The sequence below is a fragment of the Polaromonas sp. genome, assembly GCF_029945685.1.
GTDB lineage: Bacteria > Pseudomonadota > Gammaproteobacteria > Burkholderiales > Burkholderiaceae_C > Polaromonas.
On sequence record NZ_JAQSDA010000003.1, the window covers coordinates 226,117 to 282,803 of the forward strand.

Genomic DNA, 56,687 nt, shown 5'->3' on the forward strand with positions numbered 1-56,687 from the left:
GGGCTGGCCTCTGCCCCTGGGCGCGGTGCAAAACCTCCGCAGCTTCGTGGCAATTGACAACCTGGTGGATTTTATTTTTACCTGTGCGGACCATCCGCTGGCCGCCAACGAGACCTTTTTAGTCAGCGACGGGCACGATCTTTCCACCCCCGGGCTGGTCCATGGTCTGGCCAGGGCGGCCGGCATGTCTGCGCGGATGCCGCGGGTTCCGCTGTGGGCGCTGCAGGCGGGCGCCGCGCTGCTTGGAAAAGGCGACGCCCTCGGCCGCCTCTGCGGAAATCTGCAGCTTGATATTTCCAGGGCGCGTGATGTTCTGGATTGGGAGCCTCCGGTAGCGGTGGCGTACGCACTTCAACAAACGGTTGCGGGGAGGCGGGATCGTGAAACGTCTGTTTGACCTTGTGCTGGGGCTGGCGGCGGGCTTGTGCCTGCTGTTGCCCCTGCTGCTGGTGGCCTTGCTGGTCCGGGCCACGTCCGGCGGGCCGGTGCTTTATTGGTCTGACCGTTTGGGGCGCCGCAATGTCATTTTCAGGATGCCCAAGTTCCGCACCATGAAACTCGATACACCGGCGGTGGCCACCCATTTGCTGGATAACCCGGACAGATTCCTGACCCCGGTGGGCAGCCTGTTGCGCAAAACCAGCCTGGATGAACTGCCGCAACTGTGGAGCATTATCAAGGGCGACATGAGTTTTGTCGGCCCGCGCCCCGCGCTTTTCAGTCAACATGACCTGATCGCTCTGCGGACCCAGCATGGTGTGCATGAACTTCTGCCCGGCCTGACGGGCTGGGCACAGGTCAATGGCCGTGACGAATTGCCCATCCCCCAGAAAGTCCAGCTGGATGCGGAATATGTTCGACGGCAATCATTCTGGTTTGACTTGCATATTTTGTGGATCACTTTTGTGAAAGTGCTGCGTCGTGACGGCGTTTCCCATTGAAAGCAACACGTTGATGCTGAAAAATGCCGGAATTCGCGTGACGCTGGTGTGTCTCGTTGCCGCATCGGTGGGACTGTCTGTTGCCATCATCAGCATCAGCAAAGTCTTGCTTGTAATCACCTTGTCGCTCGTGTTGTTACGGGGCAATCGGGCTGTCCCCAGTCGTGCAGCCTTGCAAGAGACCCTGACTCCGCTGCTGGCGACGATCATTGCGTTGGTTTTTATAGTTAGTCTTCTTTGGACTTCTGCGCCCTTGAACAGCGCGCTCGGTGCCGTGGGAAAATACGGCAAATTTCTGCTTATCCCTGCGCTTTTGGTGTTAGTTCAGTCCCGCCGCGAGGCTGCATATGCATTGGCCTTCTTTTTGGGAGCGCAATTTTCTTTGTTGCTTGGTTCCTGGGGGTTATATTTCCATGTGCCAGTTCCATGGGCCACTTCAAACATGGCTACAACTGCCTATGCTGTTTTTTCCAGCTATCTAGACCAAGGCATCATGAGTGCGGTGGCGGCAGCCGTTTTTTGGCACCTGAGATCGCTTGCGTCGAATCGTTTTGTTCGTTGGGTAGCCATCTTGGTATCGGTAGTTGCATTGGGATGTGTGTTTGTTGTTTTCACTGGGCGCACCGGACATCTTGTGGGGATAGCGGTGTTGTCTCTAGCGTTTTTTTTTGCGCTACCCAGAAAGTATCGACTAGCTTCCTTGTTGGTGCCGCCGCTGATGCTGGTGGTGGTTTTTTTCAGCTTTGAAAAGGTGGCTCAAGGGTTTTTCGCCGTCAAGGCAGAGATATCTTCGCACTCTGCCAAGTTCGATCCACAGAGCTCATCCGGGGTGCGGTTAAATTTTTGGAAAACTTCTGTCGAAGCGATTGTCGAGCGCCCCCTGATGGGTTCCGGTGCCGGGAGTTGGGTCACGGAGTACAACAGAATCGAGCAACAAAAAAATCCCCTTCATCAGAGCCTGGGGCCACAATCACACGGCAACCCTCACCAGGAGTTTCTGTTGTGGGGTGTGCAGCTGGGTGTAGGCGGGATCTTGCTCTTGTTCGCATTCGGGGGGGCGGTATTGCTTGACTTGCGCAAGATGGAACCACCTATTGCCCGTGCAGGTCAGTCGGTATTGCTGGCTCTCGCCGTGTCTTGCTTGTTTAATTCATCTCTTTACGATGCATACATTGGTGATTTTTTCTGTGTATCGCTGGGTGTTCTGCTGGCTTATGGCTTTCATAGTCGTGAGGCATCAGGGGGTAGCGTAGTGGAGGGGGTTGTGCAGCACCTTAAAAATGAAGATCCGTTGATAAAAATATGAAGTCAGGGAAACGAACTTTGGGATGGGCCCGTGTGGCGGCGGGGAAAAAGCGCTTCTTTCTCCGACCTTTGTTGGCCAATGTTCATGCGTAGGCAGGTTCTCAGTTGGTCGCGCGTGACCAAATGGTTACTGGTGATGTTGCTGGACGTGGTCATGGCCGTGGCGGCGATGTGGATGGCATTTTCGCTGCGGCTGGACACGCTGCACTGGCCCTCCGACATGCAGTGGGCGGCTTATGGATTGGCGCCCATGTTGGCCATTCCAGTTTTTATCAAATTTGGGCTTTACCGCGCCATTTTCCGGTACACCGGTCTCGCTGCTCTGGTAGCGACTGCGCAGGCGATCGCGGTTTATGGTGTCTTGCTCTTTGCCTTGTTGCTGTGGCAACAGTGGCCAGGCATACCGCGCACCATTGGCTTGTTGCAGCCTGTGATCTTTCTGGTTCTGGTGGGCACCAGCCGCGCGCTGGCTCGGTTCTGGTTGTCGGATCCCGGCCGCATGGCCCGCCAGGTGGAAGGGCGCCTTCTGATTTATGGGGCAGGCAATGCCGGCGTGCAGACGGCCACCGCCATTGGCATAACAGGCCAATACAAGCTGGTCGGTTTTATTGACGATGATGCCTCGAAGATGAGGCGCAGCATCAATGGCGTACCGGTATTCGGTCTTATCGATGTGCCGGAGGTTGTGGCCCGGCACCAGGTCACTGACATCTTGCTGGCATTGCCCCGTGCATCGAGGGAGCGCCGAAATAGCATTATCGAAAGCTTGCGTGGGTTGCCTGTTCATATCCGTACATTGCCAGCCTGGGCCGACCTGGCAAGCGGACGGGTGACGGTAAGGGATTTTCGTGAGCTGGATGTGGAAGATCTGTTGGGGCGCACCCCCATTCCGCCTGACAGGCAACTACTCGCGCGGGATATCACTGGCAAGGTCGTGTTAGTAACGGGCGCGGGCGGCAGCATAGGTAGCGAGTTGTGTCGCCAGATTCTTCTGCAGGGACCACGCCAATTGCTGCTGGTGGACCACAGCGAGTACGGACTCTACGCGATTCACCAGGAGCTTCAGGTACTTTGCTCCGTCAGAGAGTCCGCGGCTGAACTGCCGGTTGAGCTGGTGCCTTTGCTCGGAAGCGTGGGCAGCTATGACCGGATGTCGGCCTTGTGCAAGCTTTACCAACCAGCCATTGTTTACCATGCAGCCGCTTACAAGCATGTGCCCATGGTGGAGGGCAATGCCGGTGAAGGCATTGCAAACAACGTGTTCGGTACGCTCAACATGGCTCGTGCTGCACTGGAGAATTCGGTAGCGCGTTTTGTGCTGATCTCCACCGATAAAGCCGTGCGGCCCACGAATGTAATGGGTGCCAGCAAACGCATGGGCGAGTTGGTACTGCAGGCGCTGGCGGCTGAAAGAACGCCGGTCTTTCTCGACTCCGGCCCCGGGTCTGGCAGCGCTCATGCCAACAATACCTGTTTCACCATGGTTCGATTCGGCAATGTGCTTGGCTCAAGCGGCAGCGTTGTCCCGCTTTTTCGCCGGCAACTTGCCGATGGCGGTCCGCTGACGGTCACTCATGCCGAGGTCACCCGGTATTTCATGACCATTCCCGAAGCGGCGCAGTTGGTCCTGCAAGCTGGTGCCATGGCTGTGGGGGGTGATGTCTTTGTGCTTGACATGGGCGAACCCGTAAAAATAATGGATCTGGCGCGTCGCATGGTTGAATTGTCAGGTTTAACTGTGCGGGAAGAAGGTGCGGATACCGGTGATATTGAGATCAAGGTCACAGGTTTGCGCCCCGGAGAAAAACTCTACGAGGAGCTGCTGATCGGCGACAACCCTGAATCCACGGCGCATCCCCGCATCATGAAGGCCCATGAGCCTTTCCTGTCATGGTCGGAATTGGCTCCAGAATTGCGCGCGTTCCGGCTCGTTGCGCAAGCTGACGACGTCGAAGCCATCAAGGCCACGCTCAAGTGCCACGTGCAGGGATACCAGCCGAGTTAGTGAGGTGGGGGTGTTCCGGCAAGCATGCGGCACAATTCACCATTATTTCCCTATCCAAGGCCAGCCGCAATGACGACCACCTCCCACCCCGACCCCGACCTCTCCCACGTAGGCCCGCGCGACAAGGCCGAAATTCTGGCGCAGGCACTGCCTTACATTCGCAAGTTCCACGGCAAGACGCTGGTCATCAAGTACGGCGGCAATGCCATGACCGACCCGGCGCTGCAGGCGGACTTTGCCGAGGATGTGGTGCTGCTCAAGCTGGTCGGCATGAATCCGGTGGTGGTGCATGGCGGCGGGCCGCAGATCGAGACCGCGCTCAATCGCCTGGGCAAGAAGGGCGAATTTGTGCAAGGCATGCGCGTGACCGACGAGGAAACCATGGAAGTGGTGGAGTGGGTGCTGGCGGGCCAGGTGCAGCAGGACATCGTGGGCCTGATCAACCAGGCCGGCGGCAAGGCGGTGGGCCTGACGGGGCGCGACGGCGGCCTGATCCGGGCGCAGAAACTCAAGATGGTCGACAAGGACGACCCGGCCAAAGAGCACGACATCGGCTTTGTCGGTGACATCCTCAGCATCGACCCCAGCGTCGTCAAGGCGCTGCAGGACGACGCCTTCATTCCCGTGATCAGCCCGATCGGCTTTGGCGAGCACAACGAGAGCTACAACATCAATGCCGACGTGGTGGCAGGCAAGCTGGCCATTGTGCTGAAGGCCGAAAAGCTGGTGCTGCTGACGAACACGCCCGGCGTGCTGAACAAGGCCGGCGAACTGCTGACCGACCTCAGTGCCCGCGAAATCGACGACCTGTTTGCCGACGGCACCATCTCCGGCGGCATGCTGCCCAAGATCGAGGGCGCGCTGGATGCGGCCAAAAGCGGGGTGAACTCGGTGCACATCATCGACGGCCGCGTGCCGCATGCCATGCTGCTGGAGATCCTGACCGACCAGGCGTACGGCACGATGATCCGCTCGCATTGACGGCCCCCCGGGGCCTGCCCTTGCTGACGCCGGGCTGTCGGATGTGCCGCTGCTGGTGTAATCCCCCATGAATGTGGTCTGCTGCGGCCCCTATGCTCCTGATCTATGAGACTTCTCCTGGTTGAAGACGACGTCATGCTGGCCAGCGGCATCAAGCTGGGGCTTTCGGACGCCGGTTATGCGGTGGACTGGGTCGGCAGTGCCGAGCGTGCCGAGGAGGTGCTGCAGGGCGAGAGTTTTGACGCCGCCATCATCGACATCGGCCTGCCCAAAATCGACGGCCTGGAGCTCACGCGTCGGCTGCGCAGCAGGGGGCTGGCCATGCCGGTGCTGATCCTCACGGCGCGCGACGCCCTGGAGGACCGGGTGCAGGGCCTGGACCTGGGCGCGGATGACTACATGGTCAAACCTTTTGAACTGCCCGAGCTGCTGGCGCGCCTGCGTGCGCTGCTGCGCCGCTCGCAGGCGGCCACCAGTGCCATCTTGAGTTTCGGTGCGCTGGAGCTCGACTCGGCGAACCGCCAGGCGCGCGCCAACGGGCAGCTGATTGATCTGGGGCCGCGGGAATGGACGGTGATGGAGTATTTGCTGATCCACGCACCCAAACCTGCCAGCAAGGACAAACTGCTGGCCGCGCTGACCGGTTGGGACAAGGAAATCACCCCCAATGCGATCGAGGTCTACGTCTCGCGCCTGCGGGGCAAGCTGGAGCCGCACGGCATCGCACTGCGTTCCATTCGTGGCTTTGGTTACCGGCTGGAGCTGGTGGGCGGCGAGTCGCTGGACGCGCCGGCCTAGGCTGCCTCGATGCGAGAGAACACCGGCGCTGATCCGGCCACGGCGGCTGTCGCGGAAAAAGCCGTTGCCTTGAGCGTGCCGGCGGCCATGAAATCAGGGCTTCAGCGCCGCCTGCTGCTGCTGCTGCTGGCGCCCCTGGCCCTGTTTGCCCTGATCAGCATCTACTTCGACTACGAAGCGGCGGGCAATGCCGCCCTGCAGCAAGACCAGCAGCTGCGGCGCCTGGCGCCCCTGCTGGCCGACTCGGTACTCGCGCCCGGCCGCACGGCCGACGACATTCCCGTGATGCTGCTGGCGCCACCGGTCGAGGAGTTCCTCAAGGCGCGTGCCGGCTTTGCCGGTTACCGGGTGTCGGATGCGGATGGCCGTTTCCTGGGGGGTGACGCCTGGATCAGCATGGTGGTGCCCACCACCCGCGAGCCCGAGTTTCACAGCATGGAGGAAAACGGCGTCACCTACCGGGTGGTGGTGCAACGCGTCAAAACCGCGGCGGGCGAGCTGATCCTGCAGCTGGCCGATGGCTCGGATGCGCGCCAGCAGTGGGTGCGCTCGGTCGTTGTCAAGGTGCTGTTGCCCAACCTGATTCTGGTGCTGGCCGCTGCCCTGGCCGTCAACTGGGCCGTCACCCGGGCCCTGCGGCCGCTGCTGGCGCTCAAGGAAGCGGTCGAGCGCCGGTCCCCGCGCGACCTCAGCGCGATTGACCCGCAGAGCACGCCAAGCGAAGTGCGGCCGCTGGTCGCCTCACTGAACCGCCTGTTTGCGCTGGTCAACGACCAGGCCGAGGGCCAGCGCCGCTTTGTGGCCGATGCCGCGCATCAGCTGCGCACCCCGCTGGCGGGGCTGCAAGCCCAGGTGGAAGCCTGGGCGCAGGCGGCCATGGCGCCCGCGGCAGGCAGGCAACTGACCCTGTCGGCCGACAGGATCATGGCACTGCGCAGCGCCACCCGGCGCACCTCGCAGCTGGCCAACCAGTTGCTGGCCCTGTCGCGGGCAGATGCCTCCCAGATGGCGGGCCAGCCGGTGCATCGGGTGGACCTCAAGGACCTGTGCGAGTCGGTGCTGGCCCTTCACCTGGATGCAGCCTCGGCCAAAGGCATTGACCTGGGGCTGGAGGTGCGTTTTGCCCAGGTCTCCGGCCACGAATGGCTGCTGCGCGAGCTGCTCGGCAACCTGGTGGACAACGCTGTGAAATACACGGCGCCCGGCGGCACGGTCACGATACGCTGCGGCCCGCTGGAGTCCCATGCACAGGTTTTTCTCGAGGTGGAAGACGATGGGCCGGGCATTCCTGCTGCCGAGTGCGCCCGGGTGCTGGAGCGGTTTTACCGGGTGCCCGGCACCGGCGGGGAGGGCAACGGCCTGGGCTTGGCCATTGCCGACGAGATTGCGCGGGCGCACGGGGCGCAGCTGACGCTGGAGGCCGCCGGCAGCCGGAACGACGCCGCCGGCGGCCTGCGGGTGCGGCTGGTGATGCGTTCGCCGGTCTGACCCCCAAAACCATGCTGCTGCAGGGCCGCGTACGCGGGTTTGCCCCTGACTGGCCTCGTTCGAAAGCCCCCTCGGCCTGTGCGAGAATCCAAAGCGCCGGCCGATTTTTTGAAACATCTCTTACAACAACGCACTGCATGCCCTATGTCCGAGTTTGAGTCCGATGTGAGTCCCGCGCTCTCCACGCCGGCTGCGCCGCGCAAGCGCCCCAAGCCGGGCGAGCGCCGCGTGCAGATCCTGCAGGCGCTGGCGACCATGCTGGAGCAGCCCGGCGCGGAGCGCATCACCACCTCGGCCCTGGCGGCCCGGCTTGAAGTCAGCGAGGCGGCGCTGTACCGCCACTTTGCCAGCAAGGCACAGATGTTTGAGGGGCTGATCGAGTTCATCGAGCAGACCGTGTTCACCCTGGTCAACCAGATCGCCGAACGCGAGACCGACCCGGCGCAGCGCACCCGCCGGCTGGTCGTCATGCTGCTGCAGTTTGCCGAGAAAAACCCGGGCATGACCCGCGTCATGGCCGGCGACGCCCTGGTGTTCGAAAACGAGCGCCTGCAGGAGCGCATGAACCAGTTTTTCGACAAGCTCGAGTCCAGCCTCAAGCAAAACCTGCGCGATGCCGCCGGGGCCGACGGCGCCGCCACACCGACCGTGCAGGCGCAGGTGCAGGCGTCGGTCATCGTGGCCTTCATGATGGGCCGCCTGCAGCGCTTCTCGCGCTCCGGCTTCAAGCGCCTGCCGACCGAACACCTTGACGCCAGCCTGGCCGTGGTGCTGGGTTAACAGGCTCTGGCCTCACTCTCAAAAAGATAGCTGCTCGCGCCCGAGGCATAAGGGCTGGCGGCACATTTTGTTCAGAAGATCGGGGTCCGGCCAGCGGTTCAGTCGTCGTTCCCGTCTGCCTGCAGCTGCGCCAGCGCCGCCAGAACTCCGAGCCGCTCGATGCGGTCCAGTTGCCGGCCCACCAGCGCCAGCCAGTGCGTGTTGTCCGGCAGGGCCTCGCCCCAGATCACCCGCCATGTGCCCAGCGCCTGCACGCTGGCCTCGGCGTCGCCGGCATGCATCTGGGCCAGCGCCTGCAGTTCCCCGGCCATCGGATCGTTCATCGCATAGGCGTTTCCCTGCTCGTCGCAGCCGCGCACATAACGCATCCAGGCTGCGGCGGCAAACGCCAGGCCGTCCACCGGCAGGCCGGCGCGCAGCGCGCCCAGCACTGACGGCGGCCAGCGCTGGGGAATTTTCTGCGAGGAATCGGTGGCGATCTGGTGCACGCTGTGTTGCAGCGCGGGGTTGGCAAACCGCGCCAGCAGGGCATCCCGGTAGCCGGCCCAGTCGGGGCGGCTGAGCTGGGGCCCCACCTCGCGGGTCATCAGGCCGTGGATGAAGCTGAGCACGGCCGGCTGCGTGATGCATTCGCCGATCACCGGCCAGCCGGCCACCGCACCCAGACAGGCCATGGCCGTGTGGCTGCCGTTGAGCAGGCGCAGCTTGGCGTCCTCGAACGGCGCCACGTCGTCCACCACCGTCACGCCGGCGCCGGCCAGCAGATCGGCGTCGCCCGGGTCGGCAAAACGTCGCTCGATCACCCATTCCCAGAAAGCTTCGGTGCCCAGCGCGGCTTGGTCGGCCACGCCGAGCGCCTGCGCGGCGGCAGCCAGGCGTTGCGGCGTGGCCGCGGGGACGATGCGGTCCACCATGCTGTTGGGGAAGGCGCAGGCGCGCTCAATCCAGTCCGCCAGCGCGGGGCTCAGTGGCCGCGCGGCGTTCACACACAGGGCCTGCAACTGGCGTCCGTTGTGCGCCAGGTTGTCGCAGGACGCCATGGTCAGGCCCGGCAGGCCGGCGGCATGGCGCGCGGCCAGGCCCTGCGCGATCAGCCGGCCCAGCTCGGGACCGTAGCCCTTCTCGGTGACCGTCAGCGTCAGCCAGCGGGTGGACGGCGCGGCGATGGCCTGGACCACCTGCGCCGGCTCACGCGCGGCGACGGCGGTCTGCCAGATCGCGCCGCCGACCTGCCACTGGCTGCCGGCGCGGCTTGCCACCTGCACCGCGTACAGGCCGTCCTGCACGGTCAAGGCATCGGCCAGCTGCGTGCTGCGCATGGCCACGCCGAACACGCCCCAGCGCGTGTCGCCGCTCTGCAGCAGCGTGTCAAACACCAGCGCCTGGTGGGCGCGGTGGAAGGCGCCCAGCCCGAGGTGCACGACGCCCGGCGCGCCCTGGCGCGGGTAGGCCGGCACCGCGATGCCGCGCGCGGCGAGGGCGGGCAGGCAGGCGCTGCCCAGCCGGGTCGCCGCTTCAGCGGGTTTTATAGTCATTTTGGCCTTCAGCCCACACCGGACAAGCGCAGGCAGCTATCAATTTAATAGTGTCATGAGGCGCGGGGACGGGAAACGTCAGTCGGGCAGCGACACCCCGACCTTGCGCCCTGCGGCCACAATTTCCTGCCAGGTCTGGGCATCCACCGCGATGCCCTGGTCCTGCCGCTGCGCGCGGTAAGCCCGCTCCGGGTCGCCGGCGATCTGCACCGCGTCAAACCCCGGCGCCACCGGCCCGGCCTGCAGCCAGTCAACAAACGCCAGCGCTTCCTGCTCAAACGTGGCCTGGGTGCCGAGTCTGGCCGGGTCGATCAGGATGGTCAGCATGCCGTTGATCACCGCGCGCACCGCCGGGTCGGTCGGTTTGTGCCAGGTGCCGCTGCCGGTCAGCGCGCCGCCCAGCAGTTCGCAGGCCACAGCCATGCCGTAACCCTTGTGTTCGCCAAAGGCCAGCAGCGCGCCGAACAGGCCATTGCTCTGCGGCACCACGACCACGCCGGGGTCGGTGGTGGGCCGGCCGTGTTCGTCGATCAACGTGCCCGGTTCCACGCGCCGGCCTTCGTTGTGGGCGACGCGCATCTTGCCCTGCGCGACGCGGCTGGTGGCGAAGTCCAACACAAACGGGTCGCGCCCCTGCAGCGGAATGCCGATGCAGCAGGGGTTGGTGCCGTAACGCCCATCAGCGCCGCCAAACGGGGCGACCACCGGCCGCGACAACACATTGACGAAGTGCAGCGACACCAGCCCCTGGGCCACCGCCATTTCGGCGAAGTGTCCGATGCGCCCCAGGTGGTGCGCGTTGGCCAGCGTCATGATGCAGCTGCCATGGGTTTTGGCGCGTTCCATGCCGAGCGCCATGGCCTGCTGGCCGACGACCTGGCCGTAGCCGCGCTGGCCGTCCAGCGTGAGCAGGGAGCCGGTGTCGAGTACCACCTTCACGCCGGTGTTGGGATGCAGCCCGCCCTCGAGCACCGCGTCCACGTAACGCGGCAGCATGCCGATGCCATGCGAGTCGTGGCCACTCAGGTTGGCCAGCACCAGGTTGGCCGCGACAGTGGCGGCTTCTTCGGCAGTGCTGCCAGTTGCTATTAAAACAGTAGCTACCTGCGCTTGCAGGGCCTGGGCCGGGAGTGTTTTTTGCATGTTGTTGCAGCTCTGTGGATGTTGTTCCCTCTCCCGCTGGGAGAGGGTTAGGGTGAGGGCATCTCGGCGCACAGAGCCCTCACCCCCGCCCTCTCCCAAGGGGAGAGGGAGTGAAAAAAGGGGTTACATGACCGCGCCGACTTGCCAGGGCACGAACTCGTTTTGCCCATAGCCGTGTTGCTCGCTTTTGCTTTGTTCGCCCGAGGCGGTGGCCAGCACCATCTCGAAAATCCGCTGGCCCATCTCCTGGACCGACACACCACCGTCGATGATCTCGCCGCAGTTGATGTCCATGTCCTCTTCCTGGCGTTGCCACAGGGCCGAGTTGGTGGCGAGCTTGAGCGAAGGCGAGGGCGCGCAACCGTAGGCCGAGCCGCGCCCGGTGGTGAAGCAGATGATGTTGGCGCCGCCGGCCACCTGGCCGGTGGCGCTGACCGGGTCGTAGCCCGGCGTGTCCATGTAGACAAAGCCGTGTGCGCCCACGGGTTCGGCGTATTCGTACACCGCCTCGAGGTTGCTGGTGCCGCCCTTGGCCACCGCGCCCAGCGATTTTTCAAGAATTGTGGTCAGGCCGCCGGCCTTGTTGCCGGGCGAGGGGTTGTTGTTCATCTCGCCTTCGTTGATGGCGGTGTAGTGCTCCCACCACTTGATGCGAGCGATCAGTTTTTCGGCAATCTCGGGGCGCACGGCGCGGCGTGTCAGCAGGTGCTCGGCACCGTAGATTTCGGGGGTTTCGCTGAGGATGGCGGTGCCACCATGCGCCACCAGCAGGTCCACCGCCGCGCCCAGCGCAGGGTTGGCGCTGATGCCCGAATAACCGTCGGAGCCGCCGCACTGCAGGCCGATGGTGATATGGGCTGCGCTGCAGGGTTCGCGTTTCACGGCATTGGCGCGCGGCAGCATCTCCTTGATCAGCGCGATGCCCTTGTCCACCGTCTTGCGCGTGCCGCCGGTGTCCTGGATGTTGAAGACGCGGAAGTTGTCGCCCTCGCGCAGCGCGCTGTGCGCCAGCCACGCGTTGATCTGGTTGGCCTCGCAGCCCAGGCCCACAACCAGCACGCCGGCAAAGTTGGCGTGGGTCGCGTACCCGGCCAGCGTGCGCTCCAGGATCTGCATGCCCATGCCCTCGGTGGCCATGCCGCAGCCGGTGCCGTGTGTCAGCGCCACCACACCGTCCACATTGGGAAAGTCCTTCAGCGCGGCCGGGTGGGTTTGGCGCGAAAAATGATCGGCAATGGCGCGCGCGGCGGTGGCCGAGCAGTTGACGCTCGACAGGATGCCGATGTAGTTGCGCGTCGCCACACGGCCGTCGGCCCGCTTGATGCCCATGAAGGTGGCCTCGCGCCGCGGGGCGGCGGGTTTCACGTCGGCGCCAAAGGCATAGTCGCGCGCAAAGTCGCCCTTGTCGGGGCCCATGTCGAGGTTGTGCGTGTGCACATGCTCACCGGGTGCAATCGCCTTGCTGGCAAAACCGATGATCTGGTTATAGCGCCGCACCGCCTCGCCGGCCGCCAGTGCGCGTGTGGCGACCTTGTGGCCGGGCGGGATCAGACCCTTGACGGTGATGTTTTCGACCTGGGTGCCGCCCACCAGCTGGGCGCGGGCAATCAGGACGTCGTCGGCGGGGTGTAAGCGAATAAACGGTGTCATCGTGGGTCCTGTATTTTCGAGGGCCATCGCGGAACCGGCTTTGCCGGGCCGCTGGTGGCCCCCCCTTGAGGGGGAGGCGCCGAAGGCGCTTCGGGGGGAAAGTTCGTCCTTCAGTAAACCATTTTTGGCAGCCAGAGCACCAGTTTCGGAAAATAGGTGATGACGATCAGCGAGCCGAGCAGGGGCACCAGCCAGGGCAGGATGGCGATGGTGGTGCGCTCGACCGAGAGTTTGGCCACCCGTGCCAGCACAAACAGCACCATGCCCATGGGTGGATGCAGCAAACCTATCATCAGGTTGAGAACCATCACCAGGCCGAAGTGGACCAGGTCAATGCCCAGCTGTTGGCAGATAGGCACAAGAATCGGTACCAGGATGGTGATGGCGGCGGTGGGCTCGAGAAAGCAGCCGACAAACAGCATCAGCAGGTTGGCCAGCAGCAGGAACACCCAGGGCTCCTTGGTGAATCCGAGCACCCATTCGGAGATCGCCGCGGTGACACCGGTGGCGGTGAGCATCCAGCCGAAGATGCTGGCCGCCGCCACGATGAACAGCACGGTGGCGGTGGTCTCCACCGTGTCCAGGCAGACCTTGACGAACATTTTCCAGTTCAGCGTGCGGTACCAGGCCAGACCCAGCACCATGGCCCAGAGGCAGGCGGCAATGGCGCCTTCGGTGGGCGTGAAGATGCCGGTCGTCATGCCGCCTATCAGCAGCACCGGTGTCATGATGGGCAGCACCGCCTGGAAGTTGAAAAATTTGTCGGCGGCAAACAGCACGACCAGACCTGCAAACACGGTGATCTGTGGCGGAAAGCCCGCCTGGGTGATCAGCAGCCAGAGCGCCAGCGGCCAGCCAATCACCACCACGGTCTCCGTCAGTGCCTTGATCACGCGGGGCCACTCGAACTTGATGTCGGCGCCCCAGCCGTTCCTGTGGGCAAAGTAAGCCACCGTCAGCATCATCAGCACGGCCATCAGGATGCCCGGCAGGATGCCGGCCAGAAACAGCGCGCCGACACTGACGTTGGCCATCATCCCGTAAATCACGAACGGCAGGCTGGGCGGGATGATGGGCCCGAGCGTGGCCGAGGCTGCTGTGACGCCGACGGCGAACTCCTTGCTGTAGCCGTGGTCGGTCATGGCCTTGATCTCGATGGTGCCCAGGCCGGCGGCATCGGCAATCGCGGTGCCGCTCATGCCGGCGAAGACCACCGAACCCACCACATTCACATGGCCCAGGCCGCCCTTGAGCCAGCCGACCAGCGCCAGCGCATAGTTGTAGATGCGGTTGGTGATGCCGGCGTTGTTCATCAAATTGCCGGCCAGAATGAAAAACGGAACGGCCAGCAACGGAAAGCTGTCGATGCCGCTGACCATGCGGTGAATCACCACGAAGGCCGGCAGTGTACCTGTCCACCAGATATACAGCAGGGCGGAACCCGCCATCGCCATGGCCACTGGAATGCCGCCACTCATGAGCAGCAGGAAAATGATTTTGAGCATGGTGTGTGGGTGTTATTTGTCGTCCATCGAGGACTCGGGGCGTTCGAGGACGGAGTAGCCGCGCCGGTGGTGGAACAGCGCAATCTGGACGGACCGGAAAGCCATGGCGATGAAACCCAGCAGGCAGATGCCGTAAACCCAGTTCATGGGCAGGTCGACCATGGTCATGCGCGAATTGCTGCCCAGCTTGAGCATCATCATCACGGTCAACACGGCCGCCGCGGCAAAGAATCCCACGCGCAGCACGTCCACGACAGTGGCCATCGCACGTGCCATGGGCGTGGGCATGAACTTGTAGAAAAAGTCCACCTGGATGTGGTTGTTCTTGACCACACCAATGGTGGCCCCGGTGAAGACCACGGCAATCAGCAGGTAACGCGCGATCTCCTCGGTCCAGGCCGCCGAGTCGTTCATCACATAGCGGGTAAAAAACTGGTAGAACACCGTGGCGCCCAGGATCCAGAAGAAGCCCAGTGCGACCCAGGCCTCCAGTTTGGTGTCGGACAGGTCCACCGCTTCGTCCTGCGCGTGGAACTGTCCGTCATCGCCCATTACTGCGGGCATGTCGTCAATTGATGGGGTCATTGGATGTCCTGCGAGTTGAAATCAAGGGACACCGCGGAACCGGCTCTGCCGGGCCGCTGGTGTCGCCCCCTGAGGGGAGGCGGCGCACGCCAGTGAGCCGCTTCGGGGGGTTACTTGATGGCGATGATGCGGTCCCAGTCCTTCTTGTCGAGCTTCATGGACTCGAAAGTGATGGCTTTGAGCACGCGTTGCTGGAAGTCGGCGCGGTCAACCGTCACCACGTTGTTGCCCTTTTTCTTGAACTCTTCCACCAGTTCGCCTTCACGCTTGCGAATGTCGTTGGTGGCGTTGACGGCGGCTTCCTGCGTCACGTCGGAGAGGATTTTCTGCTCGGCCGGGGACAGCTTGCCCCACAGGCTGGGCGCAATCACCGTGAGCAGCGCGTCGGAAATGTGGCCGGTCAGGATGATGTTCTTCTGCACCTCGAAGAATTTTTTCGCCTCGATGGTGGGCAGCGGATTCTCCTGCGCATCCACGGTGCCGTTCTGCAGGGCCAGGTAGACCTCGGCAAAGGCGATCGGCGTCGGGTTGGCGCCGCAGGCGCGCGGCAGCGCGGTATAGGCCGGGGAGTCCGGCACACGCATTTTCAGGCCCTTCATCTGGTCGCAGTTGGTGAACAGCTTGTTGCTGGTGGCATGGCGCGCGCCATAGTAGGTCAGGGCCGTCACCGTGTTGCCGGTGGCCTTTTTGTAGCCTTCGGTCAGCTCCTTGAAGACATCACTCTTGCCGTACTTGACCACATGGTCTGCGTCGCGGAAGGTGAAGGGGTAGTAACTCACGGCCAGCCGCGGATACGAATTGGACGCAAAGGAGGCGCCGGTCAGGATGATGTCCACCGTGCCGAGTTGCAGGCCCTGGTTGATGTCGCTTTCCTTGCCCAGGCTGGAAGCCGGGAAGACCTGGATCTCGTACTTGCCGTTGGTGCGTTTCTTGAACTCGTCGGCCGCCCAGACCGACCACTTGTGGTAGGGCTCGGACGTTTCATAGACGTGCGCCCACTTCAGCTTGGTCTGCGCATGGGCCATGCCAAATGTGCCCAAAGTGCCCGCCATGATTGCGCAGCATGCTATTGTTTTCAGAGTGAATCGTTTTGTCATGTTGTCTCCTCGGTGAAAGGTTGAAAGAAAAGGTGAGTTGCCGGGCGCTTTCTTCAGCTGGTCTTCGCGCGGCGCCAGCTCGCGCTGAATCGGGCATGGGACTTGTCCATGTGGGCATGCATCGCCGTGCGGGCGGCGGGGCCGTCGTGTGCGCAGATGGCGGCAAAAATCGCTTCATGTTCTGCAATCGCCGATTGCCATGACTTCATCGTCTCGAAATAGCCGGTCAGGCGCGTGAACAGCGGCCCGCGGCGGGAGTCCCAGAAACTCTGCACGGTTTCGATCAGCACCACGTTGCCGCAAGCTTCGACAATCGCGCTGTGGAAGGCCCGGTCGCCGTCCAGCGGCAACACGCCGCGGTGGGCGTCGGTGACCATCATGTCAATGGCGGCGCGCATGGCGTCGATGTCCTTGCGCCTGGCCTGGAGAGCGGCCATCGAGGCGATCTCGCCCTCCACCACGCGGCGCGCGCGTATCAGTTCCAGCGGTCCCCATTCGGTCAGCGCGACCTGCGGCCCCGCGGACCGGCTGGCACGCAGGGACCGGTCCAGCACATACACGCCGGAGCCGGTGCGCACCTCGACCCAGCCCTCGACTTCCATGGCAATCAGTGCTTCCCGCACCGACGGCCGGCTCACGCCGAGCTGTTTGGCCAGGTCGCGCTCTGCCGGCAGGCGCGTGCCGGCCGCAAATTCCCCCTTGCTGATCAGCGAGCGCAGCTGCTCGGCAATCTGGCGGTAAAGTCGTTGCGGTTCGACGGCTTGCAGCGGCATTTTTTCAACAAGGAGAGGTATTAAGGGTTAGCCAGAAGTGGACAAGTGGTAAGGCCAATTGATAATCCCATGATTCCAGCCTTTGCTGCCATCCGGCTAAACCCTGTAATGTTCTTTCCCTGCGTCCGCCCATGACAGCGCCTGTCACGATTGAGTCCATCCGCCTGCGGCAGGTCAACCTGCCGCCCAAGGTCGTGCGCACCGATGCCATCCAGTCTTTTGTGACGCAGGAGACGCTGCTACTGACCCTGCGCTGCAGCGACGGCGTGGAGGGCACCGGTTATGCCTACACCATAGGCACCGGTGGTTCGTCGGTCATGGCCTTGCTCCACGACCACCTCGCGCCGCGCCTGCTGGGCCGCAACCCGCTGCATGTCGAGGCGATCTGGAAAGACCTGTTTTTCCACACCCACGCCACCGCCGTGGGGGCCATCACCAGCCTGGCGCTGGCCTGTGTGGACACCGCCTTGTGGGACTGGCGCGCCCGCTGCCAGGGCTTGCCGCTGTGGCAGTTGCTCGGTGGCGCGCAAACGCGCGTGCCGGTGTACACCACCGAGGGCGGCTGGCTGCATCTGGACGCCGACGAGCTGGTGGCGCAGACGCTGGCGGCCCAGGCCCAGGGTTTTCGGGGTGCAAAGATCAAGGTCGGCAGGCCGCATGTCAGCGAGGACGTGGCGCGGCTGTCCGCCGTGCGGGACGCAGTCGGCCCGGGTTTTGACATCATGGTCGACGCGAACCAGGGCTTCAACCGCCCGGAAGCCCTGCGCCGGGCGGCAGCCTTTGCGGGGCTGGACCTGGCCTGGCTGGAGGAGCCGATGGCGGCCGAAGACGTGTCGGGGCACACGCAACTGCGCACCCAGACGGCCATCCCGGTGGCCGTGGGTGAGTCGATGTACCACCTGAGCCAGTTCCGCGAATACCTGGAGCAGGGCGCCTGCAGCATTGTCCAGCCCGATGTGGCGCGCATAGGCGGCATCACGCCATGGATCAAGGTGGCCCATCTGGCCGAAGGTTTCGGCGTGCCTGTGTGTCCGCATTTCCTGATGGAACTGCATGTGAGCCTGTGCGCAGCCGTTCCCAATGCGGCGTGGGTTGAATACATCCCGCAACTGGACGACATCACGACCAGCCGGATCCGGGTCGAGGGCGGTTATGCCTGGCCACCCGACACGCCGGGCCTGGGCATCGCGTGGGACTGGCCGGTCATTGCCAAACGGCAGCTTGCCGACACCACGCTGAATCAATAAACCAACCAAGGAAACCACATGAGACTTCAAGGGAAAACCGCACTGATCACGGCCGCCGGCCAGGGCATCGGCAAGGCCAGTGCGCTGGCCATGGCGGCAGAAGGCGCGCAGGTCTGGGCGACCGACGTCAATGCGAAGCTGCTCGACGGTTACGCGGGCATGCCCAACATCCGTGCCTTGACGCTGGACGTGCTCGACAAGGCGGCGATTCGCCAGGTCATCGCTGACATGCCCGCGCTCGACGTGTTGTTCAACTGTGCGGGTTTTGTGCACGCCGGCACCGCCCTGCAGGCCACCGACGAGGAGTGGGAGTTTGCTTTCAATCTCAATGTCCGTTCGCAGTTCTGGACCATCCAGGCGGCACTGCCGCGCATGCTTGCCAACAACGGCGGCAAGGGCAGCGGCAGCATCATCAACATGGCCAGTGTGGTCAGCATCAAGGGGCTGCCGAACCGCTTTGTCTATGGTGCGTCCAAGGCGGCGGTGATCGGCCTGACCAAAAGTGTGGCGGCCGACTATGTGATGCAGGGCGTGCGCTGCAACTGCATCTGTCCCGGCACCGTCGATACGCCCTCGCTGCAGGACCGCATCAATGTCTACGAAGATCCGGCGGAGGCCCGCAGGAATTTCATCGCCCGCCAGCCCATGGGCCGGCTCGCGCAGGCCCACGAGATTGCACCCGTCGTGACCTTTCTGGCCAGCGACGAGGCGGCCTTTGTCACCGGCCAGCACTACAACATCGATGGCGGCATGACCATATGAACCAGCTCGACTTCCAGGGCCGGCACGCGGTGGTCACCGGTGGCGCCACCGGCCTGGGTTACGCCATTGCGCAGCGGCTGATCCAGTCCGGCGGCAGTGTCACGTTGTGGGACCGCGACGAAGCGGCGGCAAAGCAGGCGGCGGTCGCGCTGGGTCCGCGGGCCTCGGCGGTGGCGGTGGACGTGTCGCAGCATGTATCGGTGCAGGCGGCGGTCCAGGCGACATTGCTGATCGCACCACGGGTCGATGCGCTGGTCAACAGCGCCGGCGTGACCGGCCCCAACGTCAAGCTCTGGGACTACCCTGTGGACGCCTGGGAGCAGGTGATGGCCGTCAACCTCAACGGCCTGTTCCTGTGCTGCCGCGAGTGGGCGCCGCACCTGCGCGCCAACAACTATGGCCGCATCGTCAACATCGCCTCGGTGGCGGGCAAGGACGGCAACCCGAATGCCAGCGCCTACAGTGCGAGCAAGGCGGCGGTGATTGCGCTGACCAAGTCGCTGGGCAAGGAACTCGCCGACACGGGCGTGCGCGTCAACTGCGTTACGCCGGCCGCCGTGAAGACCGCCATTTTTGACCAGATGTCGCCGGAGCATATCGCCTTCATGCTGTCGAAAATACCGATGGGCCGCTTCGGCACACCCGAGGAGGTGGCCGCCATGGTGGGCTGGCTGTGCACCGAAGAGTGTTCTTTCTCGACCGGCGCCGTGTTCGATCTCTCGGGCGGCCGATCAACTTATTGATTTGTTCAACTAAAAGGAAAACCATGAAACTCGTTCGTTACGGCCAACTCGGCAAGGAAAAACCAGGTCTCATCGATGCCGAGGGCAAGCTGCGCGACCTGAGCGGCGTGGTCAAGGACATCGGCCCCGAGCAGCTCGGTGATGCCGCACTGGCCAAGCTGCGCAAGCTCAAGACGGCAAACCTGCCGCTCGTCAAGGGCACGCCGCGTCTGGGCAGCCCGGTGGCCGGTGTCGGCAAGTTCATCGCCATCGGCCTGAACTATGCCGACCACGCGGCCGAATCGGGCCTGCCAATTCCGAAAGAGCCCATCGTGTTCATGAAGGCCACCACCTGCATCCAGGGGGCCAACGACCCGGTCATGCTGCCCAAGGGGTCGGTCAAGTCCGACTGGGAGGTCGAACTTGGCGTGGTGATAGGCACCCGCGCGCGGTATGTCTCGCAGAAGGATGCGCTCAATTTTGTGGCCGGCTACTGCACCATCAACGACGTCAGCGAGCGCGAGTACCAGATCGAGCGCGGCGGCACCTGGGACAAGGGCAAGGGCTGCGACACCTTCGGTCCGATCGGCCCCTGGCTGGTCACGCGCGATGATGTGCCGAACCCGCAGAAGCTGGCGATGTGGCTGGACCTCAACGGACAGCGTGCGCAGACCGGCAGCACGAAGACCATGATTTTCGGGGTGGCCAAAATCATCAGTTATGTCAGCCAGTTCATGACCTTGATGCCCGGCGACGTGATCACCACCGGCACACCGCCCGGCGTGGGCATGGGCATGAAGCCGCCCTTGTATCTGAAAAAGGGTGACGTCATGACCCTGGGCATTGAAGGCCTGGGTGAACAGCGCCAGGTGGTGGTGCCGTTCAAGCTGTGACCCTGGTTCAGGCGCAGGCCAAGCGCGGCGCCTGAGCGCTGTCCGCGCTCCTTGACCCGGGGGCTACACTCGATCCATGAGTTCCCACCCCCCGCTTGCCTTTCTGGCCGGAGATACTGGTGTTGCCCGGCTGATGCGCGAGCGGGACTGGTCGGGCTCGCCCCTGGGCGCGTCGGTGCTGTGGCCGCAGTCCTTGCGCTCCGTGGTCAACCTGATGCTGGGCTCGGCCTTTCCGATGTTTGTGGCCTGGGGGCCGAGCCTGTCCCTGCTCTACAACGATGCCTATGCCGAGGTTCTGGGCGCCAAACATCCGCAGGCGCTGGGCCATCCTTTTTACGAGGTCTGGCATGAACTTCAGGCCGATCTTGTGCCACTGGTGGAGCGTGCGTTGGGTGGGGAAGCCTTTTTTGAAGAAAGCCTGCCGCTTCGCGTGCATCGCCATGGCTACGACGAAGACACCTGGTTCACCTTTTCCTATTCGCCTGTACTGGACGAGAGCGGCGCCATTGCCGGCCTGTATTGCGCCTGTACCGAAACCACGGCCATGGTGCTGGCTGAACGGCATCAGCGCAGCGAGCAGGAGCGCCTGCAGACGCTGTTCAGCCAGGCGCCCGGCTTTGTCGCGGTGATGCGCGGGCCGGACCATGTCTTCGAGATTGCCAACCACGCTTACCTGCAACTGACCGGTTTTCGCGATGTTATCGGCAAACCGGTGGGCGAAGCGCTGCCCGAAGTGGTGGAGCAGGGCTTCGTGGCCTTGCTCGACAAGGTGTTTGCCACCGGCGAGCCCTATGCCGGCCGCTCGGTACGAGTGATGCTCAACAGCGAACCCGGCGCGCCCCTGACGGAGGCTTACCTTGATTTTGTCTATCAGCCGCTGCGGGGGCTGACCGGGCAGGTCGAAGGCGTTTTTGTACATGGCCATGAAGTGACCGCGCTGCAGCGCGCGCAGGAGGCCCTGCTGGTTTTTTCCAACAGCATTCCCGCGATGGCCTGGGTGGCCAGGGTCGACGGCGGCCTGGAACGTTTCAATTCCCAGTGGTCGGTCTATACCGGTCAGAGCACCGAGGCCGCGCTCGAGCATGGCTGGACGGGCGCGCTTCACCCCGAAGATCGCGCCGCGCCGCGGCGGGCTTTTGCGGCCGCGCGTGAACAGGGCACCGAATGGCAGGTCGAGTACCGGCTGCGCCGCCATGACGGGGTCTATCGCTGGTTTCTGACCCGGGCGGTACCGCAGCTCGATGCCTCTGGCCGCGTGTTGCGCTGGTTCGGTACCACCACCGACATCGAGGACGCAAAAAAGAACCACCAGGCGCTGTGCGATGCGGACCGGCAGAAAGACGAGTTCCTGGCGACGCTGGCGCACGAACTGCGCAACCCGCTGGCGCCGATTCGTGCCGCCGTGCAGCTGCTGGGCTCTCCGGCTTCCCGGCCGGCGGCGCGCGAACATGCCGTGGAGGTGATCGGGCGCCAGGTGGGGCACATGGCCCGCCTGCTGGACGACCTGATTGACGTCGCCCGCATCACCCAGCGCAGGGTGATCCTGAAAAAAGTGCCCCTGGCAGTCGACGATCTGGTGGAGTCCGTCCTGGAAACCGTGCGTCCCCTGGCGCAGGCCAAGCGGCACGTGCTCGTGGCGACGGTCGGCGGCGTCGGCCTGCAGCTGGTGGCAGATCCGCTCAGGCTGGCGCAGGTGCTGTCCAACCTGCTGAACAACGCCGTGAAATACACCGACGAGGGCGGGCGGATCGGGCTCGACGTGCAGGTGGAGGGGAACTGGCTGAGCTTCACCGTGTCGGACAGCGGGATTGGCCTGAGTCCGGCGGCCATCGATAACATCTTCACCATGTTCGCCCAGGAACAATCGGCGCTGGACCGCTCGGAAGGCGGACTGGGCATCGGGCTGGCGCTGGCCAAAGGGCTGGTGGAACTGCACGGCGGCAAGGTCTCGGCCTTCAGCGACGGCCCTGGCTGCGGCAGTCGCTTTGTCGTGAAGCTCCCTTACCGCACCGACCGGCAGGCGTTCAGCGCCAGCCCTGTTGCGGCCTTGCCGGCCCTGCGTCAGCCCGAGGCCCGGACCGTGCTGCTCGCCGACGATAACCGCGACGCGGTGCAGGTGCTGGCCGAACTGCTGCGCATGGATGGCTACCTCGTGCACACGGCCTACGACGGGCGCGAGGCGCTCGACCTGGCGACGAATTTGCGGCCCGATGTGCTGGTGCTCGATATCGGCATGCCCGGCCTCAACGGTTACGAAGTCGCGCGGCTGGTGCGCGCCCAGCCCTGGGGCGACCGCCCGCTGCTGATTGCGGCCACCGGGTGGGGCCAGGACGATGACCGGCAGAAGGCCCTGACAGCAGGCTTCAATCGCCACCTGACCAAGCCCTTCGATCCGCAACAGCTTTCCGACTGGATCGCAGAATTCCCGCTGGCAGCGCCCCAAGTTGATGCGGGTTTACCCTGATCTGGCCTAGGGCCTCAACCCTATAAACCGGGATTTCGAGGCTGTCGGCTTGAATGCGGCGGGTTTTGCGGCAAAATAGAACGATCGTTCGTTTTTGTCTGGCTTTCCATGTCTGTTACCGAACTTCCTGTCAAGGCAGCCCGCCCGGGACCCCGGGAGAGTGGTCGCGCGGCGCACGCCGGCATGCAAAAAGGGCAGCAGACCAAGGCTGCGATCGTCGATGCCGCTCTCGGGCTGGCCACGCAGATCGGGCTGGAGGGCCTGAGCATCGGCGCGCTCGCCGAAGTCATGCACATGAGCAAGTCGGGCGTGTTTGCCCACTTTGGCTCCCGCGAAGAACTGCAGATCTCGGTCATCCGCGAGTATTTCGCGCGGTTCGAAGAAGAGGTTTTTTACCCCGCACTGAAAGAGCCCAAAGGCCTGCCGCGTGTGCAGGCCCTGTTCGGCAACTGGATGAAACGTGTGGCGGTCGAGCTGCAGTCGGGCTGCATCTTCATCAGTGGCGCCGTCGAATTCGACGACCGGCCCGGGCCGGTGCGCGACGCGCTGGCCACCTCGGTGCAGACCTGGCTGGCCGCCATGTACCGTGCGGTGGTGCTGGCCAAGGAGGCTGGCCATTTACGGGCAGACGCCGACGAGCGCCAGATTGCCTTCGAGATCCACGGCCTGATCCTGGCCCTGCATTACGAAGCCCGCTTCCTCAAGACGCCCGGCTCCATCGAGCGGACACTGCGCGCCTTCCAGAGCATCCTGGCGCGTTATGGCAGCGACGCCGCCGGCGCGCTGGCCCCGCTCATTGACTCGGCATCCCTGACCGGCGGCAGCGCCCGGCCGGTACCTGATTCCTCAGCTTCCTCCGTTTCTCCCGTTTAATCCCTCCCCATCAAAGGACCCTTCCATGCCTCAATACAACCCGCCACTGCGCGACATGCAGTTCGTCATGCACGAAGTGCTCAAGGTCACCGACGAGTTCAAGGCCCTGCCGAAACACGCCGATGTGGACGCGGACACCATCAATGCCGTGCTCGAGGAAGCCGGCAAGTTTGCAGTCGAAGTGACCTTCCCGCTGAACATCAGCGGCGACACGGAAGGCTGCAAGCTGGACCAGGCCACGCACGAGGTGACGCCGCCCAAGGGCTTCAAGGAGGCCTATGCCAGGTACGTCGAGGGTGGCTGGGCAGCGCTGTCCTGCGACCCCGAGTACGGTGGCCAGGGGCTGCCCTTTGTCGTGAACCAGTGCCTCTACGAAATGCTGAACTCCGCCAACCAGGCCTGGACCATGTACCCGGGCCTGTCGCACGGCGCCTATGAGGCCCTGCATGCCCACGGCACGGACGAACAGAAAAAAATCTACCTGCCCAAGCTCACCAGCGGCGAGTGGACCGGCACCATGTGCCTGACCGAGCCGCATTGCGGCACCGACCTGGGCATGCTGCGCACGAAAGCCGAGCCACAAGCTGACGGGAGCTACAAACTCACCGGCAACAAGATCTTCATCAGTGCCGGCGAACACGACATGACGGAGAACATCGTGCATCTGGTGCTGGCGCGCCTGCCCGATGCACCGCAGGGCAGCAAGGGCATCAGCCTGTTTGCCGTGCCCAAGTTCAACGTCGGCAAGGACGGCGCCATTGGTGCGCGCAACGGCATCTATTGCGCCAGCCTGGAGCACAAGATGGGCATCCACGGCAACGCCACCGCGCAGATCGTGATGGAGGGCGCCGTCGGCACCATGGTGGGCGCGCCCAACAAGGGCCTGGCTGCCATGTTCGTGATGATGAACGCCGCCCGCCTGGGTGTCGGCAACCAGTCGCTGGGCCTGACCGAGGTGGCCTACCAGAACGCGCTGGCCTACGCCAAGGACCGCATCCAGATGCGTTCGCTGTCGGGCGTGAAGGCCAAAGACAAGCCGGCTGACCCCATCATCGTGCACCCCGATGTGCGCAAGATGCTGCTGACCGCCAAGGCCTATGCCGAAGGCGGCCGCGCGCTGGCGATCTACTGCACGATGTTGCTCGACAAGGAGCTGCACCACCCCGACGAAAAGGTCCGCAAGGACTCCGGCGAAATCGTTGCGCTGCTCACACCCATTGTGAAAGCCTTCCTGACCGACAACGGCCATATTGCCACCAACGCCTGCATGCAGGTCTTTGGCGGCCACGGCTTCATCAAGGAATGGGGCATGGAGCAGTTTGTGCGCGACAACCGCATCAACATGATTTACGAAGGCACCAACACCATCCAGTCGCTGGACCTGCTGGGCCGCAAGGTTCTTGGAAACAATGGCGCCACACTGAAGAAATTCGGCAAGATCATTGGTGCGCTGATTGCCGAAGAAGGCGTCAACGAGAAGATGGCCGAGTTCATCAACCCGTTGGCCTACCTGGCCGACCAGATGACCAAGTTCACGACCGAGCTGGGCTTCAAGGGTTTCCAGAACCCCGATGAAGTCGGCGCCGCCGCGGTGGACTATCTGCGCGTGGCCGGTCACCTGGTGTTTGGCTACTTCTGGGCGCGCATGGCACAAACCGCGCTGCGCGAAATCGCTGCTGGAAACACCGATCCCTTCTACCTGGCCAAGGTGCAGACGGCGCGTTTTTACTTCGCGAAACTGTTTCCCGAGACCGCGACGCTGATGCGCACCGCGCGCAGCGGCAGCAAGGCGCTGATGGACACGGACGCCGCGCTGGCGTGAGCGGCTGGCGCTTGTTGTATATGAATATTAGCCCTGTAGTCCTTATGTACCGTGCGCTGACAGCTATTGTTTTAGGAGCATTGGCTTTCCCCGCCCTGGCCCAGATGACGCCGGTCGGCCTGTGGCGCAATGTGGACGACAAGACCGGGGAGGCCAAGGCCGAGATCCGGATTGTCGAGAGCGCCGGCGTGCTCAGCGGAAAGATCGCCACACGCCTGGGCAAGGACGTCAAGCCCGATGACGTCTGCGACCAGTGCAGCGATGACCGCAAGGACAAGCCGATTCTTGGCCTGGAGATCATCCGCGGCGCCAAAAAGGCCGAAGGCAAAGAGGTGTGGGAGGGCGGCAAGATCCTGGATCCCGAAAACGGCCGCAACTACACCCTGCGCCTGACGCCCGCCGAAGGCGGCAAAAAGCTTGAAGTCCGGGGCTCGTTCGGCCCCTTCGGGCGAACCCAGACCTGGGTCCGTATTCAGTAAATGGCTCACCCCGCCTGCGGCTCACTGCGTGTAGCCACATCTCCCCTTCCAGGGGCGACAGCTGTGGACCGGCAGAGCCGGCTCCACGCTGTCACTGGACTGGGATTCAATACACGCAACGAAACAAGATAAGTCATCAATAAGGAACGAAACAGATGTCCCGCTTCCAAGTCAAAAAAGTCGCCGTGCTCGGTGCCGGCGTGATGGGTGCGCAGATTGCGGCCCATCTGGTCAACCTCAAGGTGCCGGTGGTGCTGTTTGACCTGCCCGCCAAGGAAGGCCCGAAAAACGGCATCGTCAGCCGCGCGATCGAGGGCCTGAAAAAGCTCAAGCCCGCACCGCTGGGCGTGCCCGAAGACGCGGCCCTGATCCAGCAGGCCAACTACGAGGAACACATGGAGGTTCTGAAGGAGTGCGACCTGATCATCGAGGCGATTGCCGAACGCATGGACTGGAAGACCGACCTGTACCACAAGATCGCGCCTTTCATCAGCGAAGGCGCCATCGTCGCGAGCAACACCTCGGGCCTGTCGATCACCAAACTCAGCGAGGCATTGCCGGAATCGATCAAGCCACGTTTTTGCGGCATCCATTTTTTCAACCCGCCGCGCTACATGACGCTGGTCGAGCTGATCAACACGCCGACCACCGATCCCAAGGTGCTCGACGACCTCGAAGCCTTTGTGACCAGCGGCCTGGGCAAGGGCGTGATCCGCGCCCACGACACGCCCAACTTCGTGGCCAACCGCGTCGGCATCGCCGGCATGCTGGCGACGATGAAAGAGGTCGAAAACTTCGGCCTGACCTACGACGTGGTCGATGATCTCACCGGCAAGAAGCTGGGCCGCGCCAGCAGCGGCACCTTCCGCACCGCCGACGTGGTGGGCCTGGACACCATGGCCCATGTCATCAAGACCCTGCAGGACAACCTCGACGAAAAGAGCGACCCGTTCTACCCCAGCTTCGGCACGCCCGATGTGCTGAAAAAACTGCTGGAACTGGGCAACCTGGGCCAGAAGTCCAGGGCCGGTTTCTACAAGAAGGTGGGGCGCGACGTGTTGCGCTTCGACCTTGAGAGCGAGGAGTACGTGCCCGGCGGCGAGAAGGCCGACGAGGTGTACACCCGCATGCTCAAGCGGCCGGCCGGCGAGCGCCTGCGCCTGCTGCGCAACGCCGAGGGACCGCAGGGCCAGTTTCTCTGGGCCATCCTGCGCAACAGCTTTCACTACGCCGCCGTGCACCTCGCCACCATTGCCGACAACGCGCGCGACGTGGACCAGGCCATGCGCTGGGGCTTCGGCATGAAGCAGGGCCCGTTCGAGCTGTGGCAGGAAGCCGGCTGGCTGGACGTGGCGACGATGATCCAGGAAGATATCGACGCCGGCAAGGCGCTGTGCAAGGCGCCGCTACCCGAGTGGGTGTTCAAGGGCCCGGTGGCCGAAGCCGGTGGCGTGCACACGGCGCAGGGCTCCTGGAGCGCTTCGGCCGGAAAATTTGTGGCGCGCCGCGCGCTGCCCGTCTACGAGCGCCAGCATTTCCCCGAAAAGCTGCTCGGCGAGGCGCTGCCCGACTTCACGACCGCCGGCACGACGCTGCACGAAGACGATGCGATCCGTCTGTGGACGCTGGCTGGCGAACAGGGCGATGTGCTGATCGCCAGCATCAAGACCAAGATGCATGCCATCGGCCCCGATGTGGTCGAAGGCCTGGCCATGGGGGTGGATCTCGCCGAGAAAAGTTACAAGGGCCTGGTGATCTGGTCGAACGACGAGATGTTCTCGGCCGGCGCCGACCTGCAGGCCATGCTGCCCGCCTTCATGATGGCCGGTGTCTCGGCGGTCGAGGGTGCTGAGGCCGAGATGCAGAACGTGATGCTCAAGCTGCGTTATGCGGCCGTTCCCGTGGTGTCGGCCGTTCGCGGCCTGGCACTGGGCGGCGGCTGCGAGCTGGCGGTGTATTCGGCCAAACGGGTGGCTGCGATGGAAAGCTACATCGGCCTGGTCGAGGTCGGTGTCGGCCTGGTGCCTGGTGCCGGCGGCCTGACCTACATTGCACGCCGGGCGGCCGAAAACGCCGCGACGTCCACCAGCAAGGACGTGTTGCCCTTCCTGACCGAGGGTTTCACTGCTGCGGCCATGGCCAAGGTGGGCACCAGCGCCATCGAGAGCCGCAAGATCGGCTACCTGCTGGACAGCGATGTGATCGTGCCCCACAAGGACGAGCTGTTGCATGTGGCGCTCAACGAGGCCCGCGCGCTGTTCAACTCCGGCTACCGCGCACCGCACAAGCGGCCTTTCCCCGTGGTCGGCCGCAGCGGCCTGGCGACCATCAAGGGCCAGCTCGTCAACATGCGCGATGGCGGCTTCATCAGCGCGCACGACTTCCACATTGCCAGCCTGATCGCCAACGTGGTCTGTGGCGGCGATGTGGATGCCGGCTCGCTGGTGACCGAAGAGTACCTGATGACGCTGGAGCGCAAGGCCTTCTGCTCGCTGCTGGAACACCCGAAAACGCAGGAGCGGATCATGGGCATGATGAGCACGGGCAAACCTCTTCGTAATTGATAAAGCTACTGCGGAGGCATCATGCGTCGTTGCAGCCCAGAACCAATCCTCACGTACAGAAGTACGTTCCGGTTGCTTCCGGGCACCCGCGCCTAGCCTGATGCCTCCTCGCTACGCTTTCTCAATCACGAACCGCAACTTTATGACCCCACACAACAACCCCAACCGCCTTGAACGCCAGCTGGACCGGCTGTCCGACGTGCCGGCTTTTGCGCGCACCTGGTTTCGCGGTGTGGTGATGCACCGCGCCGTGCCGTTCACCGGAACGGCGGGGCTGGATTTTCTGCAGATGACGCCGACCCTTGTCGAGATCGGTATCAGGAACGAGAAGAAGGTGCAGAACCACATCGGCGGCATCCATGCTTCGGCGATGAATCTGCTGGCCGAAACCGCCACCGGCATGGTGGTGGGCATGAATGTGCGGGACGACTGCATCCCCTTGGCCAAGGAACTGAAGATGGCGTTCAACAAGCGCGCCACCGGATCGCTGCGTGCCGTGGCCACCTTGAGCGACGAGCAGCGCGCTGCCATGCGGGCCAGCGACAAGGGCGAAGTGACGGTTGCCGTCACGGTGACTGACGAGGCCGGCGTAGAGCCGGTCGAATGTGAATTTGTCTGGGCCTGGATACCTTCCGGCCCGCGAAAAAATTGAAGAATCAAAGGAACGACATCATGTCCAAACAAGTCCAGGAAGCCTACATCGTTGCCGCCACGCGCACGCCCATCGGGCGTTCGCACCGGGGGTTTTTCCGCAACACCCGACCCGACGAACTGCTGGTGCGCGCGCTTCAGGCGGCGTTGGCCCAAGTGCCGACGCTGGACCCGAAGGCCATCGAAGACCTCATTTGCGGCTGTGCGATTCCCGAAGGCCCGCAGGGCCTGAACATCGCGCGTATTGGCGCGGTGCTGGCCGGCTTGCCGACCAGTGTGGGCGGCATCACCGTCAACCGTTTTTGCGCGTCGGGCCTCTCCGCGATCCAGATGGCGGCCGACCGCATTCGTGTCGGCGAGGCGGACGTGATGATTGCCGCCGGTACCGAAAGCATGAGCATGGTGCCTATGTCGGGCAACTCGCCCTCGCTGTCACCGGCCATGTTTGCCAATGACGAGAACATCGGCATTGCCTACGGCATGGGCCTGACCGCCGAGAAGGTGGCGCAGCAGTGGAAGGTGTCGCGCGAGGCGCAGGACCAGTTTGCGGTCGAGTCGCACCAGAAGGCGATCAAGGCGCAACAGACCGGCGAGTTCACGGCCGAGATCACGCCGGTCGAGGTCACCGACCGTTCGCCGGATCTGGAGAGCGGCGAAGTCATCAGCAAAACCCGCACCGTGAGCCTGGACGAAGGTCCGCGCCCCGACACCTCGCTCGAAGGCCTGGCCAAACTCAAGACCGTGTTCGCTGCGCGCGGCTCGGTCACGGCCGGCAACAGCTCTCAAACATCGGACGGTGCCGGTGCGCTGATCCTGGCCAGCGAAAAGGCGGTAAAGGAACATGGCCTCAAGCCGCTCGCGCGATTTGTCAGCTACGCGGCCAAGGGCGTGCCACCGCACATCATGGGCATAGGCCCGATCGAAGCCATCCCGGCCGCGCTGCGTTATGCGGGTCTCAAGCAGGAAGACATCGACTGGTATGAGTTGAACGAGGCTTTTGCCGCCCAGTCACTGGCGGTGATCAACACGCTGGGCCTGAACGCGGCGAAGGTCAATCCCATGGGCGGTGCGATTGCGCTGGGCCATCCGCTGGGCGCGACCGGCGCAATTCGTGCGGCGACGGTGATCCACGCGTTGCACCGGCACCAGCTGAAGTACGGCATGGTGACGATGTGTGTGGGGATGGGGCAAGGCGCCGCAGGCATCTTCGAACGGGTGTAGGGCTACTGCGCGGGCGCATTGCGTCGTTGCAGCCCCAAGAAAATCCTCACGACCCTGAAGGTCGCTCCGGTTTTCTTCGGGCGCCCGCGCCTGGCACTGCATCCCGCTCGCTACGCCCTGGCAGTTGTGGTGGTTAAACCGGCGAAGACCGGTATGCAAATTTTGGAGACAAACATGCAACAGCAGCTTCTTGAATCGGGCACATCACAGCTCGCCCTGCGGGTTTACGAGGCCGGCACGCCGGCACAAGCCAGCGTGGTGATCGGCGGCGCGATGGGCGTGCGGCAGGACTATTACGCGTCGTTTGCCGAGTGGTTGTCGGGTCAGGGCTTCCGGGTCACGACCTTTGACTACCGAGGCTCGGGCGAGTCCTTACCCGGTACGCCGGACGGATCGCTGCGTGGTTTCCGGGCCGATCTTTTCGACTGGGCCAGCGACTACGACGCGGTGGTGGCCTCGGCCAAGGCCGCATTGCCGGATGCACCGCTTTACCTGCTGGGCCACAGCCTGGGCGCGCAACTGCCGGGTTTCCTGAAAAACCAGCACCAGGTCGATGGCCTGGTCAGCATTGCCGCCGGCAGCGGTTACTGGCGCGACAACGCGCCGCAGCTCAAGCGCATGGTGCTGTATTTCTGGTACGTGCTGGTGCCCTTGGCCACGCGCTTGTGCGGTTATTTCCCCGGACGCAAACTGAAGAAGGTCGGCGACCTGCCGGCCGGCGTGATGCTGCAGTGGCGCAGGTGGTGCCTGAACCCGGAATACTGCGTGGGCGCCGAAGGGGAGGGCGCACGACTTAGTTATGCGCAGGCGAGTTTTCCTGTGTTGGCGCTGTCCATCACCGACGACGAGCTGATGACCTGGCGCGGCACGCAAAACCTGATCAATCTGTACACCGGTGCGCCGCGCAGTTTTGAACGCATCAAACCGGCCGATCTGGGCGTCAGGCGTATCGGCCATTTCGGCTTTTTCCGCCAGCAGTTCAGCGACTCCCTGTGGCCGCGCCTGGTCCAAACGCTGGAGCGCATGGACCCGGCGCAACGGCCTGGCGACGTCACCGGTACGACTGCCTGAGCTCCAGAGGGACGGCATACTCGAAGCATGAGTTCTCATCCTTTTGATTCGGCCGTGGCCGTGCAGGCGCAGGCCGACGGCAGCTTCCTCGGCCATACCAGCGCCGCCTATGCCAACATGGTCGGGCCTTTCGGTGGCGTCACCGCAGCGCAGGCGCTCAACGCCGTGCTGCAGCACCCGCAGCGCCTGGGCGATCCGATTTCGCTGACCGTCAACTTCGCCGCCGCGCTGGCGGATGGGCCGTTTACCGTGCGTACTCGCCCCGCGCGCACCAACCGCTCGACCCAGCACTGGGTGATCGAAATGCAGCAGGATGGTGAAACGGTGTTGACCGGCACCGCCTTTTTCGGCTTGCGGCGCGACACCTGGGGCACCGACGAACACCTCATGCCGGCCGTCGCGGCCCCTGCGGATGTCGCCCGGGCCGGCGGCCCAACCCGGGTCGAATGGGTCAAACGGTATGAGATGCGTTTCGCAGAAGGTGCGATTCCGGTCGAATGGCACGGCGCCGACCAGGGCGCCAGCCGCACCCTGCTGTGGCTGCGCGACGACCCTCCGCGGGCGCTCGATTTCGCCTCGCTCACGGCACTGTCCGACGTGTTTTATCCGCGCGTCTGGCGCCGCCGGCCCCTGCTGGTGCCCGTAGGCACGGTGTCGATGACGGTGTATTACCATGCCGATGCCGCCTTGTTGCAGGCGACGGGCAGCGGCTACCTGCTGGGGCAGACACAGGCCCAGGCCTTTCGCAGCGGCTATTTCGACCAGACGGCGCAGTTGTGGAACGAGGCTGGCCAATTGCTGGTGACCACACACCAGGTCGTCTACTACAAGGAATAACGTGGCCCCCACGCTCCGCACTGTCGTGTCGTCGCGGCCCCCCCCGGGGGGGGGGGCCGCGGCGCCTGCGGTCCGGCCCTTCGCCAGGCTCAGGGCGGGCCAAGGCCGGTTCCGCGGCCCCGGCTGGCCTGGAAGCGTCAGCGTCTGTATCTATTTCGTTCAACAAACACTGGAAAGCACCACATGAGCACTGACATCCTGGTCCACACGGACAACGCGGTGATGACCATCACCCTGAACCGGGTCGAGAAGAAAAACTCCATCACCTCGGCCATGTACGCCGCCATGGCCGACGCGCTCGACGCTGCGAACGCGGACGCGGCGGTGCGCACCGTGGTGATGCAGGGCCACGAAAGCATTTTCTCGGCCGGCAACGACATCGGTGATTTCCTCAACGGTCCGCCCGCCACCCACGAGTCCCCGGTGTTCCGCTTTCTGCGCGGCATCAGCACCTTTCCCAAGCCGCTGGTGGCTGCCGTGTGCGGCCCCGCGGTGGGCATAGGCACCACCTTGCTGCTGCATTGCGATCTCGTCTACGCCGGGGACAACGCCGCCTTTTCCATGCCGTTTGTGAACCTGGGCCTGTGCCCGGAAGCGGCGTCGAGCTTTCTGGCGCCGCAACTCATGGGTTACGCGCGCGCGGCCGAAGCGTTGTTGCTCGGCGAGCCGTTCACCGCCGAGTCGGCGCTTGAGATGGGCCTGATCAATCGCATCGTACCGCCCGCCGAAGCCAATGCCCTGGCGCAGCGGCAGGCACAAAAACTCGCGGCCAAACCGCTGAGCTCGCTGGTGGAAACCAAGCGGCTGATGAAAAAAGGCCAGGCTGGCATGGTGGCCGAGCGGATGGCCGAAGAAGGCCTGAGTTTTGGCCGCATGCTCAAGGAGCCGGCCGCCCGCGAGGCCTTCGGCGCCTTCATGGCGAAGCGCAAACCGGATTTCTCCAGGGTTTGAGGTCAAATTGGCCTGCGGCCCTTATGCGGTAAGCGCAAGCAGCTATTAATTATGTAGCATTCAGGAGGCATCATGAGTTCAGTACCCGGTCTCAAAGGCAAAACCCTGTTCATCACCGGCGCCTCGCGCGGCATCGGCCTGGCCATTGCCGCACGTGCGGCGGCCGATGGCGCCAACATCGTGATCCTGGCCAAAACCACAGACCCCAACCCCAAGCTGCCGGGCACGATTTACAGCGCGGCCGAAGCGGTGAAAGCCGCCGGCGGGCAGGCGCTGCCGCTGGCGGTGGACATCCGGGACGAAGACGCGGTGACGGCGGCAGTGGCCAAGGCGGTGGCGGCGTTCGGCGGCATCGACATCCTGGTCAACAACGCCAGTGCCATCAGCCTGACCGACACCGAACACACGCCGATGAAGCGTTATGACCTGATGAACGGCATCAACGCGCGCGGCACTTACCTGTGCACCCAGGCATGTCTGGCGGAGTTGAAGAAATCCGCGCAGGCCGGGCGCAAGCCACAGGTGCTCACCATGTCGCCGCCGCTGAGCATGAAGCCCCACTGGTTCGAGAACCACACGGCCTACACCATGGCCAAATACGGCATGAGCATGTGCACCCTGGGCCATGCGGGGGAGTTCAAAAAAATACGGCATCGCCGTCAACAGCCTGTGGCCGCGCACCGCGATTGCCACGGCCGCCCTGCAGATGATTCCCGGTGTGGACCTGAAGCTGTGTCGCAAGCCGGAGATCCTTTCCGATGCGGCCCATCTGATCCTCACCAGTCCAAACCCGGCCACCGGCCAGTTCTACATTGACGACGAGCTGCTGGCCGCGCATGGCGTGACGGACCTTGAGAAGTATTCGGTAACGCCGGGCACAAAGAAATTCATCCCTGATTTTTTCGTGGACTGAACCATGCCCTACATGCTTCTCATCCACGAACCCGTCGGCCAGCGCCTGACCCGCAGCCAGGCGGAAGGCGAGGCGGTGTACGGGCGCATGCTCAAGTTTGCCGACGAGCTGAAATCAGAAGGTGTATTGCTGGGCGTGGAGTCGCTGGGCTCGCAGGACAACGCCGCCCGCGTGCGTGTGAGTGCCGGCAAGCCGCAGGTGCTGGATGGACCGTTTGCCGAAGCCAAGGAAATGGTGGGCGGCTTCTTTCTGGTGAACTGCGCAACCCGGGAGCAAGCCCTGGCGATTGCCGCCCGCTGCCCCGCCGCTGAATGGGCCACGCTGGAGGTTCGGGCCACCGGCCCTTGTTTCCTCTGAGCCCCGGCAGCAGAAGCCAAGGGTTTTTACCTGGTTCGGGTTTGTCGATTCCGCATCGGCTGCTTCGTCGTGTCAACAGGAGGCCAGGGATTCTGGTCACCACACACAAGGAGTACCCCGATGCGATTCATGATCATTGTGAAGTCGACGCCCGAGTTCGAGGCCGAGACCACCCCGCAGACCCCCGACGAAAAACTGATGGCTGCCATGGCCGACTTCCACGAGGAGCTGGCCCAAGCCGGCGTGCTGCTCGATGCCAGTGGGCTGCAGCCCAGCCGCAAGGGCTGGCGTATCCACTACGACGGCCAGAAGCGCACCGTGATTGACGGTCCTTTCGCGGAAGCCAAGGAACTGATCGCCGGCTTCACCACCATCCAGGTGCGCAACCGCGAGGAGGCGCTGGAGTGGTCGCGCCGTTTCCCCAACCCTGTCGGCGAAAATGCGCCGGCCGTGATCGAGGTTCGCCAGCTGTATGAACTGGATGACTTCGAGCCCAGCGCGCAGGTCGAGCGGTTCCGCGAGATGAACACGCCGAGCCAGAAGTAGGGAGCGCGCCATGATCAAAACCACTTTGCTTGCCCTGCTGGGGCTGATTGTGCTGGCCATCGCTGTCGTCGCGGTCATTGCTTTGCAACGGCCCGACACTTTCCGTGTGTCTCGCAACACCAGCATCGCCGCCCCGGCTGAAAAAATCTTCCCGCTGGTGAACGACGTCCGGGCCTTCAATACCTGGAACCCGTATGCGCTGAAAGCCCCGGAGATGAAGGGCAGCTACAGCGGCCCGTTCATCGGGCCCGGCGCCCACTACGACTTCGAAAGCAAGAAGTCAGGCAGTGGCAGCTTTGAAATCGTGCAGGCCATGGCGCCTTCGAAGGTACAGATGCGGCTCGACATGACCGCGCCATTCAAGGCCAACAACCTGATCACTTTTTCGCTGGTGCCCGGAGGTCAGACCACACAGGTCACCTGGTCCATGGAAGGCCCCGCACCTTTTGTCTCCAGATTCATGGGTGTGATTTTCAACATGGACAAGATGATCGGTGCCGACTTCGAAGCCGGCCTTGCCAACCTCAAGGCAAAAGCAGAGAAAGCCTGAAAGCCGCCGCCTTATTGAAACCATCTTCAAAGGAGCAACCATGTCACGCCAGATTTTTGTCAACCTGCCCATCAAGAACATGGAAAAGAGCCAGGCCTTCTTCAAAAGCCTGGGCTTTTCCTTCAACCCGCAGTTCACCAACGAGCAGGGCGCCTGCATGGTGATCAGCGAGGACCACAACTACGTGATGTTGCTGGTCGAGCCTTTTTTTCAGGGCTTCACCAAAAAGCCGGTCGCCGATGCCACGAAGACCACCGAGGTGCTGATCGCGCTGTCGTGCGGGAGCCGCGCCGAGGTGGACGAGATGGTGAGCAAGGCGCTGGCCGCCGGCGGCACCGCGCCCAATCCGCCGCAGGACCATGGCTTCATGTACAGCCATGGTTTCACCGACCTGGACGGCCATGTCTGGGAGGTGTTCTGGATGACCAAGTGAGCCCCCACGGTCGTTCACTGCGTGTAACTCCCTGCCCCCCGAGGGGGCCGCTGCGCCTGCGGGCCGGCAAAGCCGGACCCGCGGCCCCTGCTGGATTGAATACCAGGCTAGCGCTCCACTGAGCATCTGCTCTGCCGCTACCATTGATTCATGCACTCTTCCACCCATGATGCGATTTCCGCCGTCTGGCGCATCGAGTCCGCGAAGATCGTGGGTGCTGTTGCCCGCATGGTGCGCGAGATCGGGCTGGCCGAGGAACTGGCGCAGGACGCGCTGGTTGCCGCGCTGGAAAGCTGGCCCGGCAAGGGTGTGCCGGACAATCCCGGCGCCTGGCTGATGCAGGTGGCCAAAAACCGCGCGCTGGACCACCTGCGGCACCAGAAGATGCAGGGCGAAAAGTTTGAGCAGATCGGTCATGAGCTGGAGGCGCAGCAAGCGCTGGTTGTGCCTGATTTTGTGGACGCGCTCGACGAGGCCCGGCAGGACGAGATCGGCGACGACCTGCTGCGTTTGATGTTCACCGCCTGCCACCCGGTGCTGTCCACCGAAGCGCGGCTGGCGCTGACGCTCAAGCTGCTGGGCGGCCTGACCACCCATGAAATCGCCCGCGCTTTCCTGGTGCCCGAGCCCACGATGGCTCAGCGCATCGTGCGTGCCAAGCGCACCCTGGCCGAGGCGCGCGTGCCTTTTGAAGTCCCGCGTGGCGATGAACTGGGCGCACGCCTGGCCTCGGTGCTGGAGGTGGTCTACCTGCTGTTCAACGAGGGTTACACCGCCACCGCCGGTGATCACTGGATGCGGCCTGCGCTGACCGACGAGGCGCTGCGTCTGGGCCGCATGCTCGCCGGCCTGGCGCCGGACGAGTCCGAGGTGCAGGGTTTGCTGGCCCTGATGGAGCTGCAAGCCTCGCGCATGGCCGCCCGGGTGGATGCCGCTGGCCGGCCGATACTGCTTGCCGACCAGAACCGGGCGCGCTGGGATCATCTCCTGATACGCAGGGGGCTGGCTGCGCTCGACAGGGCGCTGGCGCTGGCCGAGTCGTCGGTCCGCGCCCTGGGACCCTATGCGTTGCAGGGCGCCATCGCCGCCTGCCATGCGCGCGCGCCGACTTCAGCAGAAACCGACTGGCTGCGTATTTCCGCCCTGTACGACGCGCTGGCACAAACCGCGCCGTCACCGGTGGTGGAGCTCAACCGTGCCGTCGCGGTGAGCATGGCCTTCGGCCCGGCCGCCGGGCTGGCCATCATCGACGCGCTGCGCGGCGACAAAGCCCTGCAGAATTACCAGTGGCTGCCCAGCGTGCGTGGCGACCTGCTTGCCAGGCTGGGCCGCAACGACGAGGCGCGCCATGAATTTGAACGCGCCGCGGCGCTGGCAGGCAATCTGCGCGAGCGCGAGTTGCTGCTCGGGCGAGCGCAGGGGCTGCTCCCCTGATGGCATCGATTCAGGAGCCGACCAGCGCGAGGTAGGCCCGGCGCGTTTCCGGTGCCACCGACGCCAGCACCTGCTCGTAAGACGTCTTGTGGCGGACCAGCAGCCGGGCAGAGGCGACGGCCTTGGACTTGCAGAACCAGTGGCAGCTGTGCTGCATCAGGAACATTTCGGCGGACAGGGTGAAGGCCTTGTTTTTGGGCGATTGTTCGGACGCGCTTTTCGCGGCGCGCGTGATGCCTTCGGCATGCACCAGCAGGAGCTGGCGCAAGTCGAAGGTCGCAGCCGGGAAGAGCCTGTCGGCGTAAGGCAGGGGCAGGGGGAGCCTGCTCACACGTGTCGCGGCGCCTTCCACCCGGGAGAACCCGGCCACGAAGTTGTTGAACTGCTCGCACAGCCTGGTCTCGGTGCTCGTCAACAGGTTCCAGATGCTTGCGCGGCGCTCCGGATCGTCCTCGCGAAGTGCGCGCATGTAGCCTTCGGTCAGGCTCTCCATGAGTTTTTCGATCTGGTACTGGCCGAGATGGCTGCCCAGCAAGGCGATGCGCTTGCGTTCGTAGCCCGATTTGAGCGCATAAGCGCCGGCGGCGACGATCAGCGCCAGAAAGAAGATGTCCATCAATGCTCAGGTTTTGTTTTGGAGAGGTTCCCAGTGTAGTCAGCTGGGGTTGCGGGGCCGCGCCGCAGCCTGTGCCTATTTTCACAAAGCAAGCGCTTGCTAAAAATAACGGCTTTTGTTATGGTCTGTTTCCATGGACAAAATACCTGTGCGCACCCGCCCTGCCGGCCGGGCCCTGGCCCTGCCTGCGGCGGTTGTCGCAGCCGCTGAAAAGCGGCCGCGCGGCCGGCCGCGCAAGACGCCCGGCGAGCGTGACGACGGCAACCGGCGGGTGGAGCTTGTCACCACCGCCGCGCGGCTGTTTCGCCGCAAGGGCTTTGACGGCACCAGCACGCGCGACATCGCGGCGGCGGTCGGGATGCACAGCGGCTCGCCTTTCTACCACTTCAAAAGCAAGGGGGCGCTGCTGTATGCCGTGATGGAGGAGGGCATGCGTTCGGCCATGGCCCGGCAGGCGGCGGCGCTGGAGGCGGCGGCGCCGTCTGCTCCCGACGCAGCGGCTTTGCTGCATGTGTTGATCCGCAATCATTTCGACGTGCTGCTGGGCCCCGGCAGCGATTTCATTCCCGTGATGCTGTACGAGTCGCGTTCCATCACGGCCAGGCAGCGCGCGTCGCTGGCCAGGCTGCAGGGCGACTACGAATCGGTCTGGGCGCCGGTGCTCCAGGCCCTGAGCGACCAGGGTCGGCTGCAGGCCCCGGTGAAGTTGGCGCGGCTGCTGATTTTTGGTGCGCTGAACTGGTCGGCGCAGTGGTTTGATGCCAAAAAAGGCGCTTCGCTCGATGAGCTGGCCGACGCGGCCATGGCGCTGTTCATCGGCGACAGCCGGACGCCCTCCACAAGGAAAACCCGTCAATGACTTACCGTTCCGTCTTCAGCGCCGGCCTGTTTGCCGGCAAGGTGGTGGTGGTCACCGGCGGTGGCTCCGGCATAGGCCGCTGCACGGCGCATGAGCTGGCGGCCCTGGGCGCGCATGTCGTGCTGATCGGCCGCAAGCTCGAGAAGCTGCACGCGGTGGCCGGCGAGATTGTGGCCGCCGGCGGTCGTGCCAGCTTTCACCCCTGCGATATTCGCCAGGAAGAGGCGGTGAAGGTCACCGTCGCGGCGATTGTGATTGCGCAGGGCCGCATCGACGCGCTGGTCAACAACGCGGGCGGGCAGTACATCGCGCCGCTGGAAAGCATCAGCGCCAAGGGCTGGGAAGCGGTCATCAATACCAACCTGACGGGCGGCTTTCTGATGGCCCGCGAGTGTTACCTGCAGTCCATGGCGGAGCACGGCGGCAGCATCGTCAACATCGTCGCGGACATCTGGGGCTCCATGCCGTCCATGGGCCACAGCGGTGCGGCGCGGGCCGGCATGGTCAGCTTCACCGAAACCGCTGCGGCCGAGTGGGCGCACAGCGGCGTGCGGGTCAACGCGGTGGCGCCGGGTTACATCGCATCGAGCGGCATGGACCACTACCCGCCCGAAGCGGGGAAGATGTTGCGCGAGATGCGCACCACCGTGCCGCTGGGCCGCTTCGGTACCGAGGCGGAAACCTCGGCCGCCATTGTGTTTATGCTCAGCCCTGCAGCCAGCTTCATCAGCGGCACCGTGCTGCGTGTGGATGGCGCGCGGCCGCAAGTGCGCATGGGCTGGCCCATGCGCCTGCCCGATGCCCAGGCGCAGCAGCGCGATGCCGTGAAACCCTTTGACGGTTTTCATCTGGCGACAACGCCGAAGGTGTTCCAGTCATGACGGTTTTCCAGTCGGCATGGAATGCGCAGGGTCATGCGGCCGTGCAGCGGCGCGACGCCATGCTGGCACGGATTGCGACGCTGCGTGCGCTGGAGGCCCGTGCCGCCCAGGCTTCAGCCAAATCAAAACCGGTGTTCGACAAACGTGGCCAGTTGTTGCCGCGTGAACGGGTGGCGCTGCTGCTGGACCCGGGCGCGCCCTGGCTGCCTTTGTGTTCACTGGCCGGGTTCATGCAGGACCACAAGGATGCGGCGCTATCGACTCCAGGGGGCGGCATCGTGGCTGGCATCGGTTTCATCGAGGGCGCGCGCTGCATGGTGGTGGCCAGCGACTCGGGCATCGAGGCCGGCGCCATCCAGGCCATGGGGCTGGAGAAGATCCTGCGGGTGCAGGAGATCGCGCTGCAGAACAAGCTGCCTTTCATTCACCTGGTGGAAAGCGCCGGCGCCAACCTGATGCGTTACCGCGTCGAGGGTTTTATCCACGGCGGCGCCCTGTTCCGCAACCTCGCGCGTCTGTCGGCGGCGGGCATTCCGGTCATCACCGTGCAGCACGGCTCCGGCACGGCGGGCGGGGCCTACATGCCGGGTCTCTCGGACGTGGTGATCATGGTGCGCAACCGCTCGCGTGCCTTTCTGGCCGGGCCGCCCCTGCTGATGGCGGCTACCGGCGAGGTCGCCACCGAAGAGGAACTGGGCGGCGCCGGGATGCACACCGGCGTGTCGGGCCTCGGTGAACAGCTGGCCGAGGATGACCGCCAGGCGCTGGGCCTGGCGCGCCAGGTGGTGGCCCGGACTGCATGGTCAAATTGGCCTCCAGCCCTTTCCGGGCCTGCGCAATTAGCTATAAATTTCGTAGCAAACGAGCCTTTGTTCCCGGCCGATGAGCTGCTCGGGCTGATGGCCGGCGATCTGCGCCAGCCGGTGGACATGCATGAAGTGATTGCGCGGCTGGTCGATGGCTCGGACTTTCTGCCCTTCAAGGCGCTGTACGGCGCCGCCACGGTGTGTGTGCAGGCGGCGATCGATGGCCACGCGGTGGGCATCATCAGCAACAACGGCCCCATCGACGTGGCGGGCGCCAACAAGGCCACCCATTTCATCCAGCTGATGTGCCAGCTCGGCCACCCCATCGTCTACCTGCAGAACACCACCGGCTACATGGTCGGCAAGGACGCCGAGCAGGGCGGCATGATCAAACACGGCTCCAAGATGATCCAGGCCGTCACCAACGCCACGGTGCCGCAGATCACCATCCAGTGCGGTGCCTCGTTCGGCGCCGGCAATTACGGCATGTGCGGCCGCGCTTATGCACCGCGCTTCCTGTTCAGCTGGCCGAGTGCGAAAACCGCCGTGATGGGCGGCGAACAGGCAGCGCGCACCATGCAGATCGTCACAGAGGCCGCGATGGTGCGCAAGGGCATCCCGATTGACGCGGCGCAATCGCAGGCGCAGTTCGACAAGATCGTCGCCGTGTTCGAGGCGCAGGCCGACGCCTTCTACACCTCGGGCCTGCTGCTCGACGATGGTGTGATCGATCCGCGCGATACCCGCGCGGTGCTGGCGCAATGCCTGGCGATGTGTGCCGAGGCCGAAGCCCGGCAACTGCGGCCCATGCAGTTTGGCGTGGCGCGCATGTGAATGGACAGACCCAAGGAGACAAGCATGCAATACACCCACGAACACCTCGAAATCCAGAAGACCCTGAAACGATTTATCGACGCCGAGATCAACCCGCATGTGGACGAATGGGAGGCGGCTGAAATCTTTCCCGCTCACGAGGTTTTCAAGAAACTTGGCGATCTCGGCTTGTTGGGGCTGACCAAGCCAGAAGCATATGGCGGCGCCGGACTCGACTACTCCTACGGCGTCGCCATGGCCGAGGCGCTGGGTCATATCGACTGCGGCGGCATCCCCATGGCCATTGGTGTGCAGACCGACATGTGTACACCGGCACTGGCGCGGTTCGGCAGTGACGAGCTCAAGCGTGAATTCCTGGCCCCGGCGATTGCAGGTGACATGGTCGGCTGCATTGGCGTGAGCGAGCCGGGCGCCGGCAGTGACGTGGCGTCCATCAAGAGCCACGCGCGCAAGGACGGCGACGACTATGTGATCAGCGGCCAGAAGATGTGGATCACCAACAGCCTGCAGGCTGACTGGATGTGCATGCTGGTCAACACCGGCGAGGGGCCGCAGCACAAGAACAAAAGCCTGGTGATGGTGCCCATGCGCGAAGGCGGCAAGCTGCGCCAAGGCATTGAGGTTGGCAGGAAGATCAGGAAGATTGGCATGAACGCCAGCGACACCGGTCTGATCTATTTCGACGAAGTACGGGTGCCGCAGCGCTACCTGATAGGTGCCGAAGGCTCGGGCTTCATGTACCAGATGATGCAGTTCCAGGAAGAGCGCCTCTGGTGCGCGGCCAGCTGCATCCAGTCGCTCACCAACTGCATAGACTGGACAGTGGAGTGGGCGCATGAGCGCAAACTCTTCGGCGCCACACTGGCCGACCAGCAGTGGGTGCAGTTCAAGCTGGCCGAGATGAAAACCGAGGTCGAAAGCCTGCGCGCCATGACCTACCGCGCCTGCGAGCTTTATGTGCAGGGCCAGGATGTGACCGAGCTGGCCTCCATGGCCAAGCTCAAGGCCGGGCGCCTGAACCGCCTGGTGCCCGACACCTGCCTGCAGTTCTGGGGCGGCATGGGTTTTACCTGGGAGAACAAGGTGGCGCGCATGTTCCGCGACGGCCGGCTGGCTTCCATAGGCGGCGGTGCCGACGAGGTGATGATGGGCATCATCGCCAAGTACATGGGCCTGGCCAAGAGCAGCAAGAAACCCGCTGCCTGAGGATGAGCACGGCCATGAGTCACAAGCTGCAGATCACCCGTTTCGGCGAGGTCGAACACTGGACCCTGAACGATCCGGCCACACGCAACGCCCTGACCGACGAGGTGGTGGCCGCGCTGGCGCAAGCCTGCGCACGCGCCGCACAGGACACGGCCTTGCGCTTTGTGGTGTTGCAGGGCAGCGGCGGCTTTTTTTGCGCCGGTGGCAGTCTGGGCAGCTTCGCGCAGGCCATAGGGCAGGCGCTGCCGACAGGGCAGACCGACCCGCTGATGGCCATGAACGCCGGTTTTGGCCATGCGCTGCACGCCCTGTGCGCGCTGCCGCAGATGCTGCTGGTGGCGGTGGACGGCCCGGCCATGGGGGGTGGTCTGGGCCTGGTGTGTTGCGGCGACTTCGTGCTGGCCACACCTGCCGCCGTGTTTGCCACACCCGAGGTCACGCTGGGTGTGGTCCCAGCGCAGATTGCGCCTTTTGTACACAGGCGTCTGGGTGACAGGTTGGCGCGGCAGATGATGTTGTCCGGGGAGAAAATTTCCGCACAGCAGGCGCTGGACCAGGGGCTGGTGGACGAGCTCACTGATGACCTGCCAGCCGCCGTGGCGCGGCGCATCAGCGCGTTGCGCGGGGCGGCCCCGGGCGCCGTGACCCACACCAAGGCCCTGCTTTGCATGATCAATCAGGCTCCAGCCCTTGACCTGCCTGCGCAAGCAGCTATCAAATTTGCAGCAAATTTGCGCAGCCCGGAAGCTGCCGAAGGCCTGGCGGCCTTTGCGCAAAAGCGCAAGCCCGGGTGGGCAGCATGAGCCCCACGACCACCCCCATCCGCCGCCTGCTGATCGCCAACCGCGGCGAAATCGCGCGTCGCATCATCCGCACCGCACACCGCATGGGGATGGCCACCGTGACCGTGTATTCCGATGTCGACGCGCAGGCCCTGCACGTGCAGGAAGCGGGCAGTGCGGTAGCGCTGGGCGGCACGCTCTCAGCCGATTCCTACTTGCGCATCGACAAGTTGTTGGCTGCCGCCAAGGCGGCCGGCGCGGATGCGGTGCATCCCGGCTATGGGTTCCTCAGCGAAAACGCAGAGTTTGCGCAGGCGGTGATGGATGCCGGCCTGACCTGGGTCGGACCACCACCGGCCGCCATCCGCGCCCTGGGCAACAAGGCCGCTGCCAAGCAGCTTGCACTGGCGCAGAACGTTCCCTGCCTGCCGGGCTACCAGGGCGCCGACCAGTCGAATGAGGGCTTGGCAGCCGAAGCGGAGAAAGTGGGCTACCCGCTGATGGTGAAAGCCACAGCCGGCGGTGGCGGCCGCGGCATGCGTCTGGTGACGGATGCCGCGGCTTTGCAGGCGGCGCTGGACAGCGCGCGCTCCGAAGCGCTGTCGTCCTTCGGCAGCGGCGACCTGCTGCTGGAGCGCGCGCTCCTGAATCCGCGCCACGTCGAGGTGCAGGTGTTTGCCGATGCCCATGGTCACTGCATTCACCTCGGGGAGCGCGACTGCTCGGTGCAGCGGCGTCACCAGAAACTGATTGAAGAGTCGCCGAGTCCGGCAGTGAACGCTGACCTGCGCGAACGCATGGGCGCCTGCGCGGTGGCGCTTGCGCAGGCGGCCGGCTACGTGGGCGCGGGAACGGTGGAGTTTCTGCTCGACGAGAACGGTGATTTTTTCCTCATGGAGATGAACACGCGGCTGCAGGTTGAACACCCTGTCACTGAAGCGGTGACGGGTCTGGACCTGGTCGAGTGGCAGTTGCGCATCGCCCAGGGCGAGTCGCTGCCGCTGCGCCAGGAAGAAATCACCTTCAGCGGCCATGCCATCGAGGTGCGACTGTGCGCCGAGGACGAAAATTTTTCGCCACATGCCGGGCGGGTGCAGCACTTCATGGAGCCTGCGCACGCGCGTTTTGACCATGCGCTGCAGGCCGGCGGCGAGGTCACGCCGTTTTACGACTCCATGCTCGGCAAGCTGATCGTGCGCGGGGCGACACGGGCGCAGGCGATTGACCGACTGATCGCAGCGCTTGCCTCCACCCAGGTGCTGGGCCTGCCGACCAACCGCGCGTTTCTGGCGGCATGCCTGGCACACCCGGTGTTCCGCGCCGGCCAGGCGCTGATTCCCTTTCTGGCCGAGCACGGTGACGGCATTCGCAAAACCCTGCAGGACGAACAGACGCAGGTGCTGTTACCAGCGGCCCTCGGGCTGCATTTTCAGGGCAGCACCGGCGCTGCGCAGGCCTTGCCTTGTCCCTTCGGCACGGCCTTGCGGGTCGTGCATGGCGAACAGGTGCTGGCCATCACCGTGACGGAAACCGGAGCGGGTGGGCTGGAAGTTTCCTGCGGCACGCAGCAACACGCGGCCGGGTGTGTGCGTGCAAGCGACGGCCGGATGCGTGTCATGGTCGATGGCCTGAGCCACACGGTGCAGGCCTGCCAGGTGACCGGCGGGCGTTGGCATGTGCAGGTCGGCGAGACGGAGGTGTGGCTGAGAGACGCGAGTTTTGAGCCTGCAGCCGGGCTGGTTTCGGGCAACCCGTCCATGGAACTGCGGGCACCGTTCAACGGCAAGGTGATCGCCGTCCAGGTGAGCACCGGCGAATCAGTCAGGCGTGGCGACACCTTGCTGGTCATCGAGTCGATGAAGCTCGAACATGCGGTGTGTGCGACGCGCGATGCCGTGGTGGCGGCCGTGGCGGTGGCGCCTGGCCAGCAGACGGCGCCGGGTCAGGTTTTGTTGAGGTTTGAAGCATGAATTCTTCTTCCGCCGACTTCGATATGCTGGTTGACGTCACCGCGTCTGTCCGGCGTTTTGCGCAGAACGACATCGCGCCGCATGTCAGCCAGTGGGACGACGCCGGCGAGTTTCCGCGCGCCTTGTATCACCAGGCGGCCGGGTTGGGCCTGCTGGCGCTGGGTTACCCCGAGGCACTGGGCGGGACCCCGGCGTCCTGGCGGCTGCGCAACGCGATGACGCTGGCCTTGTGCCGCTACGGCGGCAGCGGCGGTGTGCTGGCCAGCCTGTTTTCGCACAACATCGGTCTGCCGCCGGTGCTGGCCCATGGCTCGGCGGCCTTGCAGCAGGCGGTCATTCCACCGGTGCTGCGTGGCGAAAAAATTGCAGCGCTGGCGATCACCGAGCCCGGCGGCGGCTCCGATGTGGCGGCACTGCGCACCACAGCGCGGCGCGACGGGGCCGACTATGTGATTGACGGCGAGAAGGTGTTCATCACCTCGGGCATGCGTGCGGACTTCATCACGGTGGCGGTGCGCACCGGCGACGCCGGCAGCAAGGGGGCCAGCGGCATCTCCATGATGCTCGTGCCCGGCGACAGCCCGGGCCTGTCGCGCACCCGGCTGGAGAAAATGGGCTGGTGGTGTTCGGACACGGCCCACCTGCGCTTTGACGGCGTGCGGGTGCCGGCCAGCCATTTGCTGGGCGAAGAGGGCGGTGGTTTCAGGATCATCATGGGCAACTTCAATGGTGAGCGCCTGGCGATGTCGGCCGCCGCGCTGGGTTTTGCCCAGGCCTGTTACGACGAGGCGCTGGATTGGGCGCGCCAGCGCAAGACCTTTGGCAGCACGCTGGTCGACAAGCAGGTGATCCGCCACAAGCTGGTCGATATGCAGATGCGCATCGCCTCTACCCAGGCCTGGGTCGATGTGGTGGCTGACCGTGCCGATGCGGGTGACCAGGGCGCCGACTGGGTGGCCCATGTCTGCATGCTGAAGAACCACGCAACGCAGACCATGCAGTTCTGCGCCGACCAGGCGGTGCAGATTCTCGGCGGCATGGGTTTCATGCGCGGGACCCGAAGTGAACGTATTTACCGCGAGGTCAAGGTCATGATGATTGGCGGCGGCGCCGAAGAGATCATGAAAGACCTTGCTGCACGACAATTGGGCCTATGACCGCTGACTCTTCGCCCCGTATCGAACCGCCCGCCGGGTTCGAGCCAGAATTCATCGCCGGATTGAAAACGCTTTTTGAGGAAAAAATATCCTTCAATCGCGTGCTCGGACTGAAGATCACTTCGCTCAAGCCAGAGCAGGTCACCGCGCGCATCACCATGAGCGAGCATTTGATCGGGCACTATGCACACAACCGCATCCACGGCGGCGTCATCAGTGCCGGGCTCGATGCGATGGGAGGTCTCGCCGTGATGGCTGCCATTGGCGCGCGGCACATGGACGAATCTCCCCTGCAGCGACTGCAACGCTTTTCCAAGCTCGGCACCATCGATTTGCGTGTTGATTACCTGCGTCCGGGCATAGGCGAGTATTTCGAGCTGCGCGCCGAGGTCATGCGTCTGGGCTCGCGCGTGGCCTCCACCCGCATGGAATTTCTCGGCGCCGACGGCAAGCTGCTGTCCACGGGGGCTGGCGCCTACATCGTTTCCTGAAAAGGAAAAAGCCACCCGAGGGTGGCTTTTTGAAGACCTGGAAGGGCGTTTACCGCATGTAATCCGATACCGGCTTCCATTTACCGTCGGTGATCTGCGAGAGGCGCGAGGCGTCGCTGCCCAGGCGCTTGGTCGGCGAGAAAGTGGCCTCGGCGCTGCCGAACATGTCGGGTGGAATGGTCATCGTGTCCATCACCTTGATAAAGCTGTCGGTGGTCAGGTTGTTGCCTGCTTTCTGCGCGGCCTTGGCAAAGGTGTCGATGATGTTGTAGCCATAGACCGAGAAGACGGTGGGGTCTTCATTGAACTTGGTTTTGTACTTGTTGGCCCAGAAGCGGATCGGCTGCGAAGCCTCGTCAAGGTAGGGGTTCTGCACGGTCATGGTGGCGTACAGGCCGTTCATGGCCGGGCCACCGAGCTTGTGGATCAGGTCGGTGTAAGACGCGCTGGAGCCAAGAAACACGGGGTTGAAACCAGTCTTGCGTGATTCCCCGATGGCACCAATGGTTTCTCGGATGATGGTGCCGAGCACGACCATTTCGCAGCCCGAGGCCTTCATCTTGGCTACCTGCGATGAAAAATCGGTCGCACCCCGTTTGTACGAGGTTTTTTCGGCGAATTCCATGCCGATGGTCTTGAGGCCTGCTTCACCGCCGCGCATCACCTCCAGGCCGAACTCGTCGTCCTGGTACATGGTGCACACCTTCTTGATGCCTTTTTCCTTGGCCAGCTTCGGCGCGGCATTGCGGATCTGGTCGAAATAGGTGGCGGCGAAAGAGTACTTGAGCTTGTGAAAGGGATCGTACATTTCACGCGCGGCGGTGATCGGAAAGAAATTGATCACGTTCTTGTCGAACTGTACCGGCATGGCGGCCAGGTTCTGCGCCGTACCGATGTGGCCGACCATCATGAAAATCTTGTCCTGGTTGACCAGCTTCTGGGCGGCCAGCACGGCTTTTTTCGGATCGTAGGCCGAGTCTTCGACGATGATTTTCAGCTTGCGGCCGTTGATACCACCCTGCTCATTGATCTCGTCCACCCGCAGCAGCATGCCCAGCCGTGCCTGCTTGCCGAAACCAGCGATGGGTCCGGACAGGTCCTGGATGGAGCCCAGGGTGATTTCGGTCTTGCTCACGCCCTGCTGGGCGGTGGCGTAGCCGGTGCTGAGCGCCAGGACGGCCAGCGCCAGGGTGGTTTTGAATTTCATGGATGTCTCCTGTAAAACGAAGGTGCTTGCAGCTTGGCATTCTTAACCTTCGCCCGCGCCTGTCAAGCTGGCGTATTCACTTAGGGGGCAGCCCTGCCCACGCAGTTCACTTCCTCAAAAAAAAGGCCGCCCGGGGGCGGCCTTGTCGCATGCGCGACCCGGTCAGGGTTGTTCCTGATCCGGGTGCGGTACCGGTCCAGGTTTCCTAGTCCTTGAACTGGTCGGCGCCGATCTTCCATGTGCCGTTTTTCTGCAGCACGGGGCGCAGGCCATTGAATGCCACGTACTCGGACACCACCTTCCAGCGGCCCTCCTGCAACTGGGAAAGCCGTGAGAAGTTGTTGCCCAGGCGCTTGGTAGGGCTGAAGCTGGCTTCCGCTGTGCCGAACATGTCGCGCGGGATCACCATGGTGTCCATGGCCTTGATGAAGCTGTCGGTGGTGAGATCGGGCCCGGCTTTCTGGGCCCCGCGCAGGAAGGCATCGATGGCGGCGTAACCGTAGACCGAAAATACCGTCGGCTCATCGTTGAACTTTGTCTTGTACTTGTTGGCCCAGAAGCGCACCGGCTGCTCCGCGGCGTCCAGGTAGGGGTGCTGGGATGTCATGGTGGCAAACAGTCCGTCCATGGCCTTGCCGCCGAGCTTGTGGATCAGGTCGGTGTAGGCCGCGCTGGAGCCGAGAAAGACGGGGTTGAAACCTGTCTTGCGGGATTCCCCGATCGTCCCAATGGTTTCGCGGATGATGGTGCCCAGCACGACCATTTCGCAACCGGAGGCCTTCATCCTGGCGACCTGGGATGAAAAATCCGTTGCGCCGCGTTTATACGAGGTTTTCTCGACAAAGGTCGCACCAATGGTCTTGAGCCCCGCTTCGGCGCCGCGCAGAACCTCCTGTCCGAAATCGTCATCCTGGTAAATGATGCAGGCACTCTTGATGTTTCTGTCCTTCATCAACTTCGGCGTCGCAATACGGATCTGGTCGTAGTAGGTCGCTGCGAAGGCGTACTTGAGCCGGTCGAGCGGTTCGTACATCTCGCGTGCGGCGGTGATGGGAAAGAAGTTGATGACGTTCTTTTCGAACTGCACCGGCATGGCCGCCAGGTTCTGCGCCGTGCCGAGGTGGCCGATCATCATGAAAATCTTGTCCTGGTTGACCAGTTTTTGCGCGGCGAGGATGGCCTTCTTGGGGTCATAGCCGGAGTCTTCGATCAGCAGCTTGATCTTGCGTCCATTGACGCCGCCCTGCTCGTTGAGTTCGTCCACACGCAGCATCATGCCCAGGCGGATCTGCTTGCCGAAGCCGGCCAGCGGGCCGGACAGGTCCTGGATGGAGCCAAGGGTGATTTCGGTTTTCGTGACGCCCTGCTGGGCGATGGCATGGCCTGCGCTGAGGATCAGAGCGGTCATTGCCGCGGTGGTCATGAATTTCATGGAAGTCTCCTTTTTTTGGGGATGGGCTATCGCTGGCACTTGTCAGGCGCGGGGCGCCTGGCTTCCTGACGCCAGCAGTCAAATCAGGATGCAGAGGGTAAAAGGTCTGTCTGTCAAAAAAATGGGCATGGGAAAGCCGTTGCCGCCAGCCTGGTCTTTCTGGCGACGGTTAAAAGGACGGAGGGAGGCCTCTGCGAGGCGGTGGGTTCGGTCTAGCGGTACATCGCTTCGATCGTGTCGGCGTATTTCTTTTCGACCAGCTTGCGCTTGAGCTTCATGGTCGGCGTCAGTTCTTCATCCTCGGCGCTGAGTTGCGTTTCAAGCAGGAAAAACTTCTTGATCTGCTCGACCCGCGCGAACTTCTTGTTGACCCGGTCCAGCTCAGCCTGGATCAGCTCCTGCACCTCGGCCGAGCGGGTCAGGCTCTGGTAGTTGCTGAAGGGAACGTCGTGATCCTGTGCATACTTTTCGACGTTTTCCTGGTCGATCATGATGATGGCGGTGAGGTAAGGGCGCTTGTCGCCAATCACCACGGCGTCGGTGATGTAGGGCGAAAACTTCAACTCGTTTTCCAATTCGCTGGGAGTCACGTTCTTGCCGCCGGCCGTGATGATGATGTCCTTCATGCGGTCGGTGATGCGGTAAAAACCTTCCTCGTCCACCAGGCCGACGTCACCGGTGTGCAGCCAGCCGTCGGCGTCGATCGTCTCGGCGGTTTTCTCCGGCAGGTTCAGGTAGCCCATGAAGACATTGGTGCCGCGCACCAGGATTTCACCCGTTGTCGGGTCCAGCCTGACTTCGTTGAAACCGGCCGCCGGGCCGATGGAGCCCGGTTTGATGCGGCTGGCAGGTACACCGGTCGAGGCGCCGCAGGTCTCGGTCATGCCCCAGACTTCCAGCATCGGCACGCCCAGCGCCATGTACCACTTGACCAGTTCCGGCGAGATGGGCGCGGCGCCGGTCACGCAAAAGCGCGCGCGGTGGATCCCTATGAGCTTGCGCGCGTTGTCCAGCGCGATCCACCGGGCGATCGTGAACTTCAGCTTGAGCCAGCTGCTGACCGGCCGACCCGCCATGACCAGCTCGGCGATTTCAGTGCCCACGCCGATGCCCCAGGCGTAAGCGGCCTGCTGCAGGCGGCTGGCTTCCTTGAGTGCGATCATCACGCCCGAGTAGAACTTTTCCCACACGCGCGGCACCGCAGTGAACACGGTGGGCGCGATCTCGCGCACGTTTTCCGGAATGGTTTCGGGGTTTTCGACAAAGTTGAGCTTGGCGCCGGTGTACATGGCGAAATATTCCCCGCCCATGCGTTCGGCAATGTGGCACAGGGGCAGGAAACACATGCGCTCGTCGTTTTCATCCTGCGCCACGAGGGTGTTGTAACCACGCGCGGTGAACACCAGGCCCCGGTGGCTGTGCATGGCGCCTTTGGGCTTGCCGGTGGTGCCCGAGGTGTAGACCAGAATGGCCAGGTCTTCGGGCCGGCTGGCCCTGACACGTTCCTCGACCGCGTGCGGATGGGCAGCGAGGTAGTCGCGCCCCAGCTCACGCAGACCTGCCAGGCTGATGACATCCGCCTCGTCAAGGTCGCGCAGGCCTTCCATGTCAAACACCACGATCTTGCGCAGGCCGGGCAGGGCGCTGCGCACCTCGAGGGCCTTGTCGAGCTGTTCGTCGTCTTCAACAAACAGGATGGTCGTGCGCGAGTCTTCGCACAGGTAATGCACCTGGGAAGCAGCGTCCGTCGGGTAAATGCCGTTGGCCACACCGCCGCAGCTGAGCACGGCGAGGTCGGCCAGCACCCACTCGATCACCGTGTTCGAGAGGATGGAGGCGCATTGCCCTGGCGTAAAACCCAGGCTGATCAGGCCGCCGGCGATTTCGCGCACGGCTTCGCCGGTCTGGTTCCAGGACCAGCTGCGCCAGATGCCAAGCTTTTTCTGCCGCATCCAGACCTGGTCCTGGCGCTGCGACACACCGTTCCAGAACAGTTCCGAAATGGTGTCGCCGTCGAGTACCACGCGGGTTTCGGGCTGAATATGTGAAAGATCCCAAAGGTTACTCATTCAAAGCTCCACGACCGCAGACTGCCGGTCCAATTAGTACCAGGCCGCCGCGGAACCGGCTTTGCCGGGTCGCTAGCGGCGTCCCCCAGTGGGGGGCGGCGGCCGCAGGCCGCTTCGGGGGGCGTCCTGTTAGCGCCATGTTTTTTTCTTCTTCCAGCGGCGTTCGCTGCGCACGCCGTCTTCCTTCATGCCCAGGTAGAACTCCTTGATGTCTTCCTTTTCCCGCAGGCGGGCACAGGTGTCTTCCATCACGATGCGCCCGTTTTCCAGCACGTAGCCGTAGTCGGAGGCGTTCAGGGCCATGTTGGCGTTCTGCTCGACCAGCAAAATGGTGGTGCCGCGTTCGCGGTTGATGCGCACCACGATCTCGAAGATTTCCTTGGTCAGTTTGGGGGACAGGCCCAGGCTGGGCTCGTCCAGCAGGATCAGGTCGGGCGAGGCCATCAGCGCGCGCGAGATCGACAACATCTGCTGCTGGCCACCCGACAGCAGGCCGGCGTCCTGCAGTGCACGTTCACGCAGGATGGGAAAGTAGCCGTACACCGCCTCGATGTCTCTGGCGGCGCCGTCGCGGTCTTTGCGGGTATAGGCGCCCATCAACAGGTTGTCGCGCACGCTGAGCAGCGGAAACACCTCGCGGCCCTCGGGCACATGGCTCAGACCCTGCTGCACGATGTAGGCCGGGTCCTGGGCCGTGATGTTGCCGCCCTTGAACTCGATGGAACCCTTGCGCGGATCGATGATGCCGGAGATGGTTTTCAGGATGGTGGTTTTACCGGCGCCGTTCGAGCCCAGCACGGTGGCGATCTCGCCGCGCCGCACCTGCAGGCTGACACCGCGTATGGCCTTGATCGGGCCGTAAGAACTCTCGACGTTGAGAAGCTTGAGCACGGGCTGGTCGCTCACAGGAGGAGGTGTGGCGCTCATGAGCGGACCTCACTATGCAAATCGACAGCCTTGTGTTGCCGGCGCAGCGAGGACACATCGTCGATGGAGCCGAGGTAGGCCTCGATCACACCAGGATCGGTCTGGACTTCACGCGGGGTACCCATGGCCAGTACCTCGCCCTGGTTCATGGCCAGCACGCGGTCGGATACCTTGGAGACCAGCGTCATGTCGTGTTCGACCATCAAGACAGTGATGCCCAGTTCGTTCTTGATGTCCTGAATCCAGAAAGCCATGTCGTCAGTTTCCTCCACGTTGAGGCCGGATGAAGGTTCGTCCAGCAGCAGCAGCCTGGGTTCGGTGCACAGCGCGCGCGCCAGCTCCACCACCTTGCGCACGCCGTAAGGCAGGCCGGCCACGTAGGAATCGCGATGATGCTGCAGGTCCAGCAGGTCGATGATCTGCTCGGCTTTTTCGCGTGCCTGGATTTCCGCCTCACGAGTTTTCCGGGTGAAGAAAATCTCGCTCCATAAACCCGTCTTGCGGTGTGTGTGCCGGCCAATCAGCAGGTTGTGCAACACCGTCGCATGCTCGAACAGCTCGATGTTCTGGAAGGTGCGGGCGATGCCCAGCGCGGCGATTTTGTGTGGGGGCTGCTCAGTCAGCCTGGCGCCCAGGTAATCAATGTCGCCCGAGGTGGGTGTGTAGATGCGGCTGATCAGGTTGAACACGGTGGTCTTGCCAGCGCCGTTGGGGCCGATCAGGGTGAAGACTTCTCCCTGCTTCACATCGAAACTGACATTGTTGACGGCAAGCACGCCGCCGAAACGGACGCTCAGGTTGCGTGCCGACAGCAGCGGCTGACCGGCGGGTTGTTGTATCTGGCTCATTTCAGACGGTCCGATTTCTGGAAGGATTTCTGGCGCTTGAACATGCCCTTGCGGTAGAAGGGGAAGGTCTGCAGATAGGTGCGGACTTTCAGCCAGCGCCCGTACAGACCCAGGGGCTCAAACAGCACAAAACCAATCAACACCAGGCCGTACACCAGCCCCTGCAGGCCAGGTGCCTGACCAATGAAAGCCGGCAGGTAGTCCTTGACCAGTGCGATGGCCTGGGGCATGGAGATCAGGAAGATGGCGCCCAGGAATGCGCCATGCACCGAGCCCAGGCCGCCGACCACAATCATCAGGAGCAGGTCGATCGACTGCAGGATGTTGAACTGGTCAGGCGAAATGAATTGCAGCTTGTGCGCGTACAGGGCGCCGGCGATGCCGGCGAGGCCGGCGGACAGCGCAAACGACAGCGTCTTGTACCGCGCCAGGTGAATGCCCATGCTTTGCGCGGAGATTTCCGAGTCGCGGATGGCCACAAAGGCGCGGCCGGTGGGCGAACGCAGCAGGTTGAGGATGCCCAGCGTGGCGCCAATGGCAATCACCAGGCAGAGGAAATAAAAGGCTTCACCGCTGCCCAGTTTCCAGCCGAACATGTCCGGTGCCTTGATGTGGATGCCGGCATTGCCGCCAGTGACCGACTCCCAGCGGGCAAACACTTCCTCGACAATGAAACCGAAGGACAGTGTGGCAATGCCCAGGTAGATGCCCTTCACGCGCAGCGCCGGCAGGCCGACGATCAGGCCCACCGCGGCCGAGAGGCCGGCCGCGCAGGCCAGCGCGATGGGAAAGGGCACGCCGGCGTTGGTCATGACCGCCTGGGTGTAGGCGCCCACGCCGAGAAACGCCGCATGGCCCAGCGAAAACAGTCCGGTAAATCCCGCCAGCAGCATCAGCCCGAGGCCGGCGATCGAATAGATCAGGATGAAGGTGAGCTGGGCCAGCCAGTACTCCGCAAAAATCCAGGGCGCCGCGACCAGCAGCAGCACCAGCGCGCTGTACCAGAAGATATGGCCGCCGTGCTTGGCAAGATTGATGTCCTGCCCGTAGTCGGTCTTGAAGATAAAGCGCATGAGTTATTTTTCTGATTGCAATGACAACGGGCGTGAGATCCCCAACTTCAAGCAGGGACCGCGGAACCGGCTTTGCCGGGCCGCAGGCGCAGCGGCCCCCCCGGGGGGCAGCGTATTACACGAAGTGAAAAGCGTGGGGGTCATACCTTCTTTCTTAGTTTTTCGCCGAACAGTCCGTTGGGCTTGACCATGAGCATGATCAGCACCACCACGTAGGCGGCGATGTCCTTGATCCCGTCGGGCGCGTAGAAGCCGGCCAGAGATTCGACGATGCCGATGATCAGGCCGCCCACAATCGCGCCGGGCAGGCTGCCGAAGCCGCCGACCACTGCCGCCGGAAATGCCTTCAAGCCGATAAAGCCCATGTTGGCGTGCACAAAGGTGATGGGGGCCAGCAGCAGGCCCGCGACGGCTGCCACGGCTGCGGCCAGCCCCCACACCAGCCCGTTGAGCCGCTTGACCGGAATGCCCATGTAGTACGCGGCGAGCTGGTTCTGCGAGGAAGCCTGCATGGCGATGCCCAGCTTGCTGTATTTGAAGAGTGCGAACAGTGCCAGGCAGAGTACCGCCGTGCTGCCGATCACGGCCATCTGCTCGACATTGAGGACCAGGGCGCCCACGTTCCAGATCATGTCCTTGTAGGGCACAGGCAGGGTGTGGGTTTCCGTGCCTATGCCGGGAATCATGGTGATCAGCCCGCGTGCCACGTAGCCGACCCCTATGGTCAGCATCACGATGGAAAACGCCGGCTGGCCCAGGATGGGCCGTATCACCAGCCGTTCAAGCAGCACGCCGAACAGGGCCATGCCGGCAATCGAGCTGAGGATGGCCAGCCAGAACGGAAAACCCAGCATGGTCATGCAGGCCAGGCCGCCAAACGCGCCCAGCATCATGAGCTCACCCTGGGCGAAGCTCACGGTTTCGGTGGCCTTGTAAATCAGGACAAAACCCAGGGCAATGAGCCCGTAGATGCAGCCTTGCGCGATGCCGCTGATGATCAATTGCAATAACTGCACTTTTACTCCACAATAAATTTTACAAAGCAGGCGCTTGGTAAAAATAAAGCAACAGGCTGCCGGCGGAACCCATTGCTTTTTTCTGACTCGAATCTGACGGGAGTGATCATGAGCTGCATTCAATGAAAAAATCAATCCGGATTGGTGCCGGGTTGGGTTTCTACGGAGACGCATGGGAACCGGTGCTCGCAAGCATCGAGCGTGGAGGGGTTCAGTACATCGCCAGCGACCACCTCGCGGAGCTCACACTGGCCATCCTGCAGAAGGATCTGCAACGTGATGTTTCCCTCGGCTACGCTAGGGACGTGGTGCCCATGCTTCTGTGTTTGTGGCCTGCGATGGCGCAGCGAAAAGTGCGCTTCATCTGCAACGCCGGCGGGCTCAATCCGGCCGGTGCCGCGGCCGCCGTCCGCGAGGCTTTTTCGGCAAAAGGGTGGACCGCACGCGTCGCCGTTGTGACAGGTGACGAGGTGTTGCAACAGGTCAGCGGGCTGGCGCCGGCGCACATGTTCAGCGGCGCCCCGTTTGAAGCCGTGCGTGAGCGCATGGTGTTTGCCAATGCCTACCTCGGTGCGCGGCCGATTGTTTCTGCGCTGCAGCAAGGTGCGGACATCGTGATCACCGGCCGGGTCGCCGATGCCGCCCTGTTTCTGGGGCCGCTGGTGCACGAGTTCAACTGGAACCTCGGCGACGCAGAAGATGCAGCGACACCGGCCGACCTGAACCGTCTGGCGCAAGGCCTTGCGGTCGGGCATCTGCTTGAATGCTCAGGCCAGGGCAGTGGCGGCAACTTCGGCAGCGCCCAGGCCTGGAAAGCCATCCCCGACCTCGCCCACATCGGTTACCCGATTGCCGAGGTCCGTGAGGACGGCGAGGCGGTGATCACCAAGGCGCCGGGCACCGGCGGGCGCATCAATTTCGACACGGTGCGCCAGCAATTGCTCTACGAAGTGCACAACCCGCATGCCTATGTCTCGCCCGATGTGGTGCTGGACATGTCCACCATCCATCTTGAGGACCTGGGTCAGGACCGCGTGCGTTTGACGGGCGCCACGGGCCATCCACGAACCGACCAGCTCAAGGTGGTCGGTGGCTACCGGGACGGCTTCAAGGCCGAGGTGACCTGGGGGTTCAGTT

51 protein-coding genes and 1 pseudogene (2 of these 52 only partly in view) are annotated in these 56,687 nt (G+C 63.6%); 37 read left to right on the plus strand and 15 right to left on the minus strand.

Features of this window, described 5'->3' with window-relative positions; genetic code table 11:
- From PSV26_RS01390 to slmA, 8 genes are all read left to right on the plus strand, one after another.
- Positions 1-397, plus strand: the final stretch of a protein-coding gene (locus PSV26_RS01390) for an SDR family oxidoreductase (RefSeq protein WP_300566749.1). 566 nt of this gene lie to the left of the window's left edge; only the last 397 of its 963 coding nucleotides appear in the window; its start codon lies off the left edge, out of view; the stop codon is at positions 395-397.
- Positions 381-941 (plus strand): sugar transferase, encoded by a 561-nt coding sequence (locus tag PSV26_RS01395; protein ID WP_300566751.1) that lies wholly within the window; start codon positions 381-383, stop codon positions 939-941. Before PSV26_RS01390 ends, PSV26_RS01395 begins: the two co-directional genes overlap by 17 nt.
- Positions 922-2,247: an O-antigen ligase family protein gene (locus PSV26_RS01400; protein WP_300566754.1), complete on the plus strand. Its 1,326-nt coding sequence runs from the start codon at positions 922-924 to the stop codon at positions 2,245-2,247. The genes PSV26_RS01395 and PSV26_RS01400 overlap by 20 nt, the downstream gene beginning before the upstream one ends.
- Positions 2,248-2,331: 84 nt before the next feature.
- Positions 2,332-4,251: a nucleoside-diphosphate sugar epimerase/dehydratase gene (locus tag PSV26_RS01405; protein ID WP_300566757.1), complete on the plus strand. Its 1,920-nt coding sequence runs from the start codon at positions 2,332-2,334 to the stop codon at positions 4,249-4,251.
- A 69-nt stretch (positions 4,252-4,320) separates the two neighbouring features.
- The gene (gene argB / locus PSV26_RS01410; protein ID WP_300566760.1) at positions 4,321-5,232 is read left to right on the plus strand and encodes an acetylglutamate kinase; all 912 of its coding nucleotides are present in this window, start codon (positions 4,321-4,323) and stop codon (positions 5,230-5,232) included.
- Positions 5,233-5,337: 105 nt separating this feature from the next.
- A complete protein-coding gene (locus PSV26_RS01415) occupies positions 5,338-6,030 on the plus strand; it encodes a response regulator transcription factor (RefSeq protein ID WP_300566763.1) in 693 nt (230 codons plus the stop codon).
- Between the two features lie 87 nt (positions 6,031-6,117).
- Positions 6,118-7,518 (plus strand): sensor histidine kinase, encoded by a 1,401-nt coding sequence (locus tag PSV26_RS01420; RefSeq protein WP_300567003.1) that lies wholly within the window; start codon positions 6,118-6,120, stop codon positions 7,516-7,518.
- 144 nt (positions 7,519-7,662) lie between these two features.
- Positions 7,663-8,298: a nucleoid occlusion factor SlmA gene (gene slmA / locus PSV26_RS01425; protein ID WP_300566766.1), complete on the plus strand. Its 636-nt coding sequence runs from the start codon at positions 7,663-7,665 to the stop codon at positions 8,296-8,298.
- Positions 8,299-8,396: 98 nt separating this feature from the next.
- Here slmA and PSV26_RS01430 read toward each other — a convergent pair whose 3' ends face one another.
- The 7 genes from PSV26_RS01430 to PSV26_RS01460 all read right to left on the minus strand — a co-directional run bounded on the left by PSV26_RS01430 (position 8,397) and on the right by PSV26_RS01460 (position 16,586).
- Positions 8,397-9,833, minus strand: coding sequence for a mannitol dehydrogenase family protein (locus tag PSV26_RS01430; RefSeq protein WP_300566769.1), 1,437 nt, complete (start codon positions 9,831-9,833; stop codon positions 8,397-8,399).
- A gap of 78 nt (positions 9,834-9,911) precedes the next feature.
- The gene (locus PSV26_RS01435; protein WP_300566772.1) at positions 9,912-10,976 is read right to left on the minus strand and encodes a malate/lactate/ureidoglycolate dehydrogenase; all 1,065 of its coding nucleotides are present in this window, start codon (positions 10,974-10,976) and stop codon (positions 9,912-9,914) included.
- A 123-nt stretch (positions 10,977-11,099) separates the two neighbouring features.
- Entirely contained in the window at positions 11,100-12,626 is a 1,527-nt protein-coding gene (locus PSV26_RS01440; protein WP_300566775.1) for a UxaA family hydrolase, read from the minus strand.
- A gap of 110 nt (positions 12,627-12,736) precedes the next feature.
- On the minus strand, positions 12,737-14,131 hold the full coding sequence (locus PSV26_RS01445; protein ID WP_300566778.1) for a TRAP transporter large permease: 1,395 nt from the start codon (positions 14,129-14,131) through the stop codon (positions 12,737-12,739).
- 12 nt (positions 14,132-14,143) lie between these two features.
- Positions 14,144-14,716 carry a TRAP transporter small permease gene (locus PSV26_RS01450; protein WP_300566781.1) on the minus strand — a complete coding sequence of 191 codons (573 nt, stop codon included), beginning with the start codon at positions 14,714-14,716 and terminating at the stop codon, positions 14,144-14,146.
- Positions 14,717-14,826: 110 nt separating this feature from the next.
- Positions 14,827-15,813: a sialic acid TRAP transporter substrate-binding protein SiaP gene (locus PSV26_RS01455; protein ID WP_300566784.1), complete on the minus strand. Its 987-nt coding sequence runs from the start codon at positions 15,811-15,813 to the stop codon at positions 14,827-14,829.
- A 53-nt stretch (positions 15,814-15,866) separates the two neighbouring features.
- Positions 15,867-16,586, minus strand: coding sequence for a FadR/GntR family transcriptional regulator (locus tag PSV26_RS01460; RefSeq protein ID WP_300566787.1), 720 nt, complete (start codon positions 16,584-16,586; stop codon positions 15,867-15,869).
- A gap of 131 nt (positions 16,587-16,717) precedes the next feature.
- On the opposite strand from PSV26_RS01460, the gene PSV26_RS01465 reads away from it, so the two are divergent.
- The 20 genes and pseudogenes from PSV26_RS01465 (at position 16,718) to PSV26_RS01560 (ending at position 37,376) form a co-directional block, all read left to right on the plus strand.
- On the plus strand, positions 16,718-17,833 hold the full coding sequence (locus PSV26_RS01465) for a mandelate racemase/muconate lactonizing enzyme family protein (RefSeq protein ID WP_300566790.1): 1,116 nt from the start codon (positions 16,718-16,720) through the stop codon (positions 17,831-17,833).
- Positions 17,834-17,851: 18 nt separating this feature from the next.
- Positions 17,852-18,595, plus strand: a complete 744-nt coding sequence (locus PSV26_RS01470) for an SDR family oxidoreductase (RefSeq protein ID WP_300566793.1) — start codon at positions 17,852-17,854, stop codon at positions 18,593-18,595.
- Positions 18,592-19,338, plus strand: coding sequence for an SDR family NAD(P)-dependent oxidoreductase (locus PSV26_RS01475; RefSeq protein WP_300566796.1), 747 nt, complete (start codon positions 18,592-18,594; stop codon positions 19,336-19,338). The genes PSV26_RS01470 and PSV26_RS01475 overlap by 4 nt, the downstream gene beginning before the upstream one ends.
- Positions 19,339-19,361: 23 nt before the next feature.
- Positions 19,362-20,210 carry a fumarylacetoacetate hydrolase family protein gene (locus PSV26_RS01480; protein WP_300517806.1) on the plus strand — a complete coding sequence of 283 codons (849 nt, stop codon included), beginning with the start codon at positions 19,362-19,364 and terminating at the stop codon, positions 20,208-20,210.
- A gap of 76 nt (positions 20,211-20,286) precedes the next feature.
- Complete coding sequence (locus PSV26_RS01485) at positions 20,287-22,674, plus strand: PAS domain-containing protein (protein ID WP_300566799.1); 2,388 nt, start codon at positions 20,287-20,289, stop codon at positions 22,672-22,674.
- Between the two features lie 108 nt (positions 22,675-22,782).
- Positions 22,783-23,547, plus strand: a complete 765-nt coding sequence (locus tag PSV26_RS01490) for a TetR/AcrR family transcriptional regulator (protein ID WP_300517811.1) — start codon at positions 22,783-22,785, stop codon at positions 23,545-23,547.
- A 25-nt stretch (positions 23,548-23,572) separates the two neighbouring features.
- Positions 23,573-25,369 (plus strand): acyl-CoA dehydrogenase C-terminal domain-containing protein, encoded by a 1,797-nt coding sequence (locus tag PSV26_RS01495; protein ID WP_300566801.1) that lies wholly within the window; start codon positions 23,573-23,575, stop codon positions 25,367-25,369.
- Positions 25,370-25,413: 44 nt separating this feature from the next.
- Positions 25,414-25,848, plus strand: a complete 435-nt coding sequence (locus tag PSV26_RS01500) for a DUF2147 domain-containing protein (protein WP_300566804.1) — start codon at positions 25,414-25,416, stop codon at positions 25,846-25,848.
- A gap of 155 nt (positions 25,849-26,003) precedes the next feature.
- Complete coding sequence (locus PSV26_RS01505) at positions 26,004-28,412, plus strand: 3-hydroxyacyl-CoA dehydrogenase/enoyl-CoA hydratase family protein (RefSeq protein WP_300566807.1); 2,409 nt, start codon at positions 26,004-26,006, stop codon at positions 28,410-28,412.
- Between the two features lie 142 nt (positions 28,413-28,554).
- The gene (locus PSV26_RS01510; RefSeq protein WP_300566810.1) at positions 28,555-29,064 is read left to right on the plus strand and encodes a DUF4442 domain-containing protein; all 510 of its coding nucleotides are present in this window, start codon (positions 28,555-28,557) and stop codon (positions 29,062-29,064) included.
- A 20-nt stretch (positions 29,065-29,084) separates the two neighbouring features.
- Positions 29,085-30,284, plus strand: coding sequence for an acetyl-CoA C-acyltransferase (locus PSV26_RS01515; RefSeq protein WP_300566813.1), 1,200 nt, complete (start codon positions 29,085-29,087; stop codon positions 30,282-30,284).
- 174 nt (positions 30,285-30,458) lie between these two features.
- A complete protein-coding gene (locus tag PSV26_RS01520; protein ID WP_300566816.1) occupies positions 30,459-31,355 on the plus strand; it encodes an alpha/beta fold hydrolase in 897 nt (298 codons plus the stop codon).
- A 27-nt stretch (positions 31,356-31,382) separates the two neighbouring features.
- Positions 31,383-32,192 carry a thioesterase family protein gene (locus PSV26_RS01525; protein WP_300566819.1) on the plus strand — a complete coding sequence of 270 codons (810 nt, stop codon included), beginning with the start codon at positions 31,383-31,385 and terminating at the stop codon, positions 32,190-32,192.
- A 183-nt stretch (positions 32,193-32,375) separates the two neighbouring features.
- Positions 32,376-33,143, plus strand: coding sequence for an enoyl-CoA hydratase (locus tag PSV26_RS01530; protein WP_300566822.1), 768 nt, complete (start codon positions 32,376-32,378; stop codon positions 33,141-33,143).
- 72 nt (positions 33,144-33,215) lie between these two features.
- Positions 33,216-34,056: pseudogene (locus PSV26_RS01535) on the plus strand (NAD(P)-dependent oxidoreductase).
- Positions 34,057-34,059: 3 nt separating this feature from the next.
- Positions 34,060-34,413: a YciI family protein gene (locus PSV26_RS01540; protein ID WP_293593847.1), complete on the plus strand. Its 354-nt coding sequence runs from the start codon at positions 34,060-34,062 to the stop codon at positions 34,411-34,413.
- Between the two features lie 120 nt (positions 34,414-34,533).
- Positions 34,534-34,959: a YciI family protein gene (locus tag PSV26_RS01545; RefSeq protein ID WP_300566825.1), complete on the plus strand. Its 426-nt coding sequence runs from the start codon at positions 34,534-34,536 to the stop codon at positions 34,957-34,959.
- A gap of 10 nt (positions 34,960-34,969) precedes the next feature.
- Positions 34,970-35,509 carry an SRPBCC family protein gene (locus PSV26_RS01550; RefSeq protein ID WP_300566828.1) on the plus strand — a complete coding sequence of 180 codons (540 nt, stop codon included), beginning with the start codon at positions 34,970-34,972 and terminating at the stop codon, positions 35,507-35,509.
- Between the two features lie 40 nt (positions 35,510-35,549).
- On the plus strand, positions 35,550-35,942 hold the full coding sequence (locus tag PSV26_RS01555; protein WP_300566831.1) for a VOC family protein: 393 nt from the start codon (positions 35,550-35,552) through the stop codon (positions 35,940-35,942).
- Positions 35,943-36,092: 150 nt separating this feature from the next.
- Positions 36,093-37,376, plus strand: coding sequence for an RNA polymerase sigma factor (locus PSV26_RS01560; RefSeq protein ID WP_300566834.1), 1,284 nt, complete (start codon positions 36,093-36,095; stop codon positions 37,374-37,376).
- 10 nt (positions 37,377-37,386) lie between these two features.
- On the opposite strand, the gene PSV26_RS01565 is transcribed toward PSV26_RS01560, so the two are convergent.
- Entirely contained in the window at positions 37,387-37,992 is a 606-nt protein-coding gene (locus PSV26_RS01565; protein WP_300566837.1) for a hypothetical protein, read from the minus strand.
- 133 nt (positions 37,993-38,125) lie between these two features.
- Between PSV26_RS01565 and PSV26_RS01570 the strand changes: the two genes are divergently transcribed.
- Genes PSV26_RS01570 through PSV26_RS01605 form a run of 8 tightly spaced genes read left to right on the plus strand, consistent with a single transcriptional unit; the run spans position 38,126 to position 46,978 of the window.
- On the plus strand, positions 38,126-38,851 hold the full coding sequence (locus tag PSV26_RS01570) for a TetR/AcrR family transcriptional regulator (RefSeq protein ID WP_300566840.1): 726 nt from the start codon (positions 38,126-38,128) through the stop codon (positions 38,849-38,851).
- Positions 38,848-39,732 (plus strand): SDR family oxidoreductase, encoded by an 885-nt coding sequence (locus PSV26_RS01575; protein ID WP_300566843.1) that lies wholly within the window; start codon positions 38,848-38,850, stop codon positions 39,730-39,732. Before PSV26_RS01570 ends, PSV26_RS01575 begins: the two co-directional genes overlap by 4 nt.
- Positions 39,729-41,372, plus strand: coding sequence for a carboxyl transferase domain-containing protein (locus PSV26_RS01580; RefSeq protein ID WP_300566846.1), 1,644 nt, complete (start codon positions 39,729-39,731; stop codon positions 41,370-41,372). The genes PSV26_RS01575 and PSV26_RS01580 overlap by 4 nt, the downstream gene beginning before the upstream one ends.
- Positions 41,373-41,396: 24 nt before the next feature.
- Positions 41,397-42,578: an acyl-CoA dehydrogenase family protein gene (locus PSV26_RS01585; RefSeq protein ID WP_300566849.1), complete on the plus strand. Its 1,182-nt coding sequence runs from the start codon at positions 41,397-41,399 to the stop codon at positions 42,576-42,578.
- A gap of 14 nt (positions 42,579-42,592) precedes the next feature.
- Positions 42,593-43,381, plus strand: a complete 789-nt coding sequence (locus tag PSV26_RS01590; RefSeq protein WP_300566852.1) for an enoyl-CoA hydratase-related protein — start codon at positions 42,593-42,595, stop codon at positions 43,379-43,381.
- Positions 43,378-45,330 carry a biotin carboxylase N-terminal domain-containing protein gene (locus PSV26_RS01595; protein ID WP_300566855.1) on the plus strand — a complete coding sequence of 651 codons (1,953 nt, stop codon included), beginning with the start codon at positions 43,378-43,380 and terminating at the stop codon, positions 45,328-45,330. Before PSV26_RS01590 ends, PSV26_RS01595 begins: the two co-directional genes overlap by 4 nt.
- Positions 45,327-46,487: an acyl-CoA dehydrogenase family protein gene (locus tag PSV26_RS01600; RefSeq protein WP_300566858.1), complete on the plus strand. Its 1,161-nt coding sequence runs from the start codon at positions 45,327-45,329 to the stop codon at positions 46,485-46,487. Before PSV26_RS01595 ends, PSV26_RS01600 begins: the two co-directional genes overlap by 4 nt.
- Positions 46,484-46,978 (plus strand): thioesterase family protein, encoded by a 495-nt coding sequence (locus PSV26_RS01605; RefSeq protein WP_300517871.1) that lies wholly within the window; start codon positions 46,484-46,486, stop codon positions 46,976-46,978. Before PSV26_RS01600 ends, PSV26_RS01605 begins: the two co-directional genes overlap by 4 nt.
- Before the next feature lie 49 nt (positions 46,979-47,027).
- Here PSV26_RS01605 and PSV26_RS01610 read toward each other — a convergent pair whose 3' ends face one another.
- From PSV26_RS01610 to PSV26_RS01640, 7 genes are all read right to left on the minus strand, one after another.
- Entirely contained in the window at positions 47,028-48,185 is a 1,158-nt protein-coding gene (locus tag PSV26_RS01610; protein ID WP_300517873.1) for an ABC transporter substrate-binding protein, read from the minus strand.
- A 205-nt stretch (positions 48,186-48,390) separates the two neighbouring features.
- Complete coding sequence (locus tag PSV26_RS01615; protein WP_300517875.1) at positions 48,391-49,617, minus strand: ABC transporter substrate-binding protein; 1,227 nt, start codon at positions 49,615-49,617, stop codon at positions 48,391-48,393.
- Between the two features lie 212 nt (positions 49,618-49,829).
- Positions 49,830-51,686, minus strand: coding sequence for an AMP-binding protein (locus PSV26_RS01620; protein ID WP_300566861.1), 1,857 nt, complete (start codon positions 51,684-51,686; stop codon positions 49,830-49,832).
- A 129-nt stretch (positions 51,687-51,815) separates the two neighbouring features.
- Positions 51,816-52,613 carry an ABC transporter ATP-binding protein gene (locus PSV26_RS01625; RefSeq protein ID WP_300566864.1) on the minus strand — a complete coding sequence of 266 codons (798 nt, stop codon included), beginning with the start codon at positions 52,611-52,613 and terminating at the stop codon, positions 51,816-51,818.
- Positions 52,610-53,461, minus strand: coding sequence for an ABC transporter ATP-binding protein (locus tag PSV26_RS01630; RefSeq protein WP_300517905.1), 852 nt, complete (start codon positions 53,459-53,461; stop codon positions 52,610-52,612). The genes PSV26_RS01625 and PSV26_RS01630 overlap by 4 nt, the downstream gene beginning before the upstream one ends.
- A complete protein-coding gene (locus PSV26_RS01635; RefSeq protein WP_300517908.1) occupies positions 53,458-54,534 on the minus strand; it encodes a branched-chain amino acid ABC transporter permease in 1,077 nt (358 codons plus the stop codon). The genes PSV26_RS01630 and PSV26_RS01635 overlap by 4 nt, the downstream gene beginning before the upstream one ends.
- A gap of 140 nt (positions 54,535-54,674) precedes the next feature.
- Entirely contained in the window at positions 54,675-55,550 is an 876-nt protein-coding gene (locus PSV26_RS01640; protein WP_300517911.1) for a branched-chain amino acid ABC transporter permease, read from the minus strand.
- A gap of 122 nt (positions 55,551-55,672) precedes the next feature.
- Here PSV26_RS01640 and PSV26_RS01645 point away from each other — a divergent pair, with 122 nt between their 5' ends.
- Positions 55,673-56,687, plus strand: the 5' portion of a protein-coding gene (locus PSV26_RS01645) for an acyclic terpene utilization AtuA family protein (RefSeq protein WP_300566867.1). Its footprint extends 380 nt past the window's final position; 1,015 of the gene's 1,395 nt are visible here — the first part of the coding sequence; its start codon is at positions 55,673-55,675; the stop codon falls past the right edge of the window.

What these genes read in the sequence shown, in the direction of transcription:
- PSV26_RS01405 (WP_300566757.1), top strand. Translation starts at nt 2,332, where the DNA reads ATGCGTAGGCAGGTTCTCAGTTGGTCGCGCGTGACCAAATGGTTACTG.
- argB (WP_300566760.1), top strand. Translation starts at nt 4,321, where the DNA reads ATGACGACCACCTCCCACCCCGACCCCGACCTCTCCCACGTAGGCCCG.
- PSV26_RS01415 (WP_300566763.1), top strand. Translation starts at nt 5,338, where the DNA reads ATGAGACTTCTCCTGGTTGAAGACGACGTCATGCTGGCCAGCGGCATC.
- PSV26_RS01420 (WP_300567003.1), top strand. Translation starts at nt 6,118, where the DNA reads ATGAAATCAGGGCTTCAGCGCCGCCTGCTGCTGCTGCTGCTGGCGCCC.
- slmA (WP_300566766.1), top strand. Translation starts at nt 7,663, where the DNA reads ATGTCCGAGTTTGAGTCCGATGTGAGTCCCGCGCTCTCCACGCCGGCT.
- PSV26_RS01430 (WP_300566769.1), bottom strand. Translation starts at nt 9,833, where the DNA reads ATGACTATAAAACCCGCTGAAGCGGCGACCCGGCTGGGCAGCGCCTGC.
- PSV26_RS01435 (WP_300566772.1), bottom strand. Translation starts at nt 10,976, where the DNA reads ATGCAAAAAACACTCCCGGCCCAGGCCCTGCAAGCGCAGGTAGCTACT.
- PSV26_RS01440 (WP_300566775.1), bottom strand. Translation starts at nt 12,626, where the DNA reads ATGACACCGTTTATTCGCTTACACCCCGCCGACGACGTCCTGATTGCC.
- PSV26_RS01445 (WP_300566778.1), bottom strand. Translation starts at nt 14,131, where the DNA reads ATGCTCAAAATCATTTTCCTGCTGCTCATGAGTGGCGGCATTCCAGTG.
- PSV26_RS01450 (WP_300566781.1), bottom strand. Translation starts at nt 14,716, where the DNA reads ATGACCCCATCAATTGACGACATGCCCGCAGTAATGGGCGATGACGGA.
- PSV26_RS01455 (WP_300566784.1), bottom strand. Translation starts at nt 15,813, where the DNA reads ATGACAAAACGATTCACTCTGAAAACAATAGCATGCTGCGCAATCATG.
- PSV26_RS01460 (WP_300566787.1), bottom strand. Translation starts at nt 16,586, where the DNA reads ATGCCGCTGCAAGCCGTCGAACCGCAACGACTTTACCGCCAGATTGCC.
- PSV26_RS01465 (WP_300566790.1), top strand. Translation starts at nt 16,718, where the DNA reads ATGACAGCGCCTGTCACGATTGAGTCCATCCGCCTGCGGCAGGTCAAC.
- PSV26_RS01470 (WP_300566793.1), top strand. Translation starts at nt 17,852, where the DNA reads ATGAGACTTCAAGGGAAAACCGCACTGATCACGGCCGCCGGCCAGGGC.
- PSV26_RS01475 (WP_300566796.1), top strand. Translation starts at nt 18,592, where the DNA reads ATGAACCAGCTCGACTTCCAGGGCCGGCACGCGGTGGTCACCGGTGGC.
- PSV26_RS01480 (WP_300517806.1), top strand. Translation starts at nt 19,362, where the DNA reads ATGAAACTCGTTCGTTACGGCCAACTCGGCAAGGAAAAACCAGGTCTC.
- PSV26_RS01485 (WP_300566799.1), top strand. Translation starts at nt 20,287, where the DNA reads ATGAGTTCCCACCCCCCGCTTGCCTTTCTGGCCGGAGATACTGGTGTT.
- PSV26_RS01490 (WP_300517811.1), top strand. Translation starts at nt 22,783, where the DNA reads ATGTCTGTTACCGAACTTCCTGTCAAGGCAGCCCGCCCGGGACCCCGG.
- PSV26_RS01495 (WP_300566801.1), top strand. Translation starts at nt 23,573, where the DNA reads ATGCCTCAATACAACCCGCCACTGCGCGACATGCAGTTCGTCATGCAC.
- PSV26_RS01500 (WP_300566804.1), top strand. Translation starts at nt 25,414, where the DNA reads ATGTACCGTGCGCTGACAGCTATTGTTTTAGGAGCATTGGCTTTCCCC.
- PSV26_RS01505 (WP_300566807.1), top strand. Translation starts at nt 26,004, where the DNA reads ATGTCCCGCTTCCAAGTCAAAAAAGTCGCCGTGCTCGGTGCCGGCGTG.
- PSV26_RS01510 (WP_300566810.1), top strand. Translation starts at nt 28,555, where the DNA reads ATGACCCCACACAACAACCCCAACCGCCTTGAACGCCAGCTGGACCGG.
- PSV26_RS01515 (WP_300566813.1), top strand. Translation starts at nt 29,085, where the DNA reads ATGTCCAAACAAGTCCAGGAAGCCTACATCGTTGCCGCCACGCGCACG.
- PSV26_RS01520 (WP_300566816.1), top strand. Translation starts at nt 30,459, where the DNA reads ATGCAACAGCAGCTTCTTGAATCGGGCACATCACAGCTCGCCCTGCGG.
- PSV26_RS01525 (WP_300566819.1), top strand. Translation starts at nt 31,383, where the DNA reads ATGAGTTCTCATCCTTTTGATTCGGCCGTGGCCGTGCAGGCGCAGGCC.
- PSV26_RS01530 (WP_300566822.1), top strand. Translation starts at nt 32,376, where the DNA reads ATGAGCACTGACATCCTGGTCCACACGGACAACGCGGTGATGACCATC.
- PSV26_RS01540 (WP_293593847.1), top strand. Translation starts at nt 34,060, where the DNA reads ATGCCCTACATGCTTCTCATCCACGAACCCGTCGGCCAGCGCCTGACC.
- PSV26_RS01545 (WP_300566825.1), top strand. Translation starts at nt 34,534, where the DNA reads ATGCGATTCATGATCATTGTGAAGTCGACGCCCGAGTTCGAGGCCGAG.
- PSV26_RS01550 (WP_300566828.1), top strand. Translation starts at nt 34,970, where the DNA reads ATGATCAAAACCACTTTGCTTGCCCTGCTGGGGCTGATTGTGCTGGCC.
- PSV26_RS01555 (WP_300566831.1), top strand. Translation starts at nt 35,550, where the DNA reads ATGTCACGCCAGATTTTTGTCAACCTGCCCATCAAGAACATGGAAAAG.
- PSV26_RS01560 (WP_300566834.1), top strand. Translation starts at nt 36,093, where the DNA reads ATGCACTCTTCCACCCATGATGCGATTTCCGCCGTCTGGCGCATCGAG.
- PSV26_RS01565 (WP_300566837.1), bottom strand. Translation starts at nt 37,992, where the DNA reads ATGGACATCTTCTTTCTGGCGCTGATCGTCGCCGCCGGCGCTTATGCG.
- PSV26_RS01570 (WP_300566840.1), top strand. Translation starts at nt 38,126, where the DNA reads ATGGACAAAATACCTGTGCGCACCCGCCCTGCCGGCCGGGCCCTGGCC.
- PSV26_RS01575 (WP_300566843.1), top strand. Translation starts at nt 38,848, where the DNA reads ATGACTTACCGTTCCGTCTTCAGCGCCGGCCTGTTTGCCGGCAAGGTG.
- PSV26_RS01580 (WP_300566846.1), top strand. Translation starts at nt 39,729, where the DNA reads ATGACGGTTTTCCAGTCGGCATGGAATGCGCAGGGTCATGCGGCCGTG.
- PSV26_RS01585 (WP_300566849.1), top strand. Translation starts at nt 41,397, where the DNA reads ATGCAATACACCCACGAACACCTCGAAATCCAGAAGACCCTGAAACGA.
- PSV26_RS01590 (WP_300566852.1), top strand. Translation starts at nt 42,593, where the DNA reads ATGAGTCACAAGCTGCAGATCACCCGTTTCGGCGAGGTCGAACACTGG.
- PSV26_RS01595 (WP_300566855.1), top strand. Translation starts at nt 43,378, where the DNA reads ATGAGCCCCACGACCACCCCCATCCGCCGCCTGCTGATCGCCAACCGC.
- PSV26_RS01600 (WP_300566858.1), top strand. Translation starts at nt 45,327, where the DNA reads ATGAATTCTTCTTCCGCCGACTTCGATATGCTGGTTGACGTCACCGCG.
- PSV26_RS01605 (WP_300517871.1), top strand. Translation starts at nt 46,484, where the DNA reads ATGACCGCTGACTCTTCGCCCCGTATCGAACCGCCCGCCGGGTTCGAG.
- PSV26_RS01610 (WP_300517873.1), bottom strand. Translation starts at nt 48,185, where the DNA reads ATGAAATTCAAAACCACCCTGGCGCTGGCCGTCCTGGCGCTCAGCACC.
- PSV26_RS01615 (WP_300517875.1), bottom strand. Translation starts at nt 49,617, where the DNA reads ATGAAATTCATGACCACCGCGGCAATGACCGCTCTGATCCTCAGCGCA.
- PSV26_RS01620 (WP_300566861.1), bottom strand. Translation starts at nt 51,686, where the DNA reads ATGAGTAACCTTTGGGATCTTTCACATATTCAGCCCGAAACCCGCGTG.
- PSV26_RS01625 (WP_300566864.1), bottom strand. Translation starts at nt 52,613, where the DNA reads ATGAGCGCCACACCTCCTCCTGTGAGCGACCAGCCCGTGCTCAAGCTT.
- PSV26_RS01630 (WP_300517905.1), bottom strand. Translation starts at nt 53,461, where the DNA reads ATGAGCCAGATACAACAACCCGCCGGTCAGCCGCTGCTGTCGGCACGC.
- PSV26_RS01635 (WP_300517908.1), bottom strand. Translation starts at nt 54,534, where the DNA reads ATGCGCTTTATCTTCAAGACCGACTACGGGCAGGACATCAATCTTGCC.